The organism is Aeromonas sp. s8 (assembly GCF_040907785.1).
Taxonomy (GTDB): domain Bacteria; phylum Pseudomonadota; class Gammaproteobacteria; order Enterobacterales; family Aeromonadaceae; genus Aeromonas; species Aeromonas veronii.
On sequence record NZ_JBFOCL010000001.1, the window covers coordinates 1 to 56665 of the forward strand.

55 protein-coding genes, 1 tRNA gene and 1 pseudogene (1 of these 57 cut by a window edge) are annotated in these 56665 nt (G+C 59.1%); 23 read left to right on the forward strand and 34 right to left on the reverse strand.

Annotation, left to right across the window (positions count from 1 at the left end):
• Positions 1–8 precede the first annotated feature (8 nt).
• The 3 genes from AB5Y86_RS00005 to AB5Y86_RS00015 all read right to left on the reverse strand — a co-directional run bounded on the left by AB5Y86_RS00005 (position 9) and on the right by AB5Y86_RS00015 (position 3876).
• The gene (locus AB5Y86_RS00005) at positions 9–428 is read right to left on the reverse strand and encodes a hypothetical protein (protein WP_068982258.1); all 420 of its coding nucleotides are present in this window, start codon (positions 426–428) and stop codon (positions 9–11) included.
• Positions 429–453: 25 nt separating this feature from the next.
• Entirely contained in the window at positions 454–2496 is a 2043-nt protein-coding gene (locus AB5Y86_RS00010; protein ID WP_068982259.1) for a methyl-accepting chemotaxis protein, read from the reverse strand.
• Positions 2497–2793: 297 nt separating this feature from the next.
• Positions 2794–3876 carry an ABC transporter ATP-binding protein gene (locus AB5Y86_RS00015; RefSeq protein ID WP_068982260.1) on the reverse strand — a complete coding sequence of 361 codons (1083 nt, stop codon included), beginning with the start codon at positions 3874–3876 and terminating at the stop codon, positions 2794–2796.
• Between the two features lie 559 nt (positions 3877–4435).
• On the opposite strand from AB5Y86_RS00015, the gene AB5Y86_RS00020 reads away from it, so the two are divergent.
• The 9 genes from AB5Y86_RS00020 to AB5Y86_RS00060 all read left to right on the forward strand — a co-directional run bounded on the left by AB5Y86_RS00020 (position 4436) and on the right by AB5Y86_RS00060 (position 15245).
• Positions 4436–5665, forward strand: a complete 1230-nt coding sequence (locus AB5Y86_RS00020; protein ID WP_068982261.1) for an extracellular solute-binding protein — start codon at positions 4436–4438, stop codon at positions 5663–5665.
• Positions 5666–5743: 78 nt separating this feature from the next.
• Complete coding sequence (locus AB5Y86_RS00025; protein WP_068982262.1) at positions 5744–7048, forward strand: carbohydrate ABC transporter permease; 1305 nt, start codon at positions 5744–5746, stop codon at positions 7046–7048.
• A gap of 12 nt (positions 7049–7060) precedes the next feature.
• Positions 7061–7912: a sugar ABC transporter permease gene (locus tag AB5Y86_RS00030; protein ID WP_068982263.1), complete on the forward strand. Its 852-nt coding sequence runs from the start codon at positions 7061–7063 to the stop codon at positions 7910–7912.
• 22 nt (positions 7913–7934) lie between these two features.
• Complete coding sequence (locus tag AB5Y86_RS00035) at positions 7935–9134, forward strand: arabinogalactan endo-beta-1,4-galactanase (RefSeq protein WP_368191664.1); 1200 nt, start codon at positions 7935–7937, stop codon at positions 9132–9134.
• Positions 9135–9197: 63 nt separating this feature from the next.
• Positions 9198–11252 carry a beta-galactosidase gene (locus AB5Y86_RS00040; RefSeq protein ID WP_068982264.1) on the forward strand — a complete coding sequence of 685 codons (2055 nt, stop codon included), beginning with the start codon at positions 9198–9200 and terminating at the stop codon, positions 11250–11252.
• Between the two features lie 54 nt (positions 11253–11306).
• A complete protein-coding gene (locus AB5Y86_RS00045) occupies positions 11307–11654 on the forward strand; it encodes a glucose PTS transporter subunit EIIB (protein ID WP_068982265.1) in 348 nt (115 codons plus the stop codon).
• Between the two features lies 1 nt (position 11655).
• On the forward strand, positions 11656–12831 hold the full coding sequence (locus AB5Y86_RS00050; protein WP_068982266.1) for a glycosyl hydrolase 53 family protein: 1176 nt from the start codon (positions 11656–11658) through the stop codon (positions 12829–12831).
• A gap of 44 nt (positions 12832–12875) precedes the next feature.
• Positions 12876–14288, forward strand: coding sequence for a pyruvate kinase PykF (gene pykF / locus AB5Y86_RS00055; RefSeq protein WP_068982267.1), 1413 nt, complete (start codon positions 12876–12878; stop codon positions 14286–14288).
• Positions 14289–14996: 708 nt separating this feature from the next.
• Complete coding sequence (locus AB5Y86_RS00060; protein WP_232354360.1) at positions 14997–15245, forward strand: S16 family serine protease; 249 nt, start codon at positions 14997–14999, stop codon at positions 15243–15245.
• Positions 15246–15306: 61 nt separating this feature from the next.
• Here AB5Y86_RS00060 and AB5Y86_RS00065 read toward each other — a convergent pair whose 3' ends face one another.
• From AB5Y86_RS00065 to lolB, 19 genes are all read right to left on the reverse strand, one after another.
• On the reverse strand, positions 15307–15651 hold the full coding sequence (locus AB5Y86_RS00065; RefSeq protein ID WP_123172552.1) for a type IV toxin-antitoxin system YeeU family antitoxin: 345 nt from the start codon (positions 15649–15651) through the stop codon (positions 15307–15309).
• Positions 15652–15742: 91 nt separating this feature from the next.
• Positions 15743–16240 (reverse strand): DNA repair protein RadC, encoded by a 498-nt coding sequence (gene radC, locus AB5Y86_RS00070; RefSeq protein ID WP_068982369.1) that lies wholly within the window; start codon positions 16238–16240, stop codon positions 15743–15745.
• A gap of 63 nt (positions 16241–16303) precedes the next feature.
• Positions 16304–16609, reverse strand: coding sequence for a hypothetical protein (locus AB5Y86_RS00075; protein ID WP_068982368.1), 306 nt, complete (start codon positions 16607–16609; stop codon positions 16304–16306).
• Positions 16602–17012, reverse strand: a complete 411-nt coding sequence (locus tag AB5Y86_RS00080) for a hypothetical protein (RefSeq protein ID WP_068982367.1) — start codon at positions 17010–17012, stop codon at positions 16602–16604. The genes AB5Y86_RS00075 and AB5Y86_RS00080 overlap by 8 nt, the downstream gene beginning before the upstream one ends.
• A 9-nt stretch (positions 17013–17021) precedes the next feature.
• Positions 17022–17447, reverse strand: coding sequence for a DUF2787 domain-containing protein (locus AB5Y86_RS00085; RefSeq protein ID WP_068982366.1), 426 nt, complete (start codon positions 17445–17447; stop codon positions 17022–17024).
• Between the two features lie 61 nt (positions 17448–17508).
• On the reverse strand, positions 17509–18087 hold the full coding sequence (locus tag AB5Y86_RS00090; RefSeq protein ID WP_068982365.1) for a lecithin retinol acyltransferase family protein: 579 nt from the start codon (positions 18085–18087) through the stop codon (positions 17509–17511).
• Between the two features lie 87 nt (positions 18088–18174).
• Positions 18175–18618 carry an IrmA family protein gene (locus tag AB5Y86_RS00095; protein ID WP_068982364.1) on the reverse strand — a complete coding sequence of 148 codons (444 nt, stop codon included), beginning with the start codon at positions 18616–18618 and terminating at the stop codon, positions 18175–18177.
• A 40-nt stretch (positions 18619–18658) separates the two neighbouring features.
• The gene (locus AB5Y86_RS00100) at positions 18659–19102 is read right to left on the reverse strand and encodes a hypothetical protein (protein ID WP_081326110.1); all 444 of its coding nucleotides are present in this window, start codon (positions 19100–19102) and stop codon (positions 18659–18661) included.
• Positions 19103–19177: 75 nt separating this feature from the next.
• Positions 19178–19726: a recombinase family protein gene (locus AB5Y86_RS00105; RefSeq protein ID WP_043124758.1), complete on the reverse strand. Its 549-nt coding sequence runs from the start codon at positions 19724–19726 to the stop codon at positions 19178–19180.
• 262 nt (positions 19727–19988) lie between these two features.
• The gene (locus AB5Y86_RS00110; protein ID WP_068982363.1) at positions 19989–20957 is read right to left on the reverse strand and encodes a hypothetical protein; all 969 of its coding nucleotides are present in this window, start codon (positions 20955–20957) and stop codon (positions 19989–19991) included.
• Positions 20954–21943: a YqaJ viral recombinase family protein gene (locus AB5Y86_RS00115; protein ID WP_123172553.1), complete on the reverse strand. Its 990-nt coding sequence runs from the start codon at positions 21941–21943 to the stop codon at positions 20954–20956. The genes AB5Y86_RS00110 and AB5Y86_RS00115 overlap by 4 nt, the downstream gene beginning before the upstream one ends.
• Before the next feature lie 94 nt (positions 21944–22037).
• Positions 22038–22988 carry a DUF932 domain-containing protein gene (locus AB5Y86_RS00120; RefSeq protein ID WP_123172554.1) on the reverse strand — a complete coding sequence of 317 codons (951 nt, stop codon included), beginning with the start codon at positions 22986–22988 and terminating at the stop codon, positions 22038–22040.
• A 346-nt stretch (positions 22989–23334) separates the two neighbouring features.
• On the reverse strand, positions 23335–24426 hold the full coding sequence (ychF, locus tag AB5Y86_RS00125; protein WP_005353921.1) for a redox-regulated ATPase YchF: 1092 nt from the start codon (positions 24424–24426) through the stop codon (positions 23335–23337).
• A gap of 116 nt (positions 24427–24542) precedes the next feature.
• Complete coding sequence (gene pth / locus AB5Y86_RS00130) at positions 24543–25139, reverse strand: aminoacyl-tRNA hydrolase (protein ID WP_005334960.1); 597 nt, start codon at positions 25137–25139, stop codon at positions 24543–24545.
• Positions 25140–25357: 218 nt separating this feature from the next.
• Positions 25358–27346 (reverse strand): bifunctional UDP-sugar hydrolase/5'-nucleotidase, encoded by a 1989-nt coding sequence (locus AB5Y86_RS00135; protein ID WP_368191672.1) that lies wholly within the window; start codon positions 27344–27346, stop codon positions 25358–25360.
• A gap of 116 nt (positions 27347–27462) precedes the next feature.
• On the reverse strand, positions 27463–28410 hold the full coding sequence (locus AB5Y86_RS00140) for a ribose-phosphate pyrophosphokinase (RefSeq protein WP_005343846.1): 948 nt from the start codon (positions 28408–28410) through the stop codon (positions 27463–27465).
• Between the two features lie 195 nt (positions 28411–28605).
• Positions 28606–28680: transfer RNA gene (locus AB5Y86_RS00145), tRNA-Gln, on the reverse strand.
• A 1-nt stretch (position 28681) separates the two neighbouring features.
• Entirely contained in the window at positions 28682–29530 is an 849-nt protein-coding gene (ispE, locus tag AB5Y86_RS00150) for a 4-(cytidine 5'-diphospho)-2-C-methyl-D-erythritol kinase (RefSeq protein WP_005353910.1), read from the reverse strand.
• A complete protein-coding gene (gene lolB, locus AB5Y86_RS00155; protein ID WP_368191674.1) occupies positions 29530–30108 on the reverse strand; it encodes a lipoprotein insertase outer membrane protein LolB in 579 nt (192 codons plus the stop codon). The genes ispE and lolB overlap by 1 nt, the downstream gene beginning before the upstream one ends.
• Before the next feature lie 126 nt (positions 30109–30234).
• On the opposite strand from lolB, the gene hemA reads away from it, so the two are divergent.
• The 6 genes from hemA (at position 30235) to kdsA (ending at position 35838) form a co-directional block, all read left to right on the forward strand.
• Positions 30235–31494: a glutamyl-tRNA reductase gene (gene hemA / locus AB5Y86_RS00160; protein WP_005362209.1), complete on the forward strand. Its 1260-nt coding sequence runs from the start codon at positions 30235–30237 to the stop codon at positions 31492–31494.
• 51 nt (positions 31495–31545) lie between these two features.
• A complete protein-coding gene (gene prfA / locus AB5Y86_RS00165) occupies positions 31546–32634 on the forward strand; it encodes a peptide chain release factor 1 (protein ID WP_005334945.1) in 1089 nt (362 codons plus the stop codon).
• A 61-nt stretch (positions 32635–32695) separates the two neighbouring features.
• Positions 32696–33547 carry a peptide chain release factor N(5)-glutamine methyltransferase gene (gene prmC / locus AB5Y86_RS00170; protein ID WP_368191676.1) on the forward strand — a complete coding sequence of 284 codons (852 nt, stop codon included), beginning with the start codon at positions 32696–32698 and terminating at the stop codon, positions 33545–33547.
• Between the two features lie 56 nt (positions 33548–33603).
• Positions 33604–33987 (forward strand): SirB2 family protein, encoded by a 384-nt coding sequence (locus tag AB5Y86_RS00175; RefSeq protein WP_005334939.1) that lies wholly within the window; start codon positions 33604–33606, stop codon positions 33985–33987.
• Between the two features lie 12 nt (positions 33988–33999).
• Positions 34000–34800 (forward strand): SirB1 family protein, encoded by an 801-nt coding sequence (locus AB5Y86_RS00180; protein ID WP_005334938.1) that lies wholly within the window; start codon positions 34000–34002, stop codon positions 34798–34800.
• Between the two features lie 183 nt (positions 34801–34983).
• Complete coding sequence (gene kdsA / locus AB5Y86_RS00185) at positions 34984–35838, forward strand: 3-deoxy-8-phosphooctulonate synthase (RefSeq protein ID WP_005334937.1); 855 nt, start codon at positions 34984–34986, stop codon at positions 35836–35838.
• 150 nt (positions 35839–35988) lie between these two features.
• Here the strand turns inward: kdsA and grcA are convergent, their stop codons facing one another.
• A complete protein-coding gene (grcA, locus tag AB5Y86_RS00190) occupies positions 35989–36369 on the reverse strand; it encodes an autonomous glycyl radical cofactor GrcA (RefSeq protein WP_005334936.1) in 381 nt (126 codons plus the stop codon).
• Between the two features lie 367 nt (positions 36370–36736).
• Between grcA and AB5Y86_RS00195 the strand changes: the two genes are divergently transcribed.
• The 3 genes from AB5Y86_RS00195 (at position 36737) to AB5Y86_RS00205 (ending at position 38846) form a co-directional block, all read left to right on the forward strand.
• Positions 36737–37477, forward strand: a complete 741-nt coding sequence (locus AB5Y86_RS00195; protein ID WP_368191678.1) for a substrate-binding periplasmic protein — start codon at positions 36737–36739, stop codon at positions 37475–37477.
• A 69-nt stretch (positions 37478–37546) separates the two neighbouring features.
• Positions 37547–38224, forward strand: coding sequence for a uracil-DNA glycosylase (gene ung / locus AB5Y86_RS00200; RefSeq protein ID WP_005353881.1), 678 nt, complete (start codon positions 37547–37549; stop codon positions 38222–38224).
• Between the two features lie 70 nt (positions 38225–38294).
• Positions 38295–38846: a hemerythrin domain-containing protein gene (locus tag AB5Y86_RS00205; protein WP_005362195.1), complete on the forward strand. Its 552-nt coding sequence runs from the start codon at positions 38295–38297 to the stop codon at positions 38844–38846.
• Between the two features lie 100 nt (positions 38847–38946).
• Here AB5Y86_RS00205 and ygjK read toward each other — a convergent pair whose 3' ends face one another.
• The 4 genes from ygjK to AB5Y86_RS00225 form a co-directional block, all read right to left on the reverse strand.
• Positions 38947–41427 (reverse strand): alpha-glucosidase, encoded by a 2481-nt coding sequence (gene ygjK / locus AB5Y86_RS00210; protein ID WP_368191680.1) that lies wholly within the window; start codon positions 41425–41427, stop codon positions 38947–38949.
• A 195-nt stretch (positions 41428–41622) separates the two neighbouring features.
• Positions 41623–42423 carry a helix-turn-helix transcriptional regulator gene (locus AB5Y86_RS00215; RefSeq protein WP_368191682.1) on the reverse strand — a complete coding sequence of 267 codons (801 nt, stop codon included), beginning with the start codon at positions 42421–42423 and terminating at the stop codon, positions 41623–41625.
• A gap of 11 nt (positions 42424–42434) precedes the next feature.
• A complete protein-coding gene (locus AB5Y86_RS00220) occupies positions 42435–42971 on the reverse strand; it encodes a YbhB/YbcL family Raf kinase inhibitor-like protein (protein ID WP_368191684.1) in 537 nt (178 codons plus the stop codon).
• Between the two features lie 196 nt (positions 42972–43167).
• Complete coding sequence (locus AB5Y86_RS00225) at positions 43168–44424, reverse strand: adenylosuccinate synthetase (protein ID WP_005347796.1); 1257 nt, start codon at positions 44422–44424, stop codon at positions 43168–43170.
• 170 nt (positions 44425–44594) lie between these two features.
• Here AB5Y86_RS00225 and AB5Y86_RS00230 point away from each other — a divergent pair, with 170 nt between their 5' ends.
• Positions 44595–45509: a LysR family transcriptional regulator gene (locus tag AB5Y86_RS00230; RefSeq protein ID WP_019445686.1), complete on the forward strand. Its 915-nt coding sequence runs from the start codon at positions 44595–44597 to the stop codon at positions 45507–45509.
• 103 nt (positions 45510–45612) lie between these two features.
• Here AB5Y86_RS00230 and AB5Y86_RS00235 read toward each other — a convergent pair whose 3' ends face one another.
• Both AB5Y86_RS00235 and AB5Y86_RS00240 read right to left on the reverse strand, forming a co-directional pair.
• Positions 45613–47037 carry a TAXI family TRAP transporter solute-binding subunit gene (locus AB5Y86_RS00235; protein WP_368191686.1) on the reverse strand — a complete coding sequence of 475 codons (1425 nt, stop codon included), beginning with the start codon at positions 47035–47037 and terminating at the stop codon, positions 45613–45615.
• Positions 47038–47118: 81 nt separating this feature from the next.
• Entirely contained in the window at positions 47119–48261 is a 1143-nt protein-coding gene (locus AB5Y86_RS00240) for a MalY/PatB family protein (protein ID WP_224969634.1), read from the reverse strand.
• 182 nt (positions 48262–48443) lie between these two features.
• On the opposite strand from AB5Y86_RS00240, the gene AB5Y86_RS00245 reads away from it, so the two are divergent.
• Positions 48444–49616 carry an MFS transporter gene (locus AB5Y86_RS00245; RefSeq protein WP_368191689.1) on the forward strand — a complete coding sequence of 391 codons (1173 nt, stop codon included), beginning with the start codon at positions 48444–48446 and terminating at the stop codon, positions 49614–49616.
• 14 nt (positions 49617–49630) lie between these two features.
• Here AB5Y86_RS00245 and AB5Y86_RS00250 read toward each other — a convergent pair whose 3' ends face one another.
• Both AB5Y86_RS00250 and AB5Y86_RS00255 read right to left on the reverse strand, forming a co-directional pair.
• On the reverse strand, positions 49631–50545 hold the full coding sequence (locus tag AB5Y86_RS00250; RefSeq protein WP_139410724.1) for a LysR family transcriptional regulator: 915 nt from the start codon (positions 50543–50545) through the stop codon (positions 49631–49633).
• A 127-nt stretch (positions 50546–50672) separates the two neighbouring features.
• The gene (locus AB5Y86_RS00255) at positions 50673–51428 is read right to left on the reverse strand and encodes a YciK family oxidoreductase (RefSeq protein WP_005334909.1); all 756 of its coding nucleotides are present in this window, start codon (positions 51426–51428) and stop codon (positions 50673–50675) included.
• A gap of 222 nt (positions 51429–51650) precedes the next feature.
• On the opposite strand from AB5Y86_RS00255, the gene sohB reads away from it, so the two are divergent.
• Both sohB and AB5Y86_RS00265 read left to right on the forward strand, forming a co-directional pair.
• Positions 51651–52658, forward strand: coding sequence for a protease SohB (sohB, locus tag AB5Y86_RS00260; RefSeq protein WP_040098535.1), 1008 nt, complete (start codon positions 51651–51653; stop codon positions 52656–52658).
• Between the two features lie 180 nt (positions 52659–52838).
• Positions 52839–54061 (forward strand): annotated as a pseudogene (locus AB5Y86_RS00265) (MFS transporter).
• Positions 54062–54097: 36 nt separating this feature from the next.
• Here the strand turns inward: AB5Y86_RS00265 and AB5Y86_RS00270 are convergent.
• A complete protein-coding gene (locus AB5Y86_RS00270) occupies positions 54098–54451 on the reverse strand; it encodes a DsrE/DsrF/TusD sulfur relay family protein (protein ID WP_043822380.1) in 354 nt (117 codons plus the stop codon).
• A 158-nt stretch (positions 54452–54609) separates the two neighbouring features.
• Here AB5Y86_RS00270 and AB5Y86_RS00275 point away from each other — a divergent pair, with 158 nt between their 5' ends.
• The gene (locus tag AB5Y86_RS00275) at positions 54610–55002 is read left to right on the forward strand and encodes a DUF1090 domain-containing protein (RefSeq protein ID WP_368191691.1); all 393 of its coding nucleotides are present in this window, start codon (positions 54610–54612) and stop codon (positions 55000–55002) included.
• Between the two features lie 75 nt (positions 55003–55077).
• On the opposite strand, the gene AB5Y86_RS00280 is transcribed toward AB5Y86_RS00275, so the two are convergent.
• Together AB5Y86_RS00280 and yegQ are read right to left on the reverse strand one after the other, a co-directional pair.
• Complete coding sequence (locus AB5Y86_RS00280) at positions 55078–55326, reverse strand: YfhL family 4Fe-4S dicluster ferredoxin (protein WP_005334896.1); 249 nt, start codon at positions 55324–55326, stop codon at positions 55078–55080.
• A gap of 1 nt (position 55327) precedes the next feature.
• Positions 55328–56665, reverse strand: the 3' portion of a protein-coding gene (gene yegQ, locus AB5Y86_RS00285) for a tRNA 5-hydroxyuridine modification protein YegQ (RefSeq protein ID WP_042082572.1). Its footprint extends 24 nt past the window's final position; 1338 of the gene's 1362 nt are visible here — the last part of the coding sequence; the start codon falls outside the window, past its right edge — the gene reads right to left on this strand; it ends in the stop codon at positions 55328–55330.

Consider the following 56665-nt stretch of genomic DNA (forward strand, 5'->3'; position numbering starts at 1 on the left):
CCCTGGGATCACCCGGCGGGGGAGACGGTGACCTGGATGTGTTGGGGATCGCGGCGATCCAGTGTGATGCGATACTGGCCGTCGTGGGGCGGGGTGAACTTCATGTCGCTCCACTGCCAGCCGGCCTTGACTACCACCGGTTTGTCCGCCTCGACCTTGACGGCGGGGTCGAACTGGCCATAGCTGGTGTCGGCCTTCCACTTCTCGTCGGCAATCTTGAACTTGTAGGCGCCGTGACTGGCCTGCAACGCCACCTGTACCGACAGCAAGTCTCCTTGCTGGGTCACCAGTTGCTGGTCTGCCGGTGCCTCCCAGTTGTTCATCTCGCCACGCAGGAATAGCGGGCGTGCCAGGGGATCCTCCTCATTGGCCAGCGCGGGCTGGAGGCAGGCAATCAGGGTAGTCAGCAACAGTGTCTTCTTGAACATGGGAGGTCCTCTTTGTGGTGTGTGGTCAGGCACTCTGCAGGGTGAAGCGGCGGGTCAGCGACAGTTGCTGCTGCGAGAGCTGCTGTAACTGGTCGCTGGTCTGTGCCACCCTGGCCAGGGCGCCCTGGTTGTCGTCGGCAATCCGGGCGATGTTGGTAATGTTGCGGGCGATCTCAGCACTGGTCTGCTGTTGCTGCAGGGTCGCGCTGGCGATACGGCTGCTCTGTTCGGCCACTTGCTGCAGCGCCTTGGATAGTTCTGCCAGGGTGGCGCAACCTGCATCGCTATCGGTGCGGCTCTGGGCCATCGCGTCGTGGCAGCGCAGCATGGTGGCGACCGCGCCGCGGGTGCTCTGCTGCAGATCGTCGATGATCCCCTGGATACGAGTGGTGGAGTCTGCGGTGTGGTGTGCCAGCTGACGCACCTCGTCGGCCACCACGGCAAAGCCACGCCCCTGTTCGCCGGCGCGGGCCGCCTCGATGGCGGCGTTGAGGGCCAGCAGATTGGTTTGTTCCGTGATGCGCCCGATCAGGGCAAGGATTTCACCGATGTTGACGCTCAATGTCTGCACCTGCTCCACACTGCGGCGTGATTGCGCCAACTCGTCAGCCAGTTGCTGCAGCCGTTTGCCGGTCGCAGCCCCACGCAGGCTGGCGGCGTGGGCTGCCGCAGCTATGTTGCCGAGTGTCTGCTCGGTCTGGCCAATACTCCCGGCAACCTCGCGAACCGAGTAGTCCATCTCCTCCATGGCGCTACAGACCCCTGTGGTCTCGTTGCGCTGTTCGCCGATGGCAAGCTGTGCGTGATGCTGGGCTTGCTGGTTCTGGCCGGCCATGCGGCCGAGCGCGTCGGCCGCATGAACTATCTGACCGAGCATGCCGCTCATCTCGTCGGCCAGGGCATTGATGCCGATGGCAAGCTGGCCAAACTCGTCGTGGCGCAGCAGCGGTACGCGTTTGCGCATGTCTCCCTGGCTCAGTGCCTTGAGGGTGGTGAGGATATGGTGCAGCGGCTGGCGGATGGCGTGCACCAGGTGCCACAGCACCAGGGCGCCGAGACCGAGAGAGAGCAGCAGGCCGGCGCACAGCCCGAGGCGTAGCCAGAGCAGAATGGCGCCGCTGCCGGCGGTGCTCTGGTGAAGCTGCTCGTCGATTGCTCCGTCAAGTTCGCTCAGCTCGCCTAGCAGACTGTCGATGAAACGGCTGGCTTGTGCGCTTTGGTTGCGAAGCATGATGCTTTGCTCGACCAGTGACAGGTGGCGGGCCAGCAAGCTGTCTGGACCACTTAGCAGGGTTGCGAGGGTATCGAGCCGTGCCCCTGTGCTACGTTCCAGGCTTAGGGTTGCGCCGAAAGCATCTTCTTGGCCTGCAAGCTGGCGCTCCAGCTCCTTGCGCAGATCTGTCATCTGCTTATTGGCCCGTTCATTGATGGCTAAGCGTGCCGCAATAGGAGCCGGGTCTTGCTGCTTGAGGATCTCCTGAGTAGCACTGACTTGCTGTTCCAGGTTCGCCAGCAGACGATTCTTGAGCAATGCGGCAGGATGGCTACCCAGAGGGGCAAGCAGTACATCGAGGGCACTGGCAAATTGGCGCGCCGTGCTGCCGAGGCGGGTGTCGGCAGCCAGCTTGCTCTGTTCGAGGCGGTTGTGGGCATAGTCATCGACCAGTTGTTGGGCCAGTTGCCAGTAGGCGGCCTGTTGCTCGCGCAGGCTATCGACGCGCTTACTCTGCTTTGGTTCCCCTGCTATCTGCCTAGCCAGGATGTTTAGGTCCTGCTCGAAGTGTGCTTGCCATTGCTGCATCTGCTGACGTGCTGCATCCAGATCCTCATCTCTGGTCTGCAGTAATGCGTTGCCCAGATGGCGGTCAAGCGTGAACAGATCGCGAGTCACGGCGCGGCTTTGTACCAGGGTTGGAGCAGTATGGCTGGCAAGTGTCCCTACCTGGTCGGCCAGCCGCTGGCCGGCGTAGAGGGAGAGGGCTACGGAGAGCAGCAGTAGCAACAGGATGACGGCAAAGCCCAGCGCCAGGCGCTGGATGATGGAAAGGTGACGGGTACGTAATTTCATGGTATCGATTACATGTGGTATTGAGCCAACCCGGCCTGATGGCAGAAGTGATAAGTCATCTATTATCAGTGTCTTACTTTAGTGAAAAATAAGGCTTTGATAAGACAGGGCACCTGAATCTGATTTCTGTGTAACTTTTTCACTATTATGTGAATCTTTTACACTCTTTCTCGGTACCCTTGTACGGGATTTGTCCTGGGTTGCGAGCCCGCTCTCATTTTGTGTCCTGCGCCCGGGAATAAAAAAAGCCCCCGACTGGGCGGGGGTAAAGTGGATCGGGGCATGCAGTAGCCCTATTTAGCGGCTGATCCTGAGCCCTTCGGCATTGAAAACAAGGCAATTTTGCGGGGCAAAGAAAACATCCATCTTCTGGTACGGATGAAACTCCCCATCCCCTGCCAGCAGCAGCTTGAAGCCGTCGGTGCCGCAGCACTGGCCGAACAGATAGGTGCTGTTGCCAAGACGCTCCACTACCTCGCAGGTAAAGGCGAGGTGGATCCCCTCTGCGCCCGGCACCACATGCTCGGGACGCAGGCCAAGGGAGATCTCGCTGCCCGGCTCGAGTCGCTCGGTGAGGATGGGCAGGGTGAGCTCCTGCTGGCCGGCTACCCTGACCCGGATCTGCTCCGGGCTCCAGGCCAGAACGCTGGCTGGCAGGAAGTTCATCTTGGGTGAGCCGATGAAACCGGCCACGAAACGGTTGCAGGGCTTGTAGTAGAGCTCCATTGGCGAGCCGACCTGTTCCACCTTGCCATAGTTCATCACCACTATCTTGTCGGCCAGGGTCATGGCCTCCACCTGGTCGTGGGTCACGTAGATCATGGTGGTCTTGAGTTCCTGATGCAGCTTGGCGATGTGCAGGCGCATCTCGACACGCAGCTCGGCATCGAGGTTGGAGAGTGGCTCGTCAAACAGGAACACTTTGGGGTTGCGCACAATGGCACGGCCGATGGCAACCCGCTGGCGCTGGCCGCCGGAAAGCTGCTTGGGTTTACGGTCGAGCAGATGAGAAAGCTGCAGAGTCTTGGCCACCATGCTGACCTGGTGGGCAATTTCCTCTTTTGGCACCCCATTGACCCGCAGGCCATAGCCCATGTTCTCCGCCACCGTCATGTGGGGATAAAGCGCATAAGACTGGAACACCATTGCCACCCCGCGATGAGCTGGGGCCACATCGTTGACCACTTGTTCATCAATGGCAATGTGGCCGTCCGATATCTCTTCCAGGCCTGCGATCATCCGCAGTAGGGTGGATTTGCCACAACCGGAAGGACCGACGAAGACGGTGAACTCACCGTCTTCTACATCCAGGTTGACGTTATGCAAGGTCACGTTGCTGCCAAAACGCTTGACCACATTGTTCAATCTGATACTCGCCATGAGCTTTAACTCCTTGATAGTAAATGCATTAGCTGCAGAGTCTCGAAGTAGTCAGCCCCTGCTGCGGCTTTTTTGCCCTGGGAGGGAGAAGGGGTTTCACACCGTTTCACTCTGTGGCTTTAAGGGGACTATATCAGTCAGGTGTAAGCGGTTGCACAAAATGCTGTTTCTTTTGTGCATGAGATCACAGCCTTGATATGTGCTACTAGCAGGCAGGGCAAGCACAGCTTACCGTAGAGTCATTCGGTGTAATCGTTACCTTTTTTCTGTTTAAGTGCACACCTGGAAGGCGTGCCAAGCAAGAATCAAGAGATAGAGCGAATTGATCCGGATCTGATGTATAGGGTTAAAGCATTTATTTATCATGATCTTAGTTAAGTTGGTGTGTGCGACTGCGATTTCCGACTTAACCGGTATGTAATCAAGATAAATTCTTAATTACACAATAACCGGTAAAAAATGCCACAAGTTACACTGGCTTGATGAAATTGTAACATTCACCTCACCTAGATGCTCGGCTAAGGCCTGTTTTCACCTGAGTTAGGGACAAGGAAATCATATGAAAATCAATAAATTGACCGTTTCAATGCTGTTGTCTTTGGGCGTGATGGGGCTGGGGCAGGTTGCCCGTGCCGCCGATGGCGAGCTGCTGGTGTGGGAAGACATCAAGAAATCCAATGGCATCGAAGAAGCGGTCAAGGCATTTGAAGCCAAGCACAACGTCAAGGTGAAAATCCTCGAAACGCCCTATGCCCAGCAAATAGAGAAACTGCGCCTGGATGGACCGGCCGGTATCGGTCCGGATGTGCTGGTACTGCCCCATGATCAGGTTGGCACCGCCGTGGTACAGGGGTTGATCAGCGAAATCAAGCCAAGTGCCGACTATCTGGCAGGTTTCACCAAGCCTGCTGTAGACGCCCAGACCTATGAAGGCAAGCTCTATGGCCTGCCCAAGGCAGTCGAGACCATCGTCATGGTCTACAACAAGGATCTGCTGCCCAAGGCACCGGAAAGCTTCGACGAGCTGATCAAGGCTTCCCAGACCCTGCGCGCAGAGAACAAATACGGCCTACTCGCCAAGTTTGACGAGATCTATTACTCCTACGGCGTAGTGGCAGCCATGGGGGGCTACATCTTCGGCCAGAACCCCAACGGTTCACTCAACGTCAAGGATGTTGGCCTGGCTAACCAGGGGGCAGTCGACGGGGTCACCTTCCTTAAGCGCTTCTATACCGAAGGGCTTTTCCCTGCTGGCATTGTCGGTGAGACCGGTGCAAACGCCATCGACTCTCTGTTTACCGAGAAGAAGGCGGCGGCTGTTATCACAGGACCTTGGTCGTTCCAACCTTACAAGGATGCCGGTGTGAATTATGGCGTCGCCCCGCTGCCGACACTGCCCAATGGCGAACACATGCGTTCCTTCCTCGGCGTGAAGGGGTACAGCATTTCAACCTATTCCAAGCAGAAAGAGCTGGCACAGCAGTTTATCGAGTTCATCAATCAGCCTGAGTACGCCAAGGTCCGCTTCCAGAAGACCGGTGAGATCCCGCCGCTCAAGGCGTTGATCGACGATCCGCTCATCAAGGACGACGAGAAATCCCGGGCCGTAGCCATTCAGGCTGGCTTCGCCATCCCGATGCCAAGTGTGCCCGAGATGCAGGAGGTGTGGACCCCGGCCAACAGTGCACTGCAGCTCGGTGTGACCGGCAAGCAGGATGTCAAGGCGGCTCTGGACGGCGCGGTCAAGAACATCAACATGCAGATCGAAGTCAATCACGCACAGCAATAACAACAGTCGAGCTCCGGCTCGATTCGGGCCGGGCGGCATCAGTGGTCGCCCGGGCTCTTAATGGAAAGGAGGTAAATTGTGGTTGTCGATTCCGAATCGTTCACCCAGATCGGTACAAGAACCCATCATGCCAAGGTTGCCGCGCTGCTCTCGCTGATACCGGGACTCGGACAGTGGTATAACCGGCAGTGGGTCAAGGGCACCCTGTTTTTCATCGTCATGGTTTGCTTCTTCGGCGTATTCCATGACTTCCTGTCCCAGGGCTTCTGGGGCCTGTTCACCCTCGGCACCGAGTTGCCGCGGGACAACTCCGTCTTCCTCCTGGCCAAGGGGGTCATCAGCGTACTGGTGGCCATCTTTGGTTGTGCTTTCTACTACTGGAGTATCCGCGACGCCTATATCAACGGTGATCGCCGCGATCGTGGCGTGGCCCTGACAAGTGTGCGCAAGCAATACCAGTTGCTGCTGAGCGAAGGATTCCCGTACCTGATGATCACCCCGGGCTTCATCCTGCTGGTGTTCGTGGTGGTGTTTCCCATCATCTTCGGCTTCTCCATCGCCTTCACCAACTACGATCTCTACCACACCCCGCCGGCCAAGTTGGTGGACTGGGTGGGGATGAAGAACTTCATCAACATTTTCAAGCTCGATCTGTGGCGATCGACCTTGCTTGACGTGCTGCAGTGGACCGTGATTTGGACACTGATCGCCACCACATTGCAATGCTCTGTCGGGGTGCTGCTGGCGATCCTGGTCAATCAGAAGGATCTGCGCTTCAAGCCGCTCATCCGCACCATCCTTATCCTGCCGTGGGCCGTGCCCGGTTTTGTCACCATTCTGGTGTTCGCCGGCATGTTCAACGAAACCTTTGGCGTCATCAATAACGGTATTCTGGCTTCTCTGGGTATTGACCCCAAGGCATGGATGACAGATCCCTTCTGGACCAAGACGGCCCTCATCCTGATGCAGACCTGGCTTGGCTTCCCGTTCGTCTTCGCCATGACCACTGGGGTGTTGCAGGCTATCCCGGATGATCTCTACGAGGCGGCCACCATCGACGGTGCCAGCACATGGCACAAGCTGACCACCATTACGCTGCCCCTGGTGCTGTATTCGATCGCTCCGATCCTCATCACCCAGTACACCTTCAACTTCAACAACTTCAACATTATTTACCTGTTCAACAACGGGGGACCTGCGGTGGCCGGTTCCAATGCTGGCGGCACCGACATCCTGGTCTCCTGGATCTACAAGCTGACCATGTCGTCATCCCAGTATGCGATTGCGGCGAGCATCACCATTCTGCTCTCCATCTTCGTGGTCGGCATTGCCCTGTGGCAGTTCCGTGCGACCAATTCGTTCAAGCAAGACGACATGGTGTAAGGAGAGCCAGCCATGAGTGCCAAACACAGTCTGAAAAAGAGTAATGCCATCCGCCTGACCCTAAGCTATTTGCTGCTGGCTATGGTTGCGGTGGTCATCATCTACCCCCTCATCTGGACGGTAGGGGCATCCCTCAACCCGGGCAGCAGTCTGCTCAACACCTCGATCATCCCGGAAAACTTCTCCTTTATTCACTACCAGGAGCTGTTTGATGGACGCATCGACTATGCCGCCTGGTACTGGAACTCGATGAAGATCAGCTTCCTGACCATGGTGCTGACCCTCATCAGTGTCAGTTTCACCGCCTATGCCTTCTCGCGCTTTCGTTTCCGCGGGCGGCAAAACGGCCTGATGCTGTTCCTGCTGCTGCAGATGGTGCCCCAATTCTCGGCCCTCATCGCCATCTTCGTGCTGGCCCAGATGCTCGGCCTGGTCAACAGCCACCTGGCATTGGTGCTGGTCTACGTGGGTGGCATGATCCCGATGAACACCTATTTGATGAAGGGTTACCTCGACGCCATCCCCAAGGATCTCGACGAGTCGGCGCGCATGGATGGGGCTGGCAACTTCCGCATCTTCATCGAGATCATCATGCCGCTCTCCAAGCCCATCATCGCGGTGGTAGCACTGTTCTCCTTCACTGGTCCGCTCGGTGATTTCATCCTGGCCAGCACCATATTGCGTACCCCGGATCAATTCACTCTGCCTATAGGTCTTTACAACCTGGTCGCCCAGAAGATGGGAGCCAGCTACACCACCTACGCGGCGGGGGCTGTGCTCATCGCGGTACCGGTGGCCATCTTGTACCTCTCCTTGCAGAAGTACTTCGTTTCCGGTCTTACCGCAGGTGGGACCAAGGGTTAATTCGTTAAACAGGACGTTCGACATGAAAATCAAGAAGACGCTGGTGATGGCGGCGCTGCTCGCCACCGGCATGTTGGGCATGCAGACCCAAGTCATGGCCGTCGAGAGTGCAGTGGTGCAACCAGTGGCGGTACCGCAAGCCTTCATCAAGGGGGCCGATGTATCCATGCTGGCCGAGGTGGAGAAGTTTGGCGGCAAGTTCTTCGATGCCAGCGGCAAGCAACAGGACGCCATGGCCATCCTCAAGGAGAACGGTTTTAACTACATTCGCCTGCGCCTGTGGGTGGATCCCAAGGATGCAGACGGTAAGCCTTACGGCGGCGGCAACAACGATCTGGCTGCAACGATAGAACTTGCCAAACGTGCCAAGGCGCACGGCATGAAGTTCCTGCTCGATTTCCACTACAGCGACTTCTGGACCGATCCGGGTCGTCAGAACAAGCCCAAGGCGTGGCGTGATATGTCGGTCGAGCAGTTGGCGGATGCGGTCTATGCCCACACCAAGGAGAGCATGGATGCCCTGGCCAAGGCTGGCGTGGTGCCTGACATGGTGCAGGTCGGCAACGAGATCAACGGCGGCATGCTGTGGCCAGAGGGCAAGAGCTGGGGCCAGAACGGTGGCGAGTTTGATCGCCTGGCGACTCTGCTCAAGGCCGGCGTGCGTGCGGTGAAAGAGCACGGCAAGGATATCAAGGTGATGTTGCACCTGGCTGAGGGTACTAAGAATGACACCTTCGTCTGGTGGTTTGACGAGATTGCCAAGCGCGAGGTGCCTTTCGATATCATCGGGCTCTCCTTCTACACCTACTGGAATGGTCCCATCAGCGCCCTCAAAGCCAACATGGATGACATCAGTAAGCGCTATGGCAAGGATGTGATCGTGGTCGAGGCCGCCTACGGCTACACCACGGACAACTGCGACAACGCCGAGAATAACTTCACCGCCAAAGAGGCGAGCGACGGTGGTTACCCGGCCAGTGTACAGGGGCAGGCCGATTTCCTTCGCGATCTTATCAAAAGCGTGGTGGCGGTACCGGATGGGCGTGGCAAGGGCGTCTTCTACTGGGAGCCTGCCTGGCTGCCGACGCAGGGCGCGACCTGGGCAACCAAGGCCGGTATGAAGTACAACAACGACGACTGGAAAGAGGGCAATGCCCGGGAGAACCAGGCGCTGTTTGACTGCTCCGGCCATGTGCTTCCCTCGATCAAAGTATTCAACTGACCCGGTTTCAACCGATAGGGCGGCCGGCCATGGCCGGCGCCCCCTCGTCTTAGGAGATGTGTGATGTTCAAGTTTTCCCCGCTCAGTGAACGGGTGCCCGCCCTGTTGCATGGCGCTGACTACAACCCGGATCAGTGGCTGGACGACCCTCAGGTGTTCGAGCGAGATCTCGAGATGATGAAGCAGACCCATTCCAATGTGATGTCGGTCGGTATCTTCAGTTGGTCTTCCCTGGAGCCGGAGGAGGGGCGCTATGAGTTTGGCTGGCTCGATACTGTGATCGATCGCCTGAACGAGAACGGCGTGTCGGTCTTCCTCGCCACCCCGAGCGGTGCCCGCCCTGCCTGGCTTTCCCAGCGCTATCCCGAGGTGCTGCGGGTCAGCAAGGAGCGGGTCAAGGCGCTGCACGGTGGTCGTCACAATCACTGCATGAGCTCGCCTGTCTATCGTGAGAAGGTACGTGCCATCAACGGCGCTCTGGCCGAGCGCTATGGTCGTCATCCAGGTGTTATCGCTTGGCACATCTCCAACGAGTACGGTGGCGAGTGCCACTGTGAGCTATGCCAGGGGCGCTTCCGTGACTGGCTCAAGGCACGCTATGGCAGCATAGAAGCACTAAACCACGCCTGGTGGAGCAGCTTCTGGAGCCACACCTACACCGACTGGTCACAGATCGAATCCCCGTCACCTATCGGGGAAAGTTCGATCCACGGCCTCAACCTCGACTGGAAGCGTTTCAACACCGCTCAGGTGAGCGACTTCTGCGCCGAGGAGATCAAACCCTTGAAGGCGGCCAACCCGAGCCTGCCGGCCACCACCAACTTCATGGAGTACTTCTACGACTATGACTACTGGCAGTTGGCCAAGGTGATCGATTTCATCTCCTGGGACAGCTACCCCCTGTGGCACAACAGTGGCGATGACTCGACCCTGGCAGCCTACACCGCCATGTATCACGACCTGATGCGCACCCTCAAGGGAGGCAAGCCCTTCTTCCTGATGGAGTCGACCCCGAGCCTGACCAACTGGCAGCCCATCAGCAAGCTCAAGAAGCCAGGGATGCACATACTCACCTCCTTGCAGGCGGTGGCCCACGGCTCCGACTCGGTGCAGTACTTCCAGTGGCGCAAGAGCCGTGGTTCGGTCGAGAAGTTCCACGGCGCCGTGGTCGATCACGTTGGTCACATCGACACCCGGGTCGGCCGCGAGGTTCAGGCTCTCGGCGAGATCCTGGCCAAGTTGCCTGAGGTTGCAGGCAGCCGCGTCGAGGCGAAAGTGGCCATCATCTTCGACTGGGAGAGCCGTTGGGCCATGGACAACGCCCAAGGCCCGCGCAATGCCGGTCTCTTCTACGAGAAGACGGTGGCCGATCACTACCGCCCCTTCTGGGAAGCAGGGGTGGCGGTGGATGTCATCAATGCCGACTGCGCGCTCGATGGTTATGACCTGGTTATCGCCCCCATGCTCTACATGGTGCGCGATGGCTTTGCCGAACGGATCGATGCCTTCGTCAAACGAGGCGGCCAGTTTGTCACCACTTACTGGAGCGGCATTGTCAACGAGACCGATCTCTGTCACCTGGGGGGCTTCCCCGGGCCGCTGCGCCCTGTCCTTGGGATCTGGGCAGAGGAGATAGACAGCCTCTATGACGAGGAACGTAACGCCGTCTCGGGTCTTGCCGGCAACGAGGCCGGACTCTGTGGCCCTTACGAGGTGACCCACCTGTGCGATCTCATCCATTTGGAGGGTGCGAGGTCCTTGGCCAACTATGACGGCGACTTCTATGCCGGGCGTCCGGCGGTGACGGTCAACGAACACGGGGCAGGGCGTGCCTACTATGTCGCCTCGCGCAACAATCTGGCATTCCAGCGCGACTTCTTCGGACACCTCATCGATACCCTGGCACTGCCGCGCGCCCTGCCGGCCTTGCCGGATGGGGTCACCGCCCAGTGTCGCACTGACGGTGAGCAGGTGTTCGTGTTCGTGCAGAACTTCGCCAACGCCGAGCGCCTAGTCACGCTGCCGGGTGGTCACAGCGACATGGTGAGCGGCGAGGTGTTGGGCGACTCGCTGGTGATGCCGCCGTTTGGCTGCCGGGTGTTGCGTCGCGCCTGTTGATCGCGGGGCGGAGCCAGTGGCTTCGCCCTCTTTTTTCACGTTTAGGAGGTTCAAATGGTCAAGATGCAGGACTTTAAACGGCTGTTCGCCGCCGCCCTCGGCCACAAGGGGGAGAAATCAGCCGAGGCACCGCTCTCCGGGCTGGACGAAGCAGCCATCACCGCGCTCATCGCTGCCTTTGGTGGGCGCGACAACATCGTGGGCTTTGACGCCTGCCTGACCCGGCTGCGGGTCAGGGTCAATGCCTTGCAGCCGGTCGACAGCGAGGCGCTGCAGCGTCTCGGCGCCATCGGCGTCATCATCATCGGCGACGAGGTGCAGGCCATCTTCGGCAAACGCTCGGACAACCTGCGTCGTGAGCTCGGTCAGTGGTTCGAGCTGCACGAGCCGGAGCAGCACTAGGATGCACCCCCCGCTGAGCTGGCCACTGCTGGTCATGCTAGGTGCCCTCAGCGCCGGGGCTGGCGCCGCCCCCCACAACCTGGCCATCCGCGGGGCGGATGTGTCCACTCTGGCCGAACTCGAGCGCCTCGGCGTGCACTATCAAGACGGAACGCGGCAGGGGGAACTGCTGACCCTGATGCGCGAGCGCGGTCTCAACCTGGTACGCCTGCGGTTGTGGGTCGATCCCCACTCCGCCAAAGGGGAACCCTTTGGCGGTGGCAACAACGATCTGGGAAGGGTGATTGCACTGGCACAGCGCAGCCGGGCCCTCAACCTACCCTGGTTGCTCGATCTTCACTACAGCGACTTCTGGGCCGACCCCGGCAAGCAACACACGCCACGCGCCTGGCTGGGCAAATCGGACGCCGACCTGGCAGCGGTGCTGCATGATTACAGTGCCACCGTCATGCGCCGCCTGCGTGAGGCTGGGGTGCCACCGCAGATGGTGCAGGTCGGCAACGAACTCAATAATGGCATGCTGTGGCCGCAGGGGCGACTGCACCGGCGGGAAGAGGCCGAGTTCGACCGTCTGGCTCAGCTGCTCAAGGCGGCTATCGCCGGGATCCGTGCTGGCAGCGAGGGGGGGAGCCCCCCGCGCCTGATACTGCATCTGGCCGAAGGGGGCGATGAGGCACAGTGTCTGCGCTGGTTCAAGGCGATGCAGGCGCGGGATGTGCCGTTCGATCTGGTGGGTCTCTCCTTCTACCCCTACTGGCACGGATCCTTGGGTGACCTCTCGCGCACCATGAACAGCCTGGCTACCCAAATCAGGCGCCCACTCCTGGTGGTCGAGACCGCCTATGGCCACGACACCGTCAACCAGGACGCAGTCCGCAATGCCTTCGGCGAGCAAGAAGCCGCGCGCGGCGGGTTTGCCGCGACGCCCGAGGGGCAACTGGCGTTTCTCGATGCCCTGCGTGCCGCTATCGCAGCTGTGCCGGATCGGCTCGGACTCGGGTTTGTCTACTGGGAGCCTGGCTGGATCCGGGTCCCCGGCGACAGCTGGGCCAGTCATGCCGGCATGACATTCCTCGGGATAGACGAACCCCTCGGCAATGGCTGGGAGAACCAGGCCCTGTTTGATCGGGAGGGCAGAGGACTGCCGTCGCTGGCCGCCTTCGCCCGGACCCGCTGACTATTTCACGTTAAAGAGATGACAACAGCACCATGAAGACTGACATGAAAAAGACCAAAATCGTCTGCACCATCGGTCCCAAGACCGAATCCAAAGAAATGCTCGGCAAGATGCTCGACGCCGGCATGAACGTCATGCGCCTGAACTTCTCTCACGGTGATTACGAAGAGCACGGCACCCGTATCCGCAACCTGCGTGAAGTGATGGCCGAAACCGGCAAACACGCAGCCATCCTGCTGGATACCAAGGGTCCGGAAATCCGTACCATGAAGCTGGAAGGTGGCAACGATGTCTCTCTGGTTGCCGGCCAGACCTTCACCTTCACCACCGACCAGACCGTGGTTGGCAACAAAGACAAGGTCGCCGTGACCTACGCCGGCTTTGCCAACGACCTGCGTGTCGGCAACCGCATCCTGGTGGATGACGGCCTGATCGGTCTGGACGTCATCGAAATCACCGAACGTGAAGTCATCTGCAAGGTGCTGAACAACGGTGATCTGGGCGAGAACAAGGGCGTCAACCTGCCGGGCGTCTCCATCAAGCTGCCGGCCTTGGCCGAGAAAGACAAGCGTGACCTGATCTTCGGTTGCGAGCAGGGCGTGGACTTCGTTGCCGCCTCCTTCATCCGCAAGAAAGAAGACGTGCTGGAAATCCGTGAGCACCTGAAGGCCCACGGTGGCGAGGCCATCCAGATCATCTCCAAGATCGAAAACCAGGAAGGCCTGGACAACTTCGACGACATCCTGGCTGTCTCCGACGGCATCATGGTTGCTCGTGGCGACATGGGTGTGGAAATTCCGGTTGAAGAAGTGATCTTCGCCCAGAAGATGATCATCACCAAGTGCAACAAGGCACGTAAAGTGGTCATCACCGCCACCCAGATGCTGGATTCCATGATCAAGAACCCGCGTCCGACCCGCGCCGAAGCCGGTGACGTGGCGAACGCCATCCTGGATGGCACCGACGCCGTCATGCTGTCTGGCGAATCCGCCAAGGGCAAGTACCCGCTGGAAGCCGTGACCATCATGGCCACCATCTGCGAGCGTACCGACGCCGTGATGCCGTCCAACCTGTCTGCTGCCAACGACAGCAACAAGCTGCGCATCACCGAAGCCGTGTGCAAGGGTGCGGTCGAGACCTCCGAGAAGCTGGACGCCCCGCTGATCGTGGTTGCCACCGAAGGCGGCAAGTCTGCCAAGGCCATTCGCAAGTACTTCCCGAAAGCCTGGATCCTGGCCATCACCACCAACAAGAAGACTGCTGCCCAGCTGGTCCTGACCAAGGGTGTGGTTGCTCACGTGGTTGACAGCATCGCCTCCACCGACGATTTCTATCGCATCGGCAAAGACGCAGCGCTGCAAAGCGGCATGGGTCTGAAGGGTGACGTGGTCGTCATGGTCTCCGGTGCCTTGGTACCGAGCGGCACCACCAACACCGCCTCCGTGCACATGCTCTGAGCTGGAGTCGAGTCTTTCTAGTCCCATACTAGACTTAAATATTATTAGCTAACTTTAGCTACTCAGAACCCGCGATGCTCCATATCGCGGGTTCTTTATTTCAAGAGGGGGTACGCATATGTTATAAATATGCGCTATCTTACCGCCTTGATATCACTGCAGAAAACGTGGTGTACCACCTTTCCATCTTCTGCGGGGCACTTCCATTTTACCTATGCTTCTGAAGAGCTCATACATCACAGTCAGTAGCATTTCATCAAACTTGAGCAAATAGTTCAGCACATTATGCAATAGCAGATGACGTTCTTCTAAGTCATCGTGATACACCATGCTAATATCGTATATTCCCTACTCCTCAAACTTATTCCTATACGTATTACAGTTGTAATATGTTCTGGGTGCACTGCTCAGTGATTTCCAGCCTTTGCCTAATCGACGCCAAAGGTTAATATCAGTGACGGCGTATCATTTGTGGGCACGGATGGCGCCAGATAACGGCAGGCATGCGACCTCTTGGTTGGGTTCCAATACGCCAGCGAAGGAGGCGATCCGGGTCGGTTTCGATTACTTCAAAGGCAACCTGAATCGGGTCAGCGCAACAGCCAAGTTCTCCGAGCATGAGTACCATTTGCATGTGGTCGAGCTACATAACTCCTGCCCCAGCACCAAACCAGTCTGGCCGCGCTGGTAGCGTTTTGTTCCATTCTGATGGGCAAGCCGGTGCAGGAGCAGATGGTAGTGCTGGGTGACATGACGCTAGGCGGTGTGGTCAATCCGGTTGAGGATTTGGCTGGCAGTCTGCAACTGGCAATGGACAGTGGCGGAAAACGGGTATTGTTGCCGATGGCGTCAGCCTCGGATATTCCAACCGTACCGGCGGAGATCTTCTCCAAGTTTCAAATCAGCTTTTATGCTAATCCGGTAGATGCCGTCTACAAGGCATTAGGGGTTCAGTAGTCAGCCAAAAAAAAAGAAGTATCAGGTAGGGTGAGCTACATGCTCACCCTCTGCCTCAGATTCATATTTTCGCGGCTTGAACACTACTGCATTCCTGCCGGTAGACATCCAGATAGAGATATCCGTAGCTGGCTTTGGGATTAGCCAGACACACCCATTCCCCTTGCTGCAACGTCACCAATTTATCTTGGTCACTCAGTAGTTCTCCTTGTTGAAAGAGCTTTCTAAGGCGCTCAATAAAACTCGGTATAACGGTATCAATGTCGGTGAGCCATTGCTCGTCAGCATCGCCATAGACGCCGCAGCGATCCCAAAGCAGGGAAACCCTGCTTCGTTCAACAATTGCACGTGCGCCAAAACGTGGCTGAACTTGGGTGTGTAATCCCCAACTCCCTATGGTTCGCATTTTCTGTGTACTCCTAATGATGGTAAGTCGTTGTAGAGCTCACTGCTGGCTATGCCTTCTTCCTCCATGGGCCCCCTGACCGGCGTGGCAGTTACAAATTTCCTCGTTCTGCCAGCGACACCACACCCTCAGTACCGACGACCAGATGATCCAAAATCCGGATATCCACTAGTGCCAAGGCATTCTGCAGGCGCAGGGTGATCTCGATATCTGCCCGGCTGGGTTCCGGGTATCCCGACGGGTGGTTATGCACCAGTATCAGAGCGGCAGCATTGTGGTGCAGTGCCCGCTTGACGACATCGCGAGGGTAGACGGTCGCAGCGGACAGAGTGCCAAGGAACAGCTCCTCGTAGGCCAGGATCCGGTGTTGGTTATCGAGGAACAGTGCTGCAAACACTTCGCGGTCTCGTGTTTGCAGCAGCCCTTGCAGCGCTTGTTGTGCCAGGTATTTATCGGTGAGAGCTGTGCCCTTGGCGAGTTTCTGGCGGGCAACGGCTTGGGCGATGGTGAGCAGGTCATCGTCGGTGACAAGGTCAGTCACCCGGTAGGTGCCGGGGGTTTCCCCGGCGATCAGTTTGTGATGCAACATGATTGTGCTCCATACACCATCGTCCCACCGCGTTGGATGCGGCAGGGTTGGCGAGGTAGTTGGTTAATGGGTTACTGAATGGGGGGTGACTGCAGACTTGGTTGGCGGTGTTCTGGCCGCCAGGGTGTGCGGGGTGTAGTCGTGCAGCGGAATGTGGTAACTGGTGGCGAGCAAGTTACCTACCTGTGTTAGCCAGTAGTGATCCAAGTGATCGCACAGCCATTGCGCCAGTGCATCACCCCGTTCGTTTTCATAGCGCAGGTAGAGGGCGTAACCGTCTACCGGCTGGCTTTGGTCATGCACTGCTTCAATCTGACCATCATGCTCAAGATAAGCCTCCAGCTCGATGGCGAGCACGGCGTTAATCATCTTCGGTCTCCTTGTCAGGGATGGGGTCACTCGCCACGGCATAGCCGCGATGGATGCAGATGCGTTGCAGGTCGGCCAGAAAGTTGGCCAGTACGCGAGGTTGCTCGGTGAGCGGGACTGGTCCTGCCTGGCAATGCCAGAAACAGCGACGTTCGGGGTCGATGCAGATTTCATCCCTCGGCCGGCTCATGGTGTGCCAGTCCTCAGCATTGGTGAGGGAGATCAGTTGCCACTGCACGCCAGACCAACGGACCTGCAGGGTGACGGTGCGGATGTGTGGACTATCCGGTGTCAGGTGCAGCAGCCATCGCTGACTACTGCGGGTGGGGGGTATCTTGGCGTTGGCGGCAACTTGTCCCAACCACTGACGTGAGTAGTGGGAGAGCGCTAATTCTTGGCTCATCGTGTCCTCCTAATCTCCTGCGACGGTGACGCTGAAGCATTCCAACCGGCAGTAGGCAATGAAGTTGCTCTGCCAGATGCCGAACAACTCCCGCGCCTCAGCCAGCCGCAGCGGTCCCCAGCCCAACATGGTGTGTTCCCCATCGAGGAAGTTGAAATCGAGCTCCTTGCAGAGCTCAGCATCTTGGCCCGGCCCCTGGTAGCTGAAGTCGGTGACGTAATCGAACAGCCAGCCATCAAGCCCACGGATCAGGCGGATCTCGACCGGGTGTACGCCGCCTTGCTCGGCGCTGTAGCCGGGATTGCGAAAGTTGAAGGTCAGTTGGGTTAAGCGATCGATATTGAGCTCGGTTTTAGCGATTTCCTGGTTGAGCAGAACTAGCAATGCTTGGGCTACGGGCAGGGCAAAGCCGTCCCGGAAAAAAGGAATGGTCATGGTGTTTCCTCATTGAGTTCCAGCAGGAGAGCGCCCCTGCGTTTTGCTTTGAAGTGATGGGTCAGTCGTTTAACCAATCCCACAGTTTGCTGACGCCATAGGCTGCGACGGCGCCCACGGCAAGGGGGGCTAACAACGGGGCGGTGGCAATACCGGTCACCGATACTACCGTTGCAGCAGCGCCACTACCTCCCGCAGTTGTGGCTAGGGTGCTGGCAGCAAGTCCAGCCGTTGCACTGGTGGCAGCCTTGCTTAACGTGTGACGAGCGACTTCGGCAGCCACCACCGTTGCTACAGCGGTCTGCAGCAGCTTGGGGGGATGCTGAATCCCTTCAATACACCAAGTGACAAACAGCTCACTGTTGGCAAACGGCTGGCCCTGCTCTCCTTCACTGAGTCGGGCGTAAGCCCGTGTCAGGCTTTCCTCTCGACTGAACAGGCGTTGAGTATGGGGTTTGACTTCAATAGCGCAGTGCAGACTGAATTGAGCCAACGAGGTCAGCGTCAGTTGGCCTGAATGCTTTCCTGAAGCGGATGGTAGACAGTGAATGATCTGGTCATGGCCAACAAAGATGCCATGATGGTGGCCTTCAGACTGTGGTGTTACCAAGTGATCGCCGATAATGAAATGTCGTGTCATGGGGTGATGATCCTCATCAAGAGTTGGAAATGAAAAAGGGCGTCACCATTACGGTGACGCCCTTTGGCTTTGTTTTTCCTGAGCGGGCTAATTGCCGCCCAAGGTTATCTTCAGTGGTTGATGAAACTGGGGGGTGAAGGTGGAAACAGGTAGCCGAGTGACTTGGTTGTGAGCGAGCACCTCGGTCGCCTGAATAATGGCGATGGACTTGGCCTGCTCTACCTGGGCGCAATCCACTTCTGTAAAGCCGCCACCATAACGAGTAGCGGAACTCCCACCGAATGGCTCAACCTCCAGCGTTGACTCGGCCAGCGCTTTGCCCTTTTTGTCATTAAACTGCAGCGTGATATACAACCGCCCAAACTCATCGGCTCCCCCACTATCTAAAGAGAAGTGATACGCGCAGACGCCCTGGTTGGCGTAGACGGTGTCGGTGTGCTGGATAGAGAGATAACGTTGTTCTTGGGCACTGCAGGCGATGGCCGAGAATATCAGCGTGGAGGCCAATAAATACCGATGTATGTCTTTCATAGAAATCCTCGTGACAATTACTTTCTCTTAAACCACTTAGTTATTTACGCCCAAGGTATCTGAATATTTCTTTGCCATTGTAAAAGCCAACCAGGTCTTCCTCATTCTTATACTTCTTATTTGGTTGAAATTTGACAACAGTGCCAGGTCGACACATATCTTTCAGTGAAATATTGAATTTTTCATCAGGCGTAACTGTGTAACCAATGGCAATTTTCTGTGGGGAGCCCGCAGTGGCGATCCAGCCCCACATGCCTGCTTCACACTCACCGAAGGGCTGACTGCGAACAATGACCATTGAAAGATTACTGATTTCAGTTGCGATACATTTTCTATTTAACTTCAAATGGGCGTTACACCAAAATGGTTTCCCTGTTTTGTCCTGCACTAGTGCAGGCAGAAAGCCTGTGAACGGCTCTGCTGCCCGTAGTGATAGACTTCCAGACATAAGCGTTAGTAGTAAGCAGAATGTCAGCTTTTTCATTTTTTATCTCACCGAATAACTATTATTAAATAGAGGCGTATGGCTATCACTAGGAACGGTAAACCACACTACTTTTCAGTTGCTCTGAGATCTGAGTATGCGTTGTACGCTGGAGATACTGATCCCCGTGCGCTTGGCAATTTCAGATCTTGGTAATCCTTTGGCAACCAGTGCAAGAACTTCATTACCTTTTGCCATTGCAGTAGGCTTACGCCCCTTATAGGCACCTCGGCGCTTGGCTAACTCAATACCTTCAGCTTGCCGCTCCAACATCAATTCTCGTTCAAAGGTTGCGATAGCACCGATCATGGTGAGCATTAACTTGCCGGTAGGCGTTGAGGTATCAATCCCCAGATTTAATATCCGCAATGCAACTTGCTTGTGTTGTAGAAATTCTGATATCTCCAATAGGTGACGAGTATTACGAGCCAGACGGTCCAGCTTGGTAACCATCACCACATCCCCCTCCTTCACATAATCCAAGAGGAGAGCAAGTTGTGGCCTATCATCACTGGCACCGCTAACCTTCTCTTGGAAAACCTTATTGCATTCGGCCAGCGCTCGAAGCTGGACTTCAAGGCTCTGACCTCCCGTACTAACACGTGCGTAACCTACCAGTGCCATGGTCTCCTCCCGGTCAATAGGGCAAGGTACACTGACCCCCATGGTCAAAAGTCTCGAAGAGACCTTCTTGACCTGAAAATGGAGGAAAATAGATGAAATGAGTGCCGATTTCGTGAGTGTCACTAGGGCTTGATCTATTGACTCCAAACTAGCGATGGAGAGAAATAACGGGACGCTTTGTGATAAACGTCCCGTCGTGATGGGTAGCAGAATAATGTGCTACTGATTGATTTGATTGGATGTAACAAGATGCCAACGTAAGTTATTGGCTTTGTGGCTCAGGCGTAGGTGGTGAAGAGGCCGCGTTTTTACCCAGTTTACTGGTCAGGGGCGAGGAACGAGGGTTGAGGCGTTTTGGTGCTGTTACGGTTGCCAAAGGCTGTGAGGTGGAAGATGACGCTATTATTGCTGGCTCAGGATAAAACTCCTCCAGCAGCATCGGCACCTCTTCATCGATATCCTCAAACTGGCCGTTACGCAGCAGCTCGCGAGCAGCCTGCTCCATCTGCTCAATGGCGAGCCCCGCTTCTTGGTCACGCTGGGCGGCCTCCTGTGCGAGCCTGACTGCCTCGGTCAGGTTGGTTTCCTCCCGCAAGGTTAAATCCACGTAGTAGACCGGGGTGCGGTAGGACTGGGCAGTGCTCTTGGCTCGCAACCGCAGGGTGAGCGGCAGATAGCGGGTATGGCCCCCGCTCACTGCCTCCAGGTACTTCAGTCGCGCCGCCAGGGTGCGTACCGAGTTGTAGCCGGTGGTGCGGAAGATAAAGCTGCCCAGCTCATCCCCTTGCCCCTCCACAAACAGGTTCAGTCGCCCGTACAGCTTGCAGCCCTGTTGCCCGGCAAAAGCGCAGCGCTCAGGTCCCTGGCAGCTGACCTCCTCCATGCCTTGCGCCCCGACGCGTCTTGCCACCTCCCCATTCCCGACACAGAGCGGCCTGCCGGTTTGCCGGTCAAACGCGCTGTATTCCGCCCGCAGATTCAGGTCGCTATCGTTGAACAGCACCCGCACCGGAATGGCGCGGATCTTGGTCTGCTCCTGCCCTTGGTTATTCTTTTGCGCTGAGTAGTGTTGATGCAGGGGATGGAGCAACCATCCCCCCTTTTGTTGTATCTGGGTGGTGAGGGTGAAGCTGTCATCCTTCTCCGGCACCCACTTATCCTGTTTTTGCACCAGCTTGCCGATGCAGATCCGCCCGATCACGGGCGGGGTGATCGCCAGTCCTTTGATCATGGTGTTTGCCTCAAGGGTTGAATGGTGAAACGGCGTACGCCGGGCACCGGTTTGACGTAGAGGGTGAGCAGGTCGGGATGATCCCGTCCGAGCTTATCCAGATCCGGTGCCAGCCGGTCTTTGCTGCGCTTCCAGGTGATCTTGCCGTCGGCAAACAGCCCGGCTGTCGCTTCACCCAAAGTGGCTTGCAGCCGCTGTTTGAGTTGTGACTCCTGCAGTTCGACCGTTTCTTTCTGCTCACGCAAACGCAGTAGCTCGCCAAACATCTGGTTGAACTCGGGGGAATCGGAGAGATCCACCGTCTGGCCATCATCGCGGGGGAAGAGCCAGCTCAGGGCATTGGCGGCATCACTGGATCCGTCAGGCTCTGGCTGCTGGTCTTGTTGCACCATCTGCCAGAACTGTGCTTCCCGCTCGGTGAGATCCTGGATCTTCTCCTCATCGCGCTTGATGCGGTAAATCCGGAAATCCTGGCCACCGATCAGCACTGCCACCTCAGCCCAGGCATGGCCGGTAACAGCCAGCTGATGCAGTACCTGACACTGGTAAGCCACCGGCACTCCTTCCTCCCACTGGGGAGCGCTGTGATAGCTGGCAGTTTTGATCTCCAGAATGCCAGGCCCATCGGGGTGGCCGACTACCTCCCGATCGAGGTTGGCGAGCATGAAGGGTTGCTCGGGGTGTTGCAGCACCGCATTGACTCGGCGCACCTTGTAACCGGTGCGTTTGGCGTAGACCTGTGCCAACACAGGTTCCAGCTCAATGCCCCACAGCACCGCTTCCTTGTGGGAGATATCTTCCGGCTCCTTGCGACCGGTCTTCTCCAGCCACAGACTGAGCGGGCATTTGTAGGGAGATAGCCCCACTGCCACGGCGGCATCGGAGGAGCCAATGCCGAGTTTGCGGATAGCGAGCCACTGCTCGCGGGTTAATTGGGTAGTGGAGGCCAGCCGCAGGGCCTGGCCGTATTTGGATTTTGCTTTCATGACGACTCCTTGTTAACGGCATAAATGGCTACGCCCGGATTGGCTTGCGCCAGTCCGGGTGAGGTCGTTATGCGGTTTGAATAGGGAAGAGGAATTACTGCAGCAGGGTAAGGGCTTGGTTCAGGGCTTGGGATTTGAGTTGGGCTCCCTGACCGAACCAGGCGGAATCGAGTCGATGGTCCTGACTGCGAGCACGGCGGTGGTGATCGACATATTCCGTGACAGCATTAACCAGCCCCCAGGCGGTATTGCGGGAGCTGACAAGTTCTGAGCCCATGCCTGCGCCCTGATAGAGCTCATGCAGCCGTTGTACCGGCTTGGTGAGGATGATGTTCTCCTCATCCAGCGGTTGCGCCAACAGGTCGCTGAAAAAGCGCAGCGCCTCTTCGGGGGCGACGGGCCGCTGTGCCAGCGCCTTGGTCTGCGCCTTAAATTCATCCCAATGAGAGAGCCCCAGCCCGAGCGACTCTTTGACGGCAGCGGCATCGAACTGAGTAGAGTGGGGCACCTTGATGGCACCGGTAGCACCGCGCAGTGCCATCTGTAGGGTGTTGTTGCAGACTACCCGCAGCGAGGTGAACTGCGCCGTGGTGCAGAGCGTGCCGTCGCAGCTGGTCGCCAGCAGCAGATAGGACTTTACCAAGTCATTGCCTTTGAGTTTTAGATCCTGGCCGGTCTTAGCGAGTGCCCACAGCTTGCGGCCGCCTTTGAGCGAGCCTGCGGTCTCCAGCTCAAAGCCTCCGGCTTCCACCAGGTCTTGATAGAAATGCAGCACCTCGTGAGGCTGTACCACGTTGTAGCGACTTGAGACCACCGATAGGGGGGCGAGGGTATCGGAGCGATACAGCACCTTGCTGTCGCTGTAGGGGCGGATATGCAGTGCATCGGAGGCGACGTTAAACATCACGTCGCTCTGCTCGATGGTCCAATCCATCCCAGCTGCTTGCAGCCAGATATCGAGAGATTGCTGTGGGGGCAAGACATTGCCAAGGCCATGCCAGGGCGTTTGACCGGTGTAGGCCATTGTGTCGATCAGGTGAGCCATGAGAAATCTCCAATGAAAAAGGGACTGCACAGAGCAGTCCCTTGGGTAGGTTCATGGAGATAATATATATCTGAAATCAATTCAAATGAGACCTGTTGGCTTCTCTGGTTTCTAGCTATGGAATGCGCGCTGTGGCTGCACTGTGGTGTACAAATTGAAAGGTGGGACTCAAAAGGAAGTAAGGAGGGATCAGGGAAAGAGAAGGGCCTATCAGATTTTAGATAGGCCCTTTTGATAACAATTATGCATGCCTAGCGTTGCCTAGTGTGTACGCAAAAGTGTACTCAAACTAATAATGGCTGCGCATTGTGATTGCATGTCATTGAAAGTAATCTATAATTTTATTTTAGACGTTGAACAGGAAGTTCATGATATCGCCATCTTTGACGATGTAATCTTTCCCTTCAGCGCGCATCTTGCCCGCTTCCTTGGCGCCTTGCTCACCCTTGTAGTTGATAAAGTCTTCAAAGGCGATGGTTTGGGCGCGAATAAAGCCTTTTTCAAAGTCAGTGTGGATTTTGCCTGCCGCTTGCGGGGCGGTGGCACCGACCGGAATAGTCCAGGCGCGCACCTCTTTCACACCGGCGGTGAAGTAGGTCTGCAGGTTGAGCAGCTGGTAGCCGGAGCGGATAACGCGGTTCAGGCCCGGCTCTTCGATGCCAAGGTCAGCCATGAACTCGGCGCGATCTTCGTCGTCCAGTTCGGCGATGTCCGCTTCGATGGCGCAGCAGACCACGACCACGACCGCGTTCTCGGCGGCGGCGATTTCACGCACCTTGTCCAGATAGGGATTGTTCTCGAAACCATCTTCCGCCACGTTGGCGATATACATGGTGGGTTTCAGGGTCAGGAAGTTGAGGTGGCTCACGGCGGCCAGCTCTTCTTTATCCAGCTTCATGCCGCGGATCATCTGACCGTTTTCCAGCGCGACCTTGATCTTCTCCAGCACTTCCACTTCCAGCTTGGCATCCTTGTCGCCGCCTTTGGCACGCTTGGACTGACGGTGAATGGCGCGCTCGCAGGCGTCCAGATCCGACAGGGCCAGCTCGGTGTTGATCACTTCGATGTCGTCGGCAGGGGAGACCTTGCCGGCAACGTGAATGATGTTCTCGTCGTCGAAGCAGCGCACAACGTGGCCGATCGCTTCGGTTTCACGGATGTTGGCCAGGAACTGGTTACCCAGACCTTCACCCTTGGAGGCACCGGCAACCAGACCGGCGATGTCGACGAATTCCATGGTGGTCGGCACAACGCGCTGCGGATTGATGATGGCAGCCAGCTGATCGAGGCGCGGGTCCGGCATCGGCACCACACCTGTGTTCGGCTCGATGGTGCAGAACGGGAAGTTGGCGGCTTCGATACCGGCCTTGGTCAGCGCGTTGAACAGGGTGGATTTGCCTACATTGGGCAGGCCCACGATACCGCATTTAAAACCCATGGATTGTTACCTTACTTGATGGATGCTGTTGGGGGTCGCCCGCAGGCGGCCCATGTCATGCTTGTTCTGGTCGTTGCTCATGTACCGGCACAATGCCCGTACAGGGTCAAACCGACCTAACCCTTTTCCGCCTTGAAGCTGTGCAAGCGATTCATGGCCTTGGTCATATCTTGTTTGAACAGGATGTCGGTGGCGCGCAGAGACTCGTCCAGCGCGGCGTCGATCAGGTTCTGTTCACTGCTGGGGGCCTTGGTCAGGACGAAGCCAGCCACCTGCTCTTTGCTGCCGGGATGGCCGATCCCGAGACGCAGCCGGAAGAAGTTATTGTTGTTGCCCATCTTGGCGATGATGTCCTTGAGGCCGTTATGGCCACCGTGACCACCACCCTGCTTGAACTTGGCGATGCCTGGCGGCAGATCCAGTTCGTCATGGGCCACCAGCATCGCTTCCGGCTCAATTTGATAAAAACGCGCCAGTGCTGCCACCGCCTTGCCAGAGAGGTTCATATAGGTGTTCGGGATGAGCAGCCGCACATCCTGCCCCTCGACCAGGATGCGGGCAGTATGGCCGAAGAACTTGGGTTCTTCACGCAGGCTGACATTGTGCCAGCGGGCCAGTTGCTCCACATACCAGGCGCCCGCGTTGTGGCGGGTCTTGGCATATTCCGGGCCGGGGTTGCCCAGTCCGACGATCAGTTTGATTTCGCTTGTCACGCTTGATGTCTTCACTCGCAGCTGCCGTGGGCACACTACCCAGGGCAATAGGACGCAATATTCTAGCCGCCGAGTGGCGATCACTCAACCAATGCGCATGTTATGGCGGGATTTGCAGCATTATTGCGGCCAATGGGTGGCTAACGGTGGGCAAACGGGCCTCTTGCAAGAGGCCCGTTTCAGTTTACCGATGGATTGTGCCCGGTTGACTACTGTCGTTATTTGGTACGCAGCAGGGTGACGGTCTCTTCATCCAGTGCGGTCAGGGTGGGACGGGCATCGCGCACATACTCCACGAAAGAGGCTGCATCGGTGCCGCAATCCACGCCGCTGGCTTTGCAATCGAGGGGCTGGCCCGGGGCATAGACGGCGCTCAGCAGTTCACCGTTTTGTGCCACCTTCAACACCGGGAAGGCGGTCAACTTGCCATTGACGCTGGCGATGTCGACCCGCTCGCTCTGGTGGCGCTGGGCATTGGCCAGTGCCTGCCAGCCATCGTTGCCGTTGGCGCTGTAGGCGTTCATCACCACCCGATAGCGCTGGCTATCCACCAGATCCTGCCACTCGCCGCTTGCGGTCTTGCGCTGCAATTGGGTCAGGGTGCCCGCTTTGCCTGCGTCGGTCTCCTGGAAGGTGTAACGCAGGTGACCGCCATAGGGGAACTTGCCGGCATGGGCGCTGGCGGGCAGGGTGGCGGTGATGGTCTCGGTCAGCAGGGCGCGTACCTCGGCGCCAGTCAGGGTCAGCACCGCGAGCTGGTTCTTGAACGGCAGCAGGGTGAGGGCACTATCCCCCTCGCGCCATTCGCCGGCCGGCAGTTCGGCGCGCACGCCACCCACCGCCACCAGAGCGAAGTCGACCGGGCCGCCGGTCAGGGCTTGCACTGCTGGGGTATTGGCCCAGTAGAACTCCCCTTCGGCAACCAGCGGCGCTACATCTGAGCCGTGGCTGTCGCTGCCGTTGTCGCCGGGGCGACGGGCATTTTGCAGCTGCTCGGGGATGGTGCCGATCACCGGGCCGTAGGCTTTCTCCAGCGCCGGTTTGTAGTGGCTGTCGATGATGCCGCGCAGGCGCGGATCTTCGTCCACGGTCACCAGATTGGGCTGGTTGTCGACAAACTGGCTCGCCTCTTTGCTGCGGGCATCGTCGAGCGCCTGCTTGCGCGCCGCATCGGCGAAGAAGTCGCGGCTGGCCAGCAGGCTGTTGTGGCCCTGGCAGTCGGTCACCTGACCGTGGCTGTCAAAGGTCACCTGCGCCAGACCGATGGCCTGGGCGTAGGAGCCCGCCTGCACCACGCAGGTCTTGCCGATGCCATCCGGATTGGTCACCAGCTTGGCGTAATCGCCGGTCTTGCCCCAGCCAATGTTGCGAAAATCGCCGAGCAGGCTGTGGGAGTGGCCGCCGACGATGGCATCGAGGCCGTTTACCTTGGCGGCCAGCGCCAGATCCCGCTCGTTGCCGATGTGGGTGAGCGCCACAATCTGGTGGATCCCCTTGGCTTGCAGCATGTCGACCGTGGCCTGAGCCGAGGCGACCTCCTTGCCAAAGCGCAGCTTGCCGACGTTGGGGGCGATATTACCCATGTCTTCCAGTACCAGACCGATGACGGCGACCAGCTGTTTGCCTTGCGGCAGGTTGTCGAGATCGGTGACCGGGCTCTTCTGGTTGCCGTCAAAGGCGTAGACCACGAAGGGCTTGAGGTTGTCAGCCTTGCTGAGGGCCGGATCGGCCTTGGTGTCGAGGTTGGCGGCCAGCACCGGGAAGTTGACCCCCTCGATGAAGCGGGCCAGCTTCTGGTTATCCAGATCGAACTCGTGGTTGCCCAGTGCCATGGCATCGAGGCCGAACTGGCTCAGCAACTCGGCGTTGGCCATCCCCTCGTTCAGTTTGAAGTAGCCACTGCCCTGCCAGGCATCGCCGCCGTGCAGCAGCAGCAAGGGCTGGTTCTTGGCCAGCGCATCGGCCTGATAGGCTTTCGCCATGGTCAGCAGGCGCGGATAACCGCCAAAGCGGGTATAGAGGGTGTCCGTCTCCCCCTGCTGGGCAAAGATCTGCCCTTTGATCTCGGCATTGACCGGATCAAACTGGGAGTGGGTGTCGTTCATGTGAGCCAGGGTCAGCACGAAGGGCGGGTTTTCTTTGGTGGGCTGACAGGCGAACAGGGCGGAGGTAAGGGTCGCGAGCAGGAGGGGACGCAAGCAATTCATGGGTAAATCCTTAAGCCTGCCGGGGGCAGGGTCGTACCAGATAGCAGAAAGTTGGAAAGAGAAGGTCCAGAAAGACGAAAACCGCCTGATGGCGGTTTTCGTTATTGCTGAATCTATCAATGCTCAAACATGGCAGAGATGGACTCTTCGTTGCTGATGCGACGAATGGCTTCGGCCAGTACAGTTGACAGCGTCAGCTGCTTGACCTTGCCGACCGCTTTCATCTCCGCAGTGAGCGGGATGGAGTCGGTAATGATCAGTTCATCGATCACGGAGTTCTTGATGTTCTCGACGGCAGAACCGGAGAAGACCGGGTGAGTGGCGTAAGCGAATACGCGCTTGGCACCGCGCTCTTTCAGGGCCTCTGCGGCTTTGCACAGGGTGCCGCCGGTGTCGATCATGTCATCAACGATGATGCAGTCGCGGCCGGCAACGTCACCGATCAGGTGCATGACCTGGGAGACGTTCGGGCGGGGACGGCGCTTGTCGATGATGGCGATGTCGGTGTCATCCAGCAGCTTGGCGATGGCGCGGGCACGCACGACACCACCGATGTCCGGGGAGACGACGACAGGAGACTCGAGGTTCTTGGACTTCATGTCTTCCAGCAGCACCGGGCTACCGAACACGTTGTCTACCGGAACATCGAAGAAACCTTGAATTTGTTCGGCATGCAGGTCAACGGTCAGCACGCGATCCACACCGACGCTGGAGAGGAAGTCAGCGACAACCTTGGCGGTGATGGGTACACGGGCGGAGCGGACGCGGCGGTCCTGACGGGCATAACCAAAGTAGGGGATAACGGCAGTGATACGGCCAGCTGAAGCACGACGCAGAGCATCCACCATGACGATCAATTCCATCAAATTGTCGTTGGTCGGGGCACAGGTGGATTGAATGATGAAGATATCGCCACCACGTACATTCTCATTGATCTGTACGCTGATCTCGCCGTCGCTAAAGCGACCTACGGCAGCATTGCCGAGTTTGATAAACAGGCGATCTGCGATCTTCTGGGCTAGTTCCGGCGTTGCGTTACCAGCAAACAGCTTCATGTCAGGCACGGTTTGAAACCTCGGGGTTGCATCCAGTATGTGGGGGAGTCTGAAATCAGACCCTATCGTTTTGGGGCAAACGATTTATCAAGATAACGTACAAGGTGTCTGCTGCCCAATGAATGTGATGATACCGGTAACCCGAATCCGTGGCCGAGTGCAAAACCGGCCACGTTAATCATCATCAATACCGTTCGGTAAAATTGGCTGGGGTACTAGGATTCGAACCTAGGAATGGCGAGATCAAAACCCGCTGCCTTACCGCTTGGCGATACCCCAATCATTTGAACTGTTGCAATGTGGAGAAGAGAGGTGATATGTTCTCGCCCTTGGCGACAAACCCATCAAGTCCCTTCGGCACGCAGGCCAACACTTCCCGAGCAGTCACTTCGTCTTCAAATTGAGCAAAGACGCAGGCTCCTGTGCCCGTCATTCTTGACGGCGCGTATTCTAGCAACCAGCCGAGCGCATTGGCAACCTCGGGGTGGCGCTTTTTCACCAGTGATTCGCAATCGTTTTTCCACTCGCCTTCCAGCAGGTTGTCCAGCGCCATTTTCGGCGTGGCTCTCGGCAGGTCCGGATCCTGGAATACGGCCGCGGTCGCTACATGGCAATCGGGCTTGAGTACCAGATACCAGGCATCGGGCAGTTCGACCGGTTGCAGCCGCTCGCCCACGCCTTCGGCAAAGGCCGCCTTGCCACGGACAAACACCGGCACATCGGCCCCCAGCTGGACGCCAAGCGCTGCCAGTTCATCTTCACTCAAACCCGCTTGCCAGAGGTGGTTAAGCGCTACCAGCGTGGTCGCTGCATCGGACGAACCGCCGCCAATGCCGCCCCCCATGGGTAGCACTTTCTCCAGCCGGATATGGGCACCTTGTGGGCTCGGCAGAGTTGCCTGGAGCAGCCGCGCCGCCCGGATAATCAGATTCTGCTCATCCGGCACCCCGGGAATGGCCGGGTTCAGGGTGAGTGTGTCGCTATTCGGTATCACCTCGAACTCGAGCCAGTCGCTGTGGTTGAGGAAGATAAACAGGGTCTGCAGCTCGTGATAGCCATCGGGACGACGGCCATTGACGTGTAAAAACAGGTTGAGTTTGGCCGGTGCCGGCCAGCGTGTGGAAGCCATTAACGTGCAAGAGTCCATAGGTTGATCTGAAGCTTGAGGCGGCTGTTCTGGCCGGTCATGGTCAGCTGGTGCGGCAGGCGGTAGCCATCCTGATCCCGATAATCGCCATAGACGATCTGCCACTGGCCGTCGCGCACGCTGGCCAGACTGCTGTCGGGGTTGAGTTCAAATTCCGCCTGACCCGGCAGCCCCTTGATCCACTCCGGTAATCCTGCAACCGGAATATTCCAGCCGGTCAGTTGATAGATGAGCGCTTCGGCATCTTGGCTCTGGTGGCGATTGCCGTCGCTGTCGAGCAGGGTGATCTCCCCCTTGCTGCGGGAGAGCTCCAGAATGCTGGTGCCGATCAGGCTGCTGAGGTTGAGGCGATAATCCTCCCCATCCTGCTGCCAGTTGAGACGGGCGCTGCCCTTTTGCTGTGGCGTGATGATGGCCATCTTGCCGGATAGCTGCCAGTGGGTCAGCTGCTCGAGGCGGGCCCGCTCCTGGTTCCAGTTCACCTGGTCACGCTGGGGCTGGGTGGTGGCACAACCGGCCAGCAACAGCAGGCAGGTGAGGGTAAAAATACGTAGCAGCAAGAGACGGCTCCAGAGAGAGGAATTTGCCACAGTATACGGGGCGGCCGTATTGCTTTTAAAGACTTACCCTTTCTCGTACAATTGGCAGCCTTTGCACCCAGCGTATGAAATGATCGTCGCCCACTCATGAGTTTGCTTGCCCTCGGAATCAACCACAACACCGCCAGTGTCGCCTTGCGGGAACGGGTCGCCTTTGGCCCGGACTGCATCGATCGCGCCTTGCGTGAGCTGGTGAGCCAACCCGGTGTCAGCGAGGCGGTGATCGTCTCCACCTGCAACCGGACCGAACTCTATTGCAATCTGGAGGAGGAGCGGCAGGAGCAAGTGCTGCGCTGGCTGCAGCAGTTCCACGGGCTGGACGCGGCCGAACTGGTCACTGCCATCTATCAGCATCACGATGAAGAGGCGGTGCGCCACTTGATGCGGGTGGCGTGCGGGCTCGACTCGCTGGTGTTGGGGGAGCCGCAGATCCTGGGGCAGATCAAGCAATCCTACGCCCATGCCCAGCAGGCGGAGTCGGTGAAGGGGGCGCTGGAGCGGCTGTTCCAGAAATCCTTCTCGGTGGCGAAAAGAGTGCGCACAGATACCGAGATTGGCGCCAGTGCCGTGTCGGTGGCCTTTGCCGCCGTCAGCCTGGGTCGGCGGATCTTCTCCGATCTCTCCCAGACCAAGGTACTGCTGGTCGGGGCGGGGGAGACCATTGAACTGGTTGCCCGTCATCTGCGCGAGCAGAACGTCACCAAGATGATGGTGGCCAACCGCACCCTGCAGCGTGCCCAGACCTTGGCGGCCGAATTCGGTGCCCAGGTGATGACGCTCGAAGAGATCCCCGACTATCTGCACGAGGCGGATATTGTCATCAGCTCGACCGCCAGTCCACTGCCCATCATCGGCAAGGGGATGGTGGAGCGCGCGCTGAAGGCCCGCCGCTTCAAGCCCATGTTTCTGGTGGATATTGCCGTGCCGCGCGACATCGAAGCCGAAGTCGATGAGCTCTCCGATGCCTATCTCTACACGGTGGATGATTTGCAGGGGATCATCGAGCAGAACCTCGAAACCCGTAAACGGGCTGCCGCACAGGCGGAAGTGATCGTGCAGGAAGAGCGCGACGAGTTTATGGGCTGGTATCGCGGCCAGAGCTCGGTCGATCTCATTCGCGATTACCGCCATCAGTCACAGCAAGTGGCTGATGAAGAGTTGCAACGGGCCCTGCTGGCATTGGCGCAGGGCGAGAGTGCCGAACAGGCGCTCAAGGCGATGGCCCATCGCCTCACCAACAAATTGATCCACGCGCCGACCCAGGCGTTGCGCCAGGCTGCCTCCCAGGGGGATCAGAGCGAGCTCTCCCGCTTGCGGCAGGCGCTGGGGTTGTCACAAGAGCCATAATTTTCGGGCAACCTGCCGGTTGTCCCGTCCTCCATTGAGAATGCAAGAGTTATGAATCCGTCACTGATCAGAAAGCTGGAAGGCCTCATCGAGCGCCACGAAGAAGTACAGGCCATGCTCGGCGAGCCGGATGTGGTCTCGGATCAGGATCGCTACCGCGCCCTGACCCGCGAATATGCCCAGCTGGAAGATATCGTTCACGCCTTCCAGCGTTACCGTCAGGCGCAGGATGATCTGGATACCACCCAGATGATGCTGGAGGAGGATGATGCCGACTTGCGCGAGATGGCGCAGGAGGAGCTGCCGCTGGCCAAGGCCAATCTGGAGGCGCTGGAGCAGGAGCTGCAACTGATGTTGCTGCCCAAGGATCCCAAGGATGACAACAACTGCTATCTGGAGATCCGCGCCGGTGCCGGTGGCGACGAGGCGGCCATCTTTGCCGGTGACCTGTTCCGCATGTACTCCCGCTTTGCCGAGCGTCAGGGCTGGCGCGTCTCCATCGTCAGCTGCAACGACGGTGAATACGGTGGCTACAAGGAGGTGATCGCCAAGATCGACGGCGAGCGCGTCTATGGCCGCCTCAAGTTTGAATCCGGTGGTCACCGGGTACAGCGGGTGCCGGAGACCGAATCTCAGGGCCGCGTGCACACCTCCGCCTGTACCGTCGCCGTGCTGCCGGAAGTGCCGGAAGCCGAGCAGATCGAGATCAACCCTTCAGATCTGAAGATCGACACCTTCCGCGCCTCCGGTGCCGGTGGTCAGCACGTCAACAAGACCGACTCGGCCATCCGCATCACCCACCTGCCGACCGGTCTGGTGGTGGAGTGTCAGGACGAGCGCTCCCAGCACAAGAACCGCGCCAAGGCGATGTCGGTGCTCTCCGCCCGCCTGCAAGCGGCCGAGGATGAGCGCCACCGCGCCGCCGAGCAGAGCACCCGCCGCAATCTGGTGGGCTCCGGCGATCGCTCCGAGCGCATTCGTACCTACAACTACCCGCAGGGTCGCCTCTCCGAGCACCGCATCAACCTGACCCTCTATCGCCTCTCCGAAATTTTGGAAGGGGATCTGGACTGCGTCATCACACCGCTGGTGCAGGAGTATCAGGCCGATCAGCTCGCCTCGCTGGCCGAGAACAACTAATGCAAATGGTGATCCGGCAAGCTCGCATTAAGTGTTCTGCCCATAAGGTGGAGTGGCACTGATGCAGATCCAGCAGGCCCGCGCCCATATCATGACTGTGTTGGCTGAGGGGGAGTCCCCCCGCGCCGACGCCGATGTACTGCTCTGCCATCTGCTCGGGTGTCGTCGCAGCTATCTGATGACCTGGCCCGAGCGTGAGCTGGATGCCGCCCAGCAGGCCACCCTGCAGGGGTGGCTGGCTCGTCGTCTCAACGGCGAACCCATCGCCCATCTGGTGGGCGAGCGGGAGTTCTGGTCGCTGCCCCTCAAGGTGAGCCCGGCGACCCTGATCCCGCGCCCCGATACCGAGGTGCTGGTCGAGCAGGCGCTGACCAAAATCCCGCAGGGGCCTCGCGCCGTGCTGGATCTGGGCACCGGCACCGGCGCCATCGCGCTGGCGCTCAAGTCCGAGCGGCCCGAGCTCGATGTGTGGGCGGTGGATCGGATGGCGGATGCCGCGGCGCTGGCCCGCGAGAACAGCGCCGCGCTGGGGTTGCCCATCGAGGTGCGCGACGGCAGCTGGTTCGAGCCCCTTGGCGAGCCGGATCGCGACAATACGCCACGTTTTGCGGTGATTGTCTCCAATCCCCCCTATATTGATGGCGCCGATCCCCATCTCGAGCAGGGTGATGTGCGCTTTGAGCCCCGCTCGGCGCTGGTTGCCGATGACGCCGGGCTGGCCGATATCCGCCACATCGTGGTCCATGCCCCCGCTTATCTGTTGCCTGACGGCTGGTTGCTGCTGGAGCATGGCTGGGATCAGGGGGAGGCGGTGCGTCAGTTGCTGCGTGATGGCGGCTACCGCGAGGTAGCCACGGTGCGCGATTACGGGGATAACGACAGGGTGACGCTGGGCCTCTGCCCGCTGCGCTGACAGCCCCTTACTGTTACACGGCGGGTTGCCTGTGCACCCCCATGCAAGGATTGAATATGGTTTTTGTGCTCAAACACCTGCACCTCACCCTGATTGCCGGGGCCGTGCTGATGTTTATGCTCCGCTTCTACTGGGTACAGACCGCCACTGGTCGAGCCTATAGCGCGCCGGTGATGAAGGTCAGCGGCTGGCTCAACGGTCTGGTGGTGCTCTCCGGCGTATTGCTCTGCATGGTGCTGGATCTCAACCCGCTCAATAACGGAACGCCCTGGCTCAGCGAGAAGCTGATGGCCATTCTGGTGCTGGTATTTCTGGCTGCGATGGCGCTGCGGTTGGCCAAAAGCAATCTGGTGCGCTGGTGCTCCTTTCTGGGGGCGCTCGGCTGGATCTACTTTATTGCCAAGTTGGCAGTGCTCAAACAGACGAGTGTGTTCGGCTAAGGCATGAAGAGAATGTTACACATAGACGAATGGACCGATTTCGAAGCCCACGACATCACCGAGCTGGCGTTGTCAGTCAGCGACGAGATTTATGGCTCGGTCGAGGAGGGGATGCGCGAGTTGAACCTGCTGGACGAGTGGCTGGACGAGCAGATCGAAGAGGGCACCTGCGACGAGGTGCGCCAGCAGTTGCTGCAGGGCTTCTACCACAGCCTCGGTTTTCATGGCGACTGGCAGGATTATTTCTCTGCCAACAACTGCGATCTCAATCAGGTGCTGGTTCAGCGCAAGGGGATCCCGGTCAGCCTCGGCATTCTCATTATCCAGCTGGGGCGCAAGCTCGGGCTCGATGTAGAGGGGATCTGCTTCCCCGGCCACTTCCTGGTGAGCTTTGCCGGTGGCGAGGGGGAGGTCTATGTCGACCCCTTTACCGGCGACGAGCTGAGTCTGGCCCGCATCGAGCTGCTGCTGCGCGGTGCGCTGGGGGACTTGGCGACCCTCACTCCCGACTACCTGCAGCCCTCCGGCCAGTGGGAGATCATCGAACGGTTGCTCAACGTCAGCAAGGGGGCCCTGCTGCGGGAAGACCGCATGCCCGAGGCGCTGCGTTGCAGCGAGCTGTTGTTGCGGATGAAGCCCGGCGATCCGCTGGAGACGCGGGATCGCGGCTTTATCTACGAGCAGCTCGATTGCCCGCGCCAGGCCGCCGACGATTTTGAATATTTTATTGAACAATGCCCGGACGATCCGGTGGCCGATGTGCTGAAAGTGCAGCTGGCCGCGCTGGATCTGAGCCCCAAGCCCCTCCATTAAGGGCGGCTTGAAACTGAAACAGAAGAATATCAAGGCCGCTGCGTCCGGTCGCAACGGAGTAACTTGGCTTCAGGCCCTTTTATTAAGGATGTCTTGGAGTTGAAACAGAAGAGTATCAAGGCCGCAGCGCTCGGCTGCAACGGAGTAACTTGGCTTCAGGCCCCTTCATTAAGGAAGTCTTAGATGGAACAGAAGAATATCAAGATCAACCAGATCGACGTTGCCAACGACAAACCGTTCGTGCTGTTTGGCGGCATGAACGTGCTGGAATCCCGCGACATGGCGATGGCGGTGTGCGAGAAGTACGTGGAAGTGACCAGCAAGCTGGGCATCCCGTTTGTCTTCAAGGCGAGCTGGGACAAGGCCAACCGCTCCTCCATCCACTCCTACCGCGGTCCGGGTCTGGAAGAGGGGATGAAGATTTTCCAGGAGCTGAAAGCGACCTTCGGCATGCCGGTCATCTCCGATCTGCATGAACCCCATCAGGCCAAGCCGGTCGCCGAGGTGGTTGACGTTATCCAGCTGCCCGCTTTCCTGGCGCGCCAGACTGATCTGGTGGAAGCCATGGCCCGCACTGGCAACGTCATCAACATCAAGAAGCCGCAGTTCCTCAGCCCCAGCCAGATGAAGAACATCACCGACAAGTTCGAGGAGTGCGGCAACGACCAGCTGATCCTGTGCGAGCGCGGTGCCAACTTCGGCTACGACAACCTGGTGGTGGACATGCTGGGTCTGGGCGTGATGAAGAAGAGCACCGGTGGCTATCCGGTGATCTTTGACGTGACCCACTCCCTGCAGTGCCGTGATCCGCTGGGTGCCGCCTCCGGTGGCCGTCGCGAGCAGGTGACCGAGCTGGCGCGCGCCGGCATGGCGGTCGGTCTGGCCGGTCTCTTTATTGAATCCCACCCGGACCCGAAAATTGCCCGTTGCGATGGCCCGAGCGCCCTGCCGCTGGAGAAACTGGAAGGCTTCCTCAAACAGATGAAGGCCATCGATGACCTGATCAAGGGCTTCGAACCCCTCGATACCTCGGCCTGATCCCGACGCTGTCATGCCTGATGAAAATGCCCCGCAATGCGGGGTATTTTTTGATAAGGATGCGGCGACAAGCACGCATAAAAAAACGGCCGATTGGCCGTTTTTTTGTGCCGATACAGCGAGTATCAGCTCTTCACTGCAGGGCGCTGATTACAGGCTCTGGGTGAAAGTACGGGTAACCACGTCACGCTGCTGTTCCGGGGTCAGGGCGTTGAAACGCACTGCGTAGCCAGATACACGGATGGTCAGCTGCGGGTACTTCTCCGGGTTTTCGATAGCATCTTCCAGCGTTTCGCGACGCAGCACGTTGACGTTCAGGTGCTGGCCACCTTCAACAGCAGGCTCAGCTTGAACCGGCAGTTCGCGGTATTCGAACTGACCCAGGTCAGCCAGTTGCACTTCTTGATCGGCAGCGAAAGCATCGCCTTTGACGCAGATGCAGCGAGCTTGTTGCTTCTCTTCGTCCAGCAGCCAGAAAGAGTTCAGCAGAGCGGTGTTGGCGGCCTGGGTGATTTGAATGCCTTTGATCATGGTATGACTCCTCAATGGGAACGCGAATCCAACTGTAAGGAAATTACCCTGATGTATTTAAGCTACCGTCGATGGCGATGACTTAAAGGGCCCTTGCCTTACACCTTTTCTTTGATGGGGTCATATATACCACGGTGGTAATATTACCAAAATTGATCCAGATCAATAAAATCCGACAAAACGCCATTTCAATGGGATTAAATTCTTGAGTTGAATCAAAAATAGGTCATTTTTCTGATTTTGTAAGATATCCAAATTATGCATCTTTTATCTTGTTAATCTAGTAATTTAACTACATCTTTTCGGCTTTTTCTGAGGTTAATTGAGGGGTTGGCTACACTCAGCAAAAAAGCGAGGAGAGTGCCGGGTGAATAATGGGTGGCGAAAGTGGGCATGGCTGGCCCTGTGCTGTTGCTGGGCAAGCAGTGTTGCGGTACGGGCCGAGACGGTGCGTATTGCTGTGGGCGAGTGGCCACCTTATATCAGTGAGGCGCTGCCCAATCAGGGCTTTCTCTGTGAGGTGGTGCGCCAGGCCTTTGCCGAAGAGGGGCTCGATGTCAGCTTTCACTTCTATTCCTGGGCCAAGGCTTACCGACTGACTCTGGAGGGGCGCTATGTGGTCACCATGCCCTGGTTTCGCTCCCGTGAGCGGGAGCAGCTTTTTTATCTCTCCGCCTCGCTCGGCCATTTCACCACTCGCCTGATGACGCTGACCGGTACGCCCGCGGTCAATCTGGGTGAGCTGAAACACGAGCCGGTCGGGGTGACCCGTGGCTACTTCTATGGCGATGGTTTTGCCGCTCGCCAAGCCGGGCTCACCCTCGAGTGGTCAGATTCCGATGAGGAGAGCATGGGCAAGCTGCTTGACGGGCGGATCCACTATCTGGTGATGGATGAGCAGGTGGCACAGACTCTGTTCCAGCAGGCGCTCGTTCGTCATCCCCAATCGCTGTCACTGACCGGTGCCGCCGACCCCATCTGGTCGCAACCGGGATACTTGCTGATGCGCAAGGCCGATCCCGAGGCGCGCCGTCTGATGCTGCTGTTCAATACCGGCCTGCGCAAGCTGGAGCGCTCGGGGCGCCTCGCCAGGCTCTGGAAAGCGTGAGCCACGGTTGCGTCTTGCGGGCTGGCCCCCTATCCTGAGCCCTTCGCCGTATCAAGTGAGGAGGCCGGGGTGCTGACCTGGAGTGATGTGATTGGCTCTGAGAAAGAGCAGGACTATTTCAAGAGTACGCTGGCAACCGTCAGAGCCGAGCGGGAAGCGGGCAAGGTGATCTACCCGCCAGCCACCGATGTGTTCAATGCCTTCAAGCTGACCGAGCTGGATCAGGTCAAGGTGGTGATCCTGGGCCAGGACCCCTACCACGGCCCCAATCAGGCGCACGGGCTCTGCTTCTCCGTTCTGCCCGGCGTGCGTACGCCCCCCTCACTGGTCAACATCTATAAAGAGATGCAGCGTGACCTGCCAGGTTTCGTCACACCCAATCACGGCTTTCTCGAATCCTGGGCCAAACAGGGGGTCCTGCTGCTCAACACTGTGCTGACGGTGCAGGCCGGTCAGGCCCATTCCCACGCCCATCTGGGATGGGAGACCTTTACCGATCGGGTCATCGAGCAGATCAATGCCAGTTGTCAGGGTGTGGTGTTCCTGCTGTGGGGGGCCCACGCCCAGAAGAAGGGACGTTTCATCGACCGCCAGCGCCACTATGTGCTGACCGCGCCGCACCCGAGCCCACTCTCTGCCCACCGCGGTTTCATCGGTTGCGGTCACTTTAGCGAGACCAATCGCTTGCTGGAACAACAGGGCAAGAGTCCGATAGAGTGGAAATCTGTCTGCATCCCACTTGATTGAGTGCAAAGTTCGGGCGACAAATGACCGTATACTCAGGGACATAAGATTAATTCAGAGCCAAGGAGTGCCCATGTTATCCAGTCTGCACAAGGACCATCTCAACATCGCCCGACTTTTGGAGCTGCTCAAGCACAAGCTGGCAGCCATCCGTGCCGAAGAGCCCATCAGCTATTTTTTGGTGCGCGATGTCATCGACTACCTGCGGGAGGTCTCTGACAAGTACCACCATCCCAAGGAAGACCTCATCTATGACTACTACCTGAAATATCGGGTGGTGGAAGGGGAGGTCGCCAACCGCCTGCAGGAGGAGCACGTCAAGCTGCTGGAGGCCGGGGCCGATCTCAAGGAGATGGTGGAGATGATCCTGATGGATGCGGTGATTCCGCTCGACCAGTTCACCACCAAGCTGGAACGCTTCGTGGAGTTGCAAGAGGCGCACATGAACTACGAAGAGGGGGTGATCTTCCCCCATCTGCGTGACTCCCTGACCGAGGATGACTGGCGTCATCTGGAGCAAAACTGGCAAAACCGCGCCATTGGCGACCCCCTGTTCGGGGCTGAGGTGAGCCAGCACTTCCAGGCACTGGCCAAACGCCTCTCTTTGCCGCTCACGAACGGCTAAGACGAGCCCGCACCCGCAGCGCGGCGGGTATTGTGTGAGTGCAACTTGAGTGAAAACAGAAAGGCCTCCATCCGGAGGCCTTTTGCATGGTGGAGCAAGCTTACGCCTGTGGTTTCAGGAAGTTGCGATAGAGCATATAGAGGTGGGCCGAGCTCCAGCTGAAGTTGCTGGCTCCCTGCATGGCGCCGGTCTCCGGATTGTAGTTTTCGCGGATGGGGCCGCTGCCCGCCAAGCCCTCAGCGTTGTTGAACAGTTTGTTGACCAGAGCCTCGGCATCGCTGCGGTAGCCGTAGTTCTCCAGCCCCTTCACCCCGAAGTAGAACTGATCGAGCCATACCCGGCCTCGCCAGTAGATATTGGGGTCGTAGGCCGGGTTGGTCAGCGCGGCTGTGCCCAGCGGGATCCTGGTGTTGAACTCCTGGGCGTTGAGCATGACCTCGCGCACCCGTGCCGCTTTCTCCTTGTCGGCGACCTCTGCCCAGAGCGGGCTCCACCCTTCCGGGCCACGGCCGCGGGCGGTCAGCAATTTGCCGACGCAGCCGTTGCCGTCAGCCACATCCCCCTGAGCAATCTGACGATCGTAATAGAAGCCTGATGCCTCATCGAACATGCAGCTGTTGATGTAACCAGCCAGCTGGGTCGCGCCATCGCGGTAGCGGCTCGCGTCGTCCGGCTTGCCAAGCAGGTCGGCCATGTCGGCCAGAATGCGTTTCTCCTTGGCGAGGAAGGCGTTGAGCTCCACCGACTCCTGATCGATGGAGAAACCGATCAAATCGCCATTGTCCTGATGGTTTTCAAAGAAGGCGACGTTCCAGTCCTGACGTGCCTTGGCCAAATCTCCGCCATAGGTCTTGTCGGCATAGCGTTGCAGCTGGCCCGGTTCGATAAAGCCGAAGCGGGCGGCGTTGTCCATGCCGGACTCCCAACCGGCGCCGTGCTGGGCACCGATATCCATGTCGCTGTACCCGCCCACGTTCAACACCTGTTGATAGAGCGGCATTCCGGCGCAGGCATACCAGCCATCCCCCTCACTGGTACAGCTTGAGAGATCCAGCCCGGCGGGAATACCGTTGGAGTACTGCACCTTGAAGGTGATATTGCCGTACTCGTCGTTGTGCTCCACATGCTTGGTGGCGCCATATTCGATGATGCCGTTGCGGTTGTTGTCCCGCGCGCGGTACCACCAGTCGTGGTAGGCCTGCAGCTTGGGATACATCTCGGCGATAAAGGCCTTGTCCTTGGTGGCGCTGTAGATCTCCCAGATGGCCCAGGCGGAGAGGGGCGGCTTGGTGTCGCGCTCGTTCCAGTTGCCGCCATCGCCACCGCGATCCGCCAGCTTGTTGTAGAAGACGGCGTCGATCACCATGCCCGCATCTTGCGGTCGCACCGGGTCATCCGGCTGCACCTGATAGTCATACATGGCGCGCACGTTGTTCTTGGCCACCTCAGGGTTGAAGTGTGCCATGGCATAGGCGTGCTTCCAGCTGTCCCAAGCCCAGACGCCGTCGAACCAGCGGGCGGTATTGGAGGGGGTCACCCCGTCGTGGAGGATGGCGCCAGCCGGGGAGCGCCAGTTGCCATTGAGGGTCTCCATCGCCTTGACGGCGATGCGACGCTCAGACTCGGGGATCCCCTGATTGGAGAGACCGTTGGCAAGGTAGCCCTCCCAGCGGCGGATGGAGTCGGCAAAATAGCTGGCCGGGTTGGCCAGCAGGGCTTGACGGCTCTGCTGATGGCGGCTGGCGTCATCTGCGGAGTGGAGATAGCTCTGCAGGGTGTAGATATCCTCGCTCCCCTTGGCGGCCAGGGTAATGCTGGCGTCACTTTGGTAGCCCAGTGTCTTCTGGTCGAGGGTGGTGCGGCTTGGCAGGGTGCGGTCGATGCGATAGCGGGCGCTGCCGCTCTGCATGATGTTCCAGGTGCTGCGCAGTTTGCCGAACTGGAATTCGATTCCTTTGTCGCTCTCGCTGATGGTGCGAGTCCAGCCTGGATATTTGCTGGCAATCGTATCCTTGGCATCCCATTGATTGAGCAACTCGCCCTGCCAGTTGAGGTTGAGGGTGAGCGGTGCATCGGTCTGATTGATGAGTCGGGTGCGGATAAGAGCGGTGCGGGCATCGCCATAACGCAGCTCCAGCTCCAGCGTAAAGGGCTCGAACTCGAAGCGTTGCACCAGTGCACCGGGAATGGCGTACACCTCCTGCTTGCGGGCGCTGGTGAGCGGGAACGGGCGGCCGCTCGCATCGCTGAGGGTAAGCTTGTCCAGCTCGCTGGCAAAGAAGAGGCTGTACTCCTCGGAGATGACCATGGGGCCGGTAAAGCCCCCCCACTCCTTGTCGTTGGCAGGCAGCAGGAAACCGTGCCATGCCCCCAGATCGAGCAGCGGGTTGTATTTGAGGTTGGAGTAGCTGTCAAAGTCGCGGAATTGGGTCGGTGTTCCCCGACGGTCGATCACGTCCTTGTACTGGATGGCCTGCTCCGGTTTGGCGACTGTACTGCTCTCTGTCTGGTTATCGTTGCAGGCAGTCAGTCCGAACAGGGCGGTGCCTAGGGCTACCGAGAGTAAAGTTTTACGAAACATTGCTCGCTCCAATTCCGTTTATGTAGGTTAAAAGGAAGATTTTTTACGCTTATTTTTAGTGAAAAGGTGTTCGATAGCCATTGTATGGCAAGGGAAAAGGGAGCGTTGGCGCGAGATCACACTCTGAAGAGGTGGCAATGTGAGCGGGATCACCGGGTTACATCAGGTTACATAGAACTGGCTTTAAGTAATATTTTACTTTTCATTGCTCGCCAATCTGGCAGGGCAGGTGTGCAGGTATTGGTGGGGCGTCAGGCCAAACTCCTGTTTGAAGCGGGCGGCAAAGCGACTGGGGGAGTCATAACTGCAGGCGAGGGCGACCTCCAGCGGGGTTAGGCCCTGTTGCAACAGGTTGAGGGCGTGGCTCATGCGTACCTGAGCCAGCAACTGGCGAAAGCTGCGACCTTCGGCGGCCAGCTTGCGCACCATGGAGGCGCGGCTCATGGAGAAGTGGGGGGCCACCGCCTCCAGGGTGTGGTCGATGCCGGGTTCCACCGCCAGGTAGCGTGCCAACCGCTCTGCGAGGGTCATGGTGCTGGCGGGAAAGAGCAACCCGAGGGCGTTGGCGGCCCGCAGCTCGGCATAGAAGCCGTGCAGCAGTTCGGCCTGGGTCGCCTCGCTCAGTCCCCGTTCGGCCATGGTGCTGATGAGCTCAAAGCAGAAGGCGAGCCCGGGGGTGACCTTGACGGCGGGTTCCTCTAGATCGGCGTGGGAAGGGGCTGACTCGGCCAGCCACTCCGGCGGTGGTGGGGTCAGCAGCGTGATGGCGTGGGAGCGAAACTTGCCCTGATCAGGTTGATTGACGAAGGTGAGCTGGTGGCCTGCCGGGATCAGCAGCCACCGCTCCCTGTCAAACGACAGACGCCGCTCGCGCCACCATAGTTGCTTGCTCCCCTGGGTGACCCAGATGAGGGTCGGGGCATAGATGAGCACCCGATGCAGGGGCTGCTGGCGGATCCCGAGATAGTGGCTCTGTTGCAGCAGGGGAGTGCTCATCCGGTTGGCTCCTAGGGGGTGACGAAGGTGGCGGTCAGGGTGGCTTTGCCGAGCGCCATGCTGTTGAGCATGTAGCCTACCATAGCCGGCGGGGTATCAGCCTTTACCTCGAGATCATGGGGCAGGGCCCAGGCGGTGAACTGATAGCGGTGCATGCCGTGACCAGCGGGCGGGCAGGGGCCGCCATAACCCTGGCTGCCAAAGTCGGTGCGGATCTCCAATCCCTGCTTGAGCTTGCCTGAGGCATTGCTGGCCAGCTCGCTCTGGGTGGCAGGCAGGTTAACCACCAGCCAGTGCCACCAACCGCTGCCGGTAGGGGCATCGGGGTCATAGGCGGTGATGGCAACGCTTTTGGTGCCAGCCGGCAGATCCTGCCAGCTCAGCTGGGGCGAGTGGTTGTCGCCGCTGCAGCCAAAGCCGTTGAAGCTGAACTGTTTGTCCATCAACTGGCCTTCGTGAATATCCGTGCTCTTCAGGGTCATGGCAAAGGCTGGCATGGCCGTCAGGCAGAGCAGTAGCAACAGGGCACTCTGTTTTAGCAATTTCATCGGGTGACTCCTCGTGTGGTAACGGGTTCACTTTAGCGAGAGCAGGGCAGAATAATATTGCAGAACGGCTCAATGTTAGCTCGGTTGGTGAGTTAATTGAGCCTTTTGGTGGTTTTATGGCAAGAAGGTAAACGGCAGCCATAAAAAAACCGGCATCAGGGATGCCGGTTTTTTGTTTGACGATGAGAAATGCGGCTTAGCGCAGGATCATCTCGTCACGGCCCGGGCCGACGGAAACCATCGGAACCGGTACGCCGAGCAGCTCTTCGATACGCAGCACGTACTGCTGGGCAGCGCGCGGCAGCTCTTCGAAGGTGCGGCAGCCGGTGATGTCTTCGCTCCAGCTTTCCATCTGCTCGTAAACCGGCTTCAAGGCTGCGGTTTGCGGCCAAATCGGGTTCTCGGTGTGGGCACCTTCGTAGGCCACGCAGATCTTCAGATCCGGCAGACCGGTCAGGCAGTCCAGCTTGGTCAGGGCCACTTCGGTGGCGGCTTGCAGCTCGACACCGTTCTTGGTGGCGACGGCGTCGAAGTAACCGACATCACGGGGACGGCCAGTGGTAGCGCCGAACTCGTTGGTGATCTTGCGGAATTCGTCCTGGTTCTCCATGGCGGTCAACAGGGTGCCGGTACCGACAGAGGAGCTGAATGCCTTGGCCACAGCGATGACGCGCTCCGGGCGCAGACCCGGCAGACCGCCACCGATACCGGCGTAGGCGCCAGATACGTGGGAGGAGGTCACCCAGGGGTATTCGCCGTAGATCAGGTCACGGCCAGCGCCCAGCTGTGCTTCGAACAGCAGGGTCTTGCCTTCAGCCTGCAGCGCTTTGAGCGGCATGCTGACGTTGCACACTGCGTCGATCCAGGGTGCAGAGACTTCCAGCAGCCAGTCGGCCATCTCCTGGGCAGTCTGGGTGAATTCGAAGGAGGGGTAGATAGCCTTCATCTGCGGCAGTTTCCAGTCCAGCATGAACTGGATGCGCTCGACCAGCACGTCCGGCTGTTTCAGCCAGCCAACCAGGATCGCTTTCTTCATCACGCGATCGCCGTAGGCAGGGGCGATGCCCTGACGGGTGGAGCCATAGGCGCCGTCACCCAGACGTTGCTCTTCCAGGGTATCTTCCAGTGCGTGCAGCGGCAGGCAGAGAGTTGCGCGGTCAGAGATGGCCAGCTTCGGAGTCACGCCGGAGGCTTTGACTTCCTCGAGCTCGACGGTCAGTTTCTCGGGGCTGATCACCATGCCCGGGCCGAGGACAACCAGGCAATCCGGGTTGAATACGCCACTCGGAACCTGGTGCAGCTTGAAGGTGCCAAGGTCGTTGACCACGGTGTGGCCAGCGTTGTTGCCGCCCTGGAAGCGAATGCTGGCGCCAGCTTGACCTGCCAGATAATCCACGATGCGGCCTTTGCCTTCATCACCCCAGTTAGCACCTACGACTACGATAGACGACATGACTCTTTCTCCTAAGACGTTAGGCGTCCATCCTAGGAGCCTGATGCGGATTAGAAAAATTAATTATCTTTATAATTCCGATAAGATAACCATATAATTATGGCCAATTAAGCGGCAAACCGTCCGATTTTGCCTGGCAAGCCCCGCACATTGCGGGTTGAGGGACTCTTATGCTGGATATTCACTGGTTGCAAACCTTTGTCACCCTGGCCCGATTGCAACATTTTGGCCAGACAGCCACCGAGCTGCACATGACCCAGCCCAATGTCAGCCTGCATATCAAGCGGCTGGAGCAGGCGACCCGGGTGCGGCTGATCGAGCGCAGCCCGTTTCGCCTGACGCAGGCGGGGGAGCGGCTGCTGCAAAGCGCCGAGCGCACCATTGCCGAGTTGCAGCTCTGCCAGTCCGATCTCAATGCCCTCAACCAGCTGAGTCAGGGGACGCTGGCCATCGCCGCCAGCGACATCATCTCCCGCCTGCTGCTGATCCAGCCGTTCCAGCGCTTCAAGCGGGAGTTTCCCGGCATCGACCTCACTCTGTTCAACACCACTTCGGATCAGGCGGCCGAGCTGGTCAAGGCGGGCAAGGCGGATCTGGGTTTTGTCATGGCGCAAAAGCGCAGCGAGCCGCTCTTCTATACCGAGCTGCAACAGGTGACCTGGTGCGCCCTGGGCCACGGCCTTGCCCGCTGGCAGGCGCGGGCGGTGGCGGGAGAGAGCGATCCCCTCGACGAGCCGACCTTGATCCTGCTCGGTCACGACACCCGCACCCGGGCGCTGATCGACCCGTCCCTGCCGCTGCTGGCCTTGCCCCCCTGCCGCATCATGGAGGTAGGCAGCGTCGACGCCCAGCTCGATTGGGCCGAGGCGGGCTTTGGTGTCGCCATCGTGCCGGACTTCTCCCTGCATCCGCGCCTCAACCTCACCGCGCCGGTCACCAGCCTCGGCGACTTTCCTGGTACCAGTCTGGGCTACGTGGTGCGCCAGAATCAGGTGTTGTCGCGGGCCATCAAGCAGTTGCTGCACTGGGTTGAGGAGGAGATCCAGAAGCCCAACCCCTATCTGACTAGGGGGATGGAGCCTTAGCGGACGGCAAGGTGAGCTGGTCAATCGACTTCGCCACTATCGAGCGCATATCAACAATCAGGGCAGCCGAAGCTGCCCTGATGCATTTGTGGGAGCTGACCATTCAGGGTTGCAGCTGTGTGGCTGCGCTGGTGGCAGGGGAGGTCAGTGTATCGGTTTTATCCTGCGGTGGGGTTTCGCCACTCACCGCGCTGCTGGCCGGCTGGGTTGCCTGCTCTTGCGGCGAAGTGGCCGCAGAGACGCTTTGTGGCAACTGAGTCGAAACGGCAGCCGATGGTGCTGGCGCCGTTGACGCTGCGGCCGAAGGGGCCACGCTCTCACCCTCGGTGGTCGGTGTAGCAGTGAGTTCGGGGGTGACCTCAAGTGCCTCTTCGGGCAAGGGATTAACCTCTGTGGCTTCTGTCGTCACTGCTGCACTGCTGGTGGCGGTCGCGTCGGAGGGCGCCTCAATGGGCGTTGTCGTCCCGTCGGCGGCACTCACCTGCTCTGCCGTGGGTGCCGCCTCCGAGGCCGATGGCGCTGGTGTTAACGGCTCCGGCGTCAGCTGTTCCGCGGTTAACTGCTCGGGGGTCAGTGGCAAGGGAGTTGGCGGTTGATCCGACATCCCCGCATGGAGGGGCAGCTCGGTTTGCGCCTGCAACTGCTCGGGGGTCACCTTGCTCAGGGCAGGATGCAGCCGACTGAACTGTTTGACCCGGGCCAGCAGGGTATCGCGTACGGTACGGACGATGGGGTCCGGCAGGCTGGCCAGCGCCACCAGTTCGGCACTCATCCCGATATTGTTGATGGCGGTGGTCTGCCCCGGATAGAGGTTGGCGGCGATACGGCTGCGCTGGTAGTAGGGGTGTTGCTTGAGCAGCCTGTCGATCTGCTCCCCTTCGATGGGGATGAGGCGCACCTTGCAGCGGCTGATCAGATCGCCGACCGCCAGACTGGGGTGACCGGCTACCACAAAAGCGGCATCCAGCGAGCCATCGCACAGCCCTTCCAGCGGTTCGCTGTCCGACTTGAGCTTATAGGCAGCAAACTGCCCGAGTTGCCATCCCATGGCTGTCATCAGGGCCTGGCTGGTGATCTGCTCACCGGCGCCGTTGTTGCCCGGATAGACCCGTTTCCCTTCGATATCTGCCAGGGTGGTGATGCCGCTATTGGGTGCGGCCAGCAGGGTCAATGACTCCTGATAGAGGCGAAACAGGCTGCGCAGCTCATTGTTGGCCCCCTGCCCACTGAAGGGACCGGTGCCGTGCAGGGCGTGGTGCAACACATCGGATTGCACCAGTGCCAGCTGTACGTCCCCCTTGTCGAGAGCCTTGAGGTTGGCCATCGAGCCACGGGTGCTCTGCACGGTGCAGCTGTCCCCATGCAGGGCATGGCCAGCATTGAGCACCCGGCAGATGGCGCCACCGGTCGGGTAGTAGACCCCGTTGAGCGGGCCCGTTCCGATAGTCAGCGCCTGGCTGCCAAAGGGGAGCAGCGCAGAGAGTGCACAGAGGGGGAGCAGAAGGTGATGCAAGATCCGTAGAGACATAATTGACCGTTGACTGAGTTGACCGCTGGCTGATGATATCGGGAAAAAGGGATGGGGCTTGCCCATCCCGTTGCTGGCTGATCAGGGCTTGTTGTTGAGGATTGCCCGCTCCATCCGCGCCAGCGCGTCGGTCAGCCGTGCCCTGGTGCAGCCGAAGTTGAGCCGCACGAACTGACCGTCGCCAAACTGGGCGCCGGGGGAGAGACCAACGCCGGCCTGCTCGAAGAAGGCGATGGGATCGGCAAGGCCAAGTGCGCTCACATCGATCCAGGCCAGATACGTCGCCTGATGGTTGGCCAGCTTGACGCCGGGCCAGCGGGCAACCGCCTGCTGGATCAGGGCCAGATTGGCCGCCAGATAGTCGAGTTGCTCGGTCAGCCACTGTTCGCCACCCTCATAGGCCGCTTCGGCGGCGACAAAGCCCAGCAGGTTGACGTCGGCGCTGATGCCGCGCATCGCCTGTTGCAGCCTGAAGCGCAGACGGGCGTTGGGGATAATGGCGAAGGAGCAACAGAGACCAGCGATATTGAAGGTCTTGCTCGGGGCCATCATCACCGCGCAGCGCTCGGCCGCTTGTGCACTGATGGCGCCGTAGGGAATGTGGCGGGCATTCTTATCCAGCAGCAGATCGCAGTGGATTTCATCGGAGCAGATCACCAGATTGTGGCGCGCGGCGATGGCATCGATGGCCAGCAGCTCGTCACGGGTGAAGATGGTGCCGCCCGGGTTGTGGGGATTGCAGAGCAGCAGCAGATCTGCGGCGGGAGCCTGACGCTCCAGCTCTTCAAGATCCAGCACCCAGCGACCGGCTTCTTCAATCATCGGCACGGTAAGCAGGGGACGATCATTGAAGCCCGGCGCCTGCAGGAAGGGGTAGTAGACCGGCTTGGGGGTGATGATGCCGCGGCCATGCTGGCTCCACGCCTTGCAGGCAAGGTTGAGCCCCGGCACCACGCCCGGCAGGAACACCAGCCATTCGGGCTCGATGGCCCAGCCATAGCGGGTCGCCATCCGTTCGATAATGAGTTCGATCAGGCGCGGCGAGGGGCGTGAATAGCCGAAAATGCCGTGGGCGACCCGTTTGGTCAACGCCTCTATCACGGACGGGGGGGAGACAAAGTCGGTATCGGCAACCCACATGGGCAGCACATCCTGACCCTTGTACTTGTCCCATTTCAGGCTCATGGTGCCACTGCGGTCTACTTCCTGATCAAAATCAAACATGCGAACTCCTTGTGCTGGCAGGATGGGCTTTCACTCTACGGGGTCGCGGCCTCCCTCGCAAGGCGCACACCCGCTTATGCCATCCTTGAGCCCGCTCTTGATAGTGACATAAGATAGGCGCCGAATTTTCATACGGCTGCCGCCCGTTAGCCCGTATCGTCCTTCCAATCAGTGGTAACCCTATGAGCTTGTCGATAGCGGCGGTCAAACGCCCGGATCCCGTCTCTCTTTCATTTCTTGCCGTGACTTTTATGACCGGCGTTGCGGTGGCATTGCAGGTGCCTACCTTAAGTCTGTTTCTGGCCGAGGAGGTGCAGGTGCGCCCCTTTCTGGTCGGGCTCTTCTATACCATCAATGCGGTGGTGGGCATTCTGGTCAGCCAGTGGCTTGGCCACCGCTCCGATAACAAGGGGGATCGCAAGCGACTGATCCTGCGCTGCTGCTTTGCCGGGGTGGCGCTCTCCTTGCTGTTTGCCTGGAACCGCAACTACTGGCTGCTGGCGAGTCTGGGGGTGATGCTGGCGGCGCTGGCGGCCACAGCCAGCCCCCAGTTGTTTGCGCTGGCGCGGGAGTATTCCGACAGCCGCAACCGGCGGGCGGATATGTTCAGCTCGGTGATGCGGGCTCAGTTTTCGCTGGCCTGGGTCATAGGCCCGCCCATCGCCTTCGCGCTGGCCATCGGCTACGGTTTCGAGTTGATGTACCTGGCCTCGGCACTGGCCTACCTGCTCTGCGCTCTGGTGGTGTGGCGCTGGCTCCCCTCTCTCCCTTTGCCCAAGATGGTTGAAGAGACAGAGCGGGTCAGCAGCTGGCGGGATCCGGCGGTGCGGGCGCTCTTTATCGCCTCCACCCTGATGTGGACCTGCAACAGCATGTACCTCATCAATATGCCGCTCTACATCACCCGCGAGCTCGGGATGGATGAGAAGCTTGCCGGTATCCTGATGGGCACGGCGGCGGCGCTGGAGATCCCCTTCATGCTGCTGGCGGGTTATTACACTGCCCGTTTTGGCAAGCGCCCCATGATGTTGCTGGCGGTGCTCGCTGGCGCGGCCTTTTACACAGGTCTGGTGACCCTCACCGATCAATACGCCCTGATCGCCTTGCAGCTGTTCAACGCCATCTTCATTGGTATCGTGGCGGGGATCGGCATGTCTTATTTTCAGGATCTGATGCCGGGGCGGGCCGGGGTAGCGACCACCCTGTTTGCCAACAGCATCCGCACCGGCTCCATCATGGCGGGGGCCATCGCCGGTGTGGTGGCGGAGGTGTGGAGTTTCCACGGGGTCTTTATGGTGGCGTTGGGATTGGCACTGGTAGCACTGGCCGCCAGCTGGCGGGTGCCCAACGTCTGACTGGGGACTGGCTGTTATTTGTCGTGCTGGGGCTGGGCGTGCGGGAGCGGCGCTGATTCGCCCTGATATTCGTTGCGCAGGCAGCGCAGCAGCAGCTCGGTCGCGGGGCCGAGAGATTCGGGGGAGAGGGTCAGCAGATAGGTGTAGAGGTGGCGCTCGTTGCCGCTTTCCAGATCCAGCTGTATGAGTGACCCTTCCGCCAGCTCCCGCTCTACCAGATGGCGCGGCAGCCAGGCATAGCCGAGGCCGAGGCGCAGCATGGCGAGCACTTCGTGGTAGTGGGTCGCCTTCCAGCCGGTGTCATCCGCATCGTTCCAGTCCACCGAGCGGTGAATGGGGGGATGCAGGCTGATCTGGTTGTGGCCGGTCAGCACATCGCTGCGGATGGCCCCCTCCTCTTGCGCCAGCGGATGGCTGGCGGCGCAGAGGGGCAGCAGGCACACCTCGTCCAGCAGCAGACCGGTGCGATCGCCGGGCAGGTGCTCGGAGAGCATCAGGTCCCCCGGTTGCAGGGCGTTGAAGTGGCAGTGAATGCGTTCGTGCAGGTTGACCCGGCAACCCCGGCTGCGGGGATAGAAGCTGGCCAAGGCCCGATAGAGGCGATCCCTTGGCTGCAGCGCCGAAACATAGAGGTTGATCTGCGGCTCCCATTGCCGCTCCAGGTTGTTGGCCAGATTTTCCAGCTCTTCCACCTGTTGGCTCAGCTGACGGGCCCGCTTGAGGAAGATCTCGCCCGCCGGGGTCAGCACCGCCTTGCGGCCGCGCACCTCCAGCAAGGGCACCCCCAGACTCTGCTGCAACTTTGCAACCGCATGATTGAGGGAGGACTGGCTCTTGTTCAGCGCCTCGGCCGCCTGGGCGTAGCCGCCGCAGTCGACCACCGCCTGAAAGATCCGCCATTGCTCAAACGTGCTCTTGGGACGAAACATAGTTCAACCTGATTGGAGATAGGATGGTCAGTGGTTCGAACAGGGAGCCTGTGCCCCCTATTCAATTTAACCCCTGCCGCACAACACTCTGGGTATTTTATTGATTTATTTGGACTGAGCCGCCTGTTTATTTTGGCTGAGCCACAAAGGTCTGGCCGGTTTTGCCGCGGCTGTCCGACCCCATCAGGTAGAGGTAGAGCGGCATCAGGTCGGCCGGAGTCTTGAGGTTCATGGGATCTTCCGCCGGGAAGGCGCTGGCGCGCATCTTGGTACGGGTACCGCCCGGGTTTAGGGTATTGACCCGCACACCTGTGTTCTCAAGCTCGTCGGCCAGCACTTCCATCATCCCCTCGATGGCAAATTTGGAGATGGCATAGGTGCCCCAGTAGGCGCGCCCCTTGCGCCCCACGCTGGAGGAGGTGTAGACGATAGATGCATCGCCCTGCGCCTTGGCAGTCTGGCGCAGCAGCGGTAGCAGCGCCTGGGTCAGCAGGAATTCCGATTTGACGTTGACCTGCATCACCTCGTCCCACTCCTTCTCCTGAATGTGTTCAAACGGAGAGAGGGTGCCAAGCAGACCGGCGTTGAACAGCACGCCATCGAGACGGCCAAACTGCTGGGCGAAGGTTTCTGCCATGCCGCGGTAGTGGGCGGCGGTGGCCCCTTTCAGATCCACCGGCACGATGGCGGGCAGCGGATAACCGGCCGCTTCAATCTGGTCATACACGGCTTCGAGTTTGGCGCTGGTGCGGCCGAGCAGGATCACGGTTGCACCGTGAGCGGCGTAGGTGAGGGCGGCTTCGCGGCCGATCCCGTCGCCGGCACCTGTGACCAGAATGACTTTATCCTTGAGCAGATCGCGGGGTGCCTGATAATCGAGCATGACAACTCCTGTTAACAAATTCCGGCCATAAGTGCATGGCAATCGGCGCCAAGTGTACTGATCCGCGCGCCTGTTTGACCAGCCAGCGGCAAGAAAAATGTGAAGAAAATAGAGAGGTTGTGATGCTCGGGTTGGTTTTTCCGGGCACTGGCTGCGATTTTTTGCGCGCCTCCATCAAACTCCCTAGAATGTGACGAAAACCGATCCATTCTGGAGTCCATCGTGACATTTCTGACCGAATATGGCCTGTTTTTGGCCAAGACAGTGACCTTCCTGCTGGCCATCGGCGCCATCATCCTGATGATCGTCAGCACTCGCCAGCCGAAAGCGCGCAAGGGGGAGCTGGTGGTGACCGATCTCTCGAGCGAGCTGGAGCAGGGGCAGTTTGCCCTCAAGAGCGCGCTTGCCAGCAAGGCCGAGCGCAAGGTGATGGAAAAGCAGCAAAAAGAGGAGCAGAAAAAGCGCGCCAAGGCCGGTGATGAGCGCAGTCGCCTGTTCGTGCTCGATTTCAACGGCAGCATGGATGCCAAAGAGGTGGCCTCCCTGCGCGAAGAGGTGAGCGCGGTGATTGGCGTCGCCCAGCCCGGCGACGAGGTGCTGCTGCGGCTTGAATCCGGTGGCGGCGTGGTGCATGGCTATGGCTTGGCCGCTTCCCAGCTGCAGCGGCTGCGCGATCGTGACATCAAGCTCACCGTGGCCATCGACAAGGTGGCGGCGAGCGGCGGCTACATGATGGCCTGCGTGGCCGATAAGATCCTGGCTGCCCCCTTTGCCATCGTCGGCTCCATCGGGGTGATAGCCCAGATGCCGAACTTCAACAAGCTGCTGAAAAAGCACGACATCGAATTCGAGATGCACACCGCCGGTCAATACAAGCGCACCATCACCATGTTCGGCGAGAACGACGATCTGGGGCGCGAGAAGTTTCGCGAGGAGTTGGCGGCGATCCATGAGCGCTTCAAGCAGTTTGTTGCCGAACACCGCCCGCAACTCGATATCGATCAGGTCACGACCGGCGAGCACTGGCTGGCAAGTCAGGCAAAGGGGCTGGGGTTGGTGGATACCCTCTGCACCAGCGATGACTATTTGCTGGCGCAGGCCAGCCACCACAAGGTGATCGGTATCAGCTATCGCAAGCCAAAAAGCCTGACCCAGAAGCTGGGGCAGCAGGGCGCGCAGGCGCTGGAAGCCGGACTTGGGCGGCTGTGGCAGCAGAGCCCCTGGCGCTAGCCGGAGGGAAATCCCGTGATAAAAAGGCCAGCCGATGCCCATCGGCTGGCCTTTTTGCATCCGGTTGCACCTTGCTGGTGAGCAAAGGTTGTTTCTATTGAGGCCCTCTGTTACAACTGAATGCTTTCCCCGTTTATGACAGGATCTTGTGGTAAGAGCTGCGGGGCATGGAGCATAGCGATGTCATGGAGCACCTTCAGGCAATTTACCCCGCTGGTCTGGATCGTCATTCTGGGCACCTTCATGGTGCGTACCAGCTACTACATGGTGTGGCCCTTCCTCTCCATTCTGCTCTATCGGGAGTATGACCTTTCGGCCACCTTCATCGGCCTGTTGCTGGGTGGCTCGATGGCCCTCTCTACCCTGGTCAGTTTTTACGGCGGCTGGCTCTCTGATCGCTTCGGGCGGCGCAGCATACTGCTGGCCGGTTGTCTGGTGGCGATGATCTGTTTCGGCCTGCTCGGTTTTTCGCACGAGGTGTTCTGGCTCGGGGTCGGGGTGATGGGCAGCGGCCTCTCGTCGGGGCTCATCGATGCGCCCGGCAAGGCGCTGATGGCTGACAGTCTGGCCTCGCCAAGGCGCGGGAGTTGGCACTGCACCTGCGCTATTTTCTGCTCAACCTGGGGGCGGCGTTGGGGCCTCTGCTCGGGGTGACCCTCGGGATCAACGCCCAGCAGGAGACCTTTCTGTTTCTGGTGGTGAGCTATCTGCTGCTGGCGCTGGCCTTTGGCCGGGGATTTCGCCGGGCTGGCAGCACAGGCAAGCCGGGTGCTGTTGGCCCCGGACTGCGGGATGCCATCAAGGTGTTGCTGGCGGATCGCGCCTTCCTGTTGCTGGTGATGGCCAATCTCCTGATGGTGCTGGTCTACTCCCAGTTTCACTCGCCGCTGGTGCAGTACCTGACCCGGGCCGGTATGCCGCAGGTGGCCGAGCTGGTTGCTCTGCTAGTGGCGACCAATGCCCTGACCGTGGTGCTGCTGCAGTTTCCGCTGCTGCGGTTGTTGTCACGCTGGCCGGTGCGGGTTCGGCTTCATATCGGCATGGCGCTCTTTCTGGCGGCCCAGCTGCTCTTCGCGCTGGGGGACCCGATGGTGCGCAGCCACTGGTTTGGCGCCGTGCTGCTGCTCAGCATCGGCGAGACCATCCTCTTCCCCCTGCTCAACGTGCTGATCGACCAGATGGCTCCTACCCACCTCAAGGGGAGCTACTTTGGTGCCAGCGCACTGGCCGGGTTGGGAGGGGCTGCCGGCGCCCTGCTGGGAGGCTGGATCCTCGAGCAGTGGAGCGGGCAGTTGCTCTATGTGCTGATGGCGCTGCTTTGTGTGGCGATTTTTGCGCTTTATGAAGCTGGCGCCCGACATCATGGTCGGCGAAGTGCCCGGCAGGAGTCGGTGATAGGCTAACCGGGCTGACTTCGCCGCTGGCCAGCCCCTTATCGTTCAGAAGGTCAGCACCTTGTCGGCCGCCAGGGTCCATTGGGCCAGCATCGGCAGGGTGCCGACCTCAATGCCCTCGATCAGCGGCAGGGCGGTGATGCCACGGGCATCGGTGCAGGTCTTGCACAGGCGAATGGTGACGCCTTGTGCCAGCAGGATCTCCAGCATCTGGCGCAGGTTGTACCCTTCGGCCGGAGCCTGACCGGCCAGTGCTGCACTCACCGCATCTGACATCAGGAACAGCTTCAGGCTGGCACCACCCTGTTCGTTGAGGGCGATAGCGAGACGCAGGGCGTTGAACAGGGATTCGCTGCCATAGGGGGCACCGTTGGCAATGACCACAATTTGTTGACTCATAACAGACTCCCGATTGGAAAGAGCGCCATTGTAGAACCAACAGGGTGGCAATTGCGTGATGTTGCACAACTTCTGTCGCACCTTTTTCCCGCTTGCTTGACCCTGCTGCCGATCGAGGTTTTTATGGTCAGCTCGCAAACAAGACCGGATGAATCGAGATGTGGAAAGTATTGGGAGCCGGCTTGCTGCTGTTGGCGGGTCAGGCCTTTGGCAGTGAGGCGGTCGGTTGCAAGGCTCGTCTGCAGGCCGTCAACGACCAGCTGGTGTTTGCCAAAGCACACAATAACGCCGGGCAGATTGCCGGGCTGGAACAGGCCGCGCGCAATATCAAGGCCCACTGTACCGATGAAGGTCTGCTTAAGGAGCAGAAAGAGCGGGTTAACAAACTGCGTGGCGAGGTGGACGAGCGCCTGCTCGAGCTGCAGGAGGCGAGAGTCAGTGGCAAACCGGAGAAGATTGCCAAGCGGCAGGCCAGGCTGGAGGAGTCCCAGACCCTGATGCTGGAGGCCCAGCGGGAGCTGGACAAGCTGAGTCGATTGATCGGCAAGTGATGGCCAGCCGCTGAACGCAGGATCAAAAAAGGCCGATTATTCGGCCTTTTTTTCGTTTTACGGTCTGTGCTTCAGCTACTGCCTGTGCATCCGCACAAACTTCTCCATCAGCTGATCTTCGGTCTCCACATGAGCGGGATCCCAGATGATGCAGTCGATAGGGCAGACACTGATGCAGGTCGGCTTCTCATAGTGACCGACGCACTCGGTGCAGCGACTGGGGTCGATCTCGTAGATCTCCTCACCCAGGCTGATGGCCTGGTTGGGGCACTCGGGATCGCACATGTCACAGTTGATGCACTTGTCGGTGATGAGCAGCGCCATTTCAGGCCGCCGTGTGCGGGTTGCGGGTATCCTGGCTGTCGCCCAGATTGCGCAGCAAAATGCCGTAGTTCACATCCAGATCTTTCGGGACTGGCACATAGACCACGTGACCGTTGCCCGGCGCGGTATCGATAAGCTCGCCCTTGCGGTTCTCCATCTGCTCCAGATTGAAACGGACGTTGCCCTGCGGGGTCATCAGCTCCAGGTTGTTGCCCACCAGGAACTTGTTCTTCACCTCGACCTCGACCATGTCACCTTTGCGACCGGTGATCTCGCCGACAAACTGCTGGGTGTCGGAGACGGAGTAGCCGTAGTCGTAGTTCTGGTATTCGCTGTGATTGTGACGGCGCAGGAAACCCTCGGTATAGCCGCGGTGGGCCAGATTTTCGAGAGTGCCCATCAGACTGCGGTCGAACGGACGTCCCGCCACCGCATCATCGATGGCCTTGCGGTAAACCTGAGCGGTACGGGCGCAGTAATAGAACGACTTGGTGCGCCCTTCGATTTTCAGCGAGTGAACGCCCATCTTGGTCAGTCGCTCGACGTGCTCGACGGCACGCAAGTCCTTGGAGTTCATGATGTAGGTGCCGTGTTCGTCCTCGAACGCGCTCATGTACTCGCCCGGGCGGTTGGACTCTTCCAGCAGCACAAGGGCATCAGTCGGCTTGCCAAGGCCCAGGGTGTTGTCCGGACGCACTGCGATGGGCTCCTGACGGTGGACGATCTGGCCCACGTCATCTTCTTTACCTTCGTGCACCTTGTACTCCCAGCGGCAGGAGTTGGTGCAGGTGCCCTGGTTGGGGTCACGCTTGTTGATGTAGCCGGAGAGCAGGCAGCGGCCGGAGTAGGCCATGCACAGCGCGCCATGGACGAACACCTCCAGCTCCATCTCCGGCACCTGCATGCGGATCTCCTCGATCTCGTCCAGCGACAGCTCGCGGGAGAGGATGGCGCGGGTCAGGCCCATTTGATGCCAGAACTTCACCGTGGCCCAGTTGACCGCGTTGGCCTGCACCGAGAGGTGAATGGGCATATCCGGGAAGGCTTCACGCATCATCATGATAAGACCGGGGTCGGACATGATCAGCGCATCGGGGTTCATCTCCACCACAGGGCGCATGTCGCGGATAAAGGTCTTGAGCTTGGAGTTGTGGGGCTGGATGTTGGCCACCACATAGAACTGCTTGCCCAGCGCATGGGCTTCGTTGATGCCCAGCTGCAGGTTTTCGTGATCGAATTCGTTGTTGCGCACCCGCAGGCTGTAGCGGGGCTGACCGGCATAGACGGCATCGGCGCCATAGGCGTAGGCGTAACGCATGTTCTTGAGGGAACCTGCGGG

Bases quoted from the DNA above. Each gene is read 5' to 3' on its own strand.
- AB5Y86_RS00005 (WP_068982258.1), bottom strand. From the start codon at position 428: ATGTTCAAGAAGACACTGTTGCTGACTACCCTGATTGCCTGCCTCCAG.
- AB5Y86_RS00010 (WP_068982259.1), bottom strand. From the start codon at position 2,496: ATGAAATTACGTACCCGTCACCTTTCCATCATCCAGCGCCTGGCGCTG.
- AB5Y86_RS00015 (WP_068982260.1), bottom strand. From the start codon at position 3,876: ATGGCGAGTATCAGATTGAACAATGTGGTCAAGCGTTTTGGCAGCAAC.
- AB5Y86_RS00020 (WP_068982261.1), top strand. From the start codon at position 4,436: ATGAAAATCAATAAATTGACCGTTTCAATGCTGTTGTCTTTGGGCGTG.
- AB5Y86_RS00030 (WP_068982263.1), top strand. From the start codon at position 7,061: ATGAGTGCCAAACACAGTCTGAAAAAGAGTAATGCCATCCGCCTGACC.
- AB5Y86_RS00035 (WP_368191664.1), top strand. From the start codon at position 7,935: ATGAAAATCAAGAAGACGCTGGTGATGGCGGCGCTGCTCGCCACCGGC.
- AB5Y86_RS00040 (WP_068982264.1), top strand. From the start codon at position 9,198: ATGTTCAAGTTTTCCCCGCTCAGTGAACGGGTGCCCGCCCTGTTGCAT.
- AB5Y86_RS00045 (WP_068982265.1), top strand. From the start codon at position 11,307: ATGGTCAAGATGCAGGACTTTAAACGGCTGTTCGCCGCCGCCCTCGGC.
- AB5Y86_RS00050 (WP_068982266.1), top strand. From the start codon at position 11,656: ATGCACCCCCCGCTGAGCTGGCCACTGCTGGTCATGCTAGGTGCCCTC.
- pykF (WP_068982267.1), top strand. From the start codon at position 12,876: ATGAAAAAGACCAAAATCGTCTGCACCATCGGTCCCAAGACCGAATCC.
- AB5Y86_RS00060 (WP_232354360.1), top strand. From the start codon at position 14,997: ATGGGCAAGCCGGTGCAGGAGCAGATGGTAGTGCTGGGTGACATGACG.
- AB5Y86_RS00065 (WP_123172552.1), bottom strand. From the start codon at position 15,651: ATGCGAACCATAGGGAGTTGGGGATTACACACCCAAGTTCAGCCACGT.
- radC (WP_068982369.1), bottom strand. From the start codon at position 16,240: ATGTTGCATCACAAACTGATCGCCGGGGAAACCCCCGGCACCTACCGG.
- AB5Y86_RS00075 (WP_068982368.1), bottom strand. From the start codon at position 16,609: ATGATTAACGCCGTGCTCGCCATCGAGCTGGAGGCTTATCTTGAGCAT.
- AB5Y86_RS00080 (WP_068982367.1), bottom strand. From the start codon at position 17,012: ATGAGCCAAGAATTAGCGCTCTCCCACTACTCACGTCAGTGGTTGGGA.
- AB5Y86_RS00085 (WP_068982366.1), bottom strand. From the start codon at position 17,447: ATGACCATTCCTTTTTTCCGGGACGGCTTTGCCCTGCCCGTAGCCCAA.
- AB5Y86_RS00090 (WP_068982365.1), bottom strand. From the start codon at position 18,087: ATGACACGACATTTCATTATCGGCGATCACTTGGTAACACCACAGTCT.
- AB5Y86_RS00095 (WP_068982364.1), bottom strand. From the start codon at position 18,618: ATGAAAGACATACATCGGTATTTATTGGCCTCCACGCTGATATTCTCG.
- AB5Y86_RS00100 (WP_081326110.1), bottom strand. From the start codon at position 19,102: ATGAAAAAGCTGACATTCTGCTTACTACTAACGCTTATGTCTGGAAGT.
- AB5Y86_RS00105 (WP_043124758.1), bottom strand. From the start codon at position 19,726: ATGGCACTGGTAGGTTACGCACGTGTTAGTACGGGAGGTCAGAGCCTT.
- AB5Y86_RS00110 (WP_068982363.1), bottom strand. From the start codon at position 20,957: ATGATCAAAGGACTGGCGATCACCCCGCCCGTGATCGGGCGGATCTGC.
- AB5Y86_RS00115 (WP_123172553.1), bottom strand. From the start codon at position 21,943: ATGAAAGCAAAATCCAAATACGGCCAGGCCCTGCGGCTGGCCTCCACT.
- AB5Y86_RS00120 (WP_123172554.1), bottom strand. From the start codon at position 22,988: ATGGCTCACCTGATCGACACAATGGCCTACACCGGTCAAACGCCCTGG.
- ychF (WP_005353921.1), bottom strand. From the start codon at position 24,426: ATGGGTTTTAAATGCGGTATCGTGGGCCTGCCCAATGTAGGCAAATCC.
- AB5Y86_RS00135 (WP_368191672.1), bottom strand. From the start codon at position 27,346: ATGAATTGCTTGCGTCCCCTCCTGCTCGCGACCCTTACCTCCGCCCTG.
- ispE (WP_005353910.1), bottom strand. From the start codon at position 29,530: ATGGCTTCCACACGCTGGCCGGCACCGGCCAAACTCAACCTGTTTTTA.
- hemA (WP_005362209.1), top strand. From the start codon at position 30,235: ATGAGTTTGCTTGCCCTCGGAATCAACCACAACACCGCCAGTGTCGCC.
- prfA (WP_005334945.1), top strand. From the start codon at position 31,546: ATGAATCCGTCACTGATCAGAAAGCTGGAAGGCCTCATCGAGCGCCAC.
- prmC (WP_368191676.1), top strand. From the start codon at position 32,696: ATGCAGATCCAGCAGGCCCGCGCCCATATCATGACTGTGTTGGCTGAG.
- AB5Y86_RS00175 (WP_005334939.1), top strand. From the start codon at position 33,604: ATGGTTTTTGTGCTCAAACACCTGCACCTCACCCTGATTGCCGGGGCC.
- AB5Y86_RS00180 (WP_005334938.1), top strand. From the start codon at position 34,000: ATGTTACACATAGACGAATGGACCGATTTCGAAGCCCACGACATCACC.
- kdsA (WP_005334937.1), top strand. From the start codon at position 34,984: ATGGAACAGAAGAATATCAAGATCAACCAGATCGACGTTGCCAACGAC.
- grcA (WP_005334936.1), bottom strand. From the start codon at position 36,369: ATGATCAAAGGCATTCAAATCACCCAGGCCGCCAACACCGCTCTGCTG.
- AB5Y86_RS00205 (WP_005362195.1), top strand. From the start codon at position 38,295: ATGTTATCCAGTCTGCACAAGGACCATCTCAACATCGCCCGACTTTTG.
- ygjK (WP_368191680.1), bottom strand. From the start codon at position 41,427: ATGTTTCGTAAAACTTTACTCTCGGTAGCCCTAGGCACCGCCCTGTTC.
- AB5Y86_RS00215 (WP_368191682.1), bottom strand. From the start codon at position 42,423: ATGAGCACTCCCCTGCTGCAACAGAGCCACTATCTCGGGATCCGCCAG.
- AB5Y86_RS00220 (WP_368191684.1), bottom strand. From the start codon at position 42,971: ATGAAATTGCTAAAACAGAGTGCCCTGTTGCTACTGCTCTGCCTGACG.
- AB5Y86_RS00225 (WP_005347796.1), bottom strand. From the start codon at position 44,424: ATGTCGTCTATCGTAGTCGTAGGTGCTAACTGGGGTGATGAAGGCAAA.
- AB5Y86_RS00230 (WP_019445686.1), top strand. From the start codon at position 44,595: ATGCTGGATATTCACTGGTTGCAAACCTTTGTCACCCTGGCCCGATTG.
- AB5Y86_RS00235 (WP_368191686.1), bottom strand. From the start codon at position 47,037: ATGTCTCTACGGATCTTGCATCACCTTCTGCTCCCCCTCTGTGCACTC.
- AB5Y86_RS00240 (WP_224969634.1), bottom strand. From the start codon at position 48,261: ATGTTTGATTTTGATCAGGAAGTAGACCGCAGTGGCACCATGAGCCTG.
- AB5Y86_RS00245 (WP_368191689.1), top strand. From the start codon at position 48,444: ATGAGCTTGTCGATAGCGGCGGTCAAACGCCCGGATCCCGTCTCTCTT.
- AB5Y86_RS00250 (WP_139410724.1), bottom strand. From the start codon at position 50,545: ATGTTTCGTCCCAAGAGCACGTTTGAGCAATGGCGGATCTTTCAGGCG.
- AB5Y86_RS00255 (WP_005334909.1), bottom strand. From the start codon at position 51,428: ATGCTCGATTATCAGGCACCCCGCGATCTGCTCAAGGATAAAGTCATT.
- AB5Y86_RS00270 (WP_043822380.1), bottom strand. From the start codon at position 54,451: ATGAGTCAACAAATTGTGGTCATTGCCAACGGTGCCCCCTATGGCAGC.
- AB5Y86_RS00275 (WP_368191691.1), top strand. From the start codon at position 54,610: ATGTGGAAAGTATTGGGAGCCGGCTTGCTGCTGTTGGCGGGTCAGGCC.
- AB5Y86_RS00280 (WP_005334896.1), bottom strand. From the start codon at position 55,326: ATGGCGCTGCTCATCACCGACAAGTGCATCAACTGTGACATGTGCGAT.